We start from the raw sequence: 52,322 nt of genomic DNA, 5'->3' as shown, positions 1-52,322 counted from the left end.
CACCTCCGCCATCAGCCGGACGGCGTCACGGGCGAAGCGGGCGACCTCCTTCTGCCGGTCGCGGATGCGGAGGCTGCCCCACTGGCTCTTGATGTTCTGCGCCGTGGCCGTCTCGCTGGCCTGGCTGACGCCCCGCAGGATGTCGCTGATGCCGGTGATCTGGTAAATGTCGTCGATCAGCGCCTTGCGGGCCTCGATGCAGCCCTGCAGCACCTTGATCACCACGTCGATGGGCAGCCACTCGATCACGCCCTTGATGCCGCCGCGCTCGGCGAACGCGGTCCACTGGTCGATCGGGATGAGGATGTTGTCGGTGGTCGGGTCCAGCAGCCGTTCGATGGCGTTGCTGCCCTTGTCATCAGCCGGGTAGACGCCGGCGAGCTTCAGCATGTCGCCCAGCTTGCCGATCCGCTCGGTGAGCTTGTCGATCTCCTCCGCCTGGTCCTGGTAGTAGACGTAGTCGGGCGTCGGGATGAGCTTCTTGGTGGTCTTGGACGAGTAGACCGGCCGCGGGCACGGGAAGAAGCCGTCGAAGTTGAGGAACGGATCCTCGACGCTGATGGGCTCCTGCATGCCTCGCGAGATGAAGTAGACCTTGCGGTCCCGCTTCGACCAGATCTCGTAGACCGTGGCCTTGGCGGCCGTGCCCAGCGCGCCGGACGAGTCCGACTGGCCCTCCGCCACCGGCTTGTGGTCGAGCGGCACCTTCGACGCCATCTTCGGGAAGCGGCGCTTCAGCTCCTCCGCGGTCAGGTAGGACCGGCGCCAGACGCCCCACACCTCGCGCCAGGTCCGCGCCACGGTGTGGCCGAAGTCGCGCCAATCGACGTATTCGGCGATGACGCGCTCATAGTCCAACTGCTCGAACGGCTCGGGCTGCTCGCCGGTCATCGGGTCGGGCGGCAGCGTGACCGTCTTCATCGACGGCTCGTACCGCACCCACAGCGTGCCACGGCCCGGCAGCAGCAGATCCTGCACCACGTCCTGCAGCGTGCCGTCGAAGTCGTTCGCGTCGAGCGAGTAGTTCAGCCCGCGCTCCAGGATCTCCGACGCGGCCTTGGCAGTCTGGTCATTGTCCTTGTAGCGCCGGCTCGCCGTGGCCTGCGGCGTGCGGGCATAGAGCGCCGGGCGGATCGTCTCGACGTTGCTCCAGAGGATGGCGAACTTGCGCGTGTCCTTCGGCTGGTCGCCGGCCTCGTTGCCCTGGTCGCGGTAGATGCGGTCGACGCTCTTGCCGCGCTTGGTCCAGCCCTGCATGGCGCGGTCGTAGGCGTCGATCTCCCGCACCCAGCGCGCAACGGTGCTGTCCGGCGCGGCGGCCTTCCCTGTGTCCTGCCGCACCGTGTCAGCCATGGTCAGCCCACCGAGCCGCGGAAGGCGTCAGCGACAGCCTCGATATGGCGCAGCGTGCCCTCCAGCGAGTCCAGGGCCGACTGCAGCTCTTCGATGCGGCCGGGGGCGCCGGGGGCGCAGGTGGCACTCGCGCAAGCGCCGGCATTCGTGCCGGGGAGGGAGGCGCGGCTGCCCGTCAGCACGGCGAGGCTCGCATCCAGACCATCGGCAATGTGCGCCGACCGCATGGCCAGATTGCGCACCCGTGCCAGCAACACATCGAGCGGGGTCTGCGGCTTGGCCGCGGCCACATCGGACGCAGTGCCGAAGATCTGGCCGGGGAAGCCGCCGTCGACGCGGCCGGTATAGGTCTGGTTGGACAGCCCTTGCATCTCGTCTCTCCGTTGCAGTTGCTCAGATCCGCGCGTTCTTCGGCCGCTGGACGCGCTTCAGCGCCTCGGCGAAGGTCATGTCTCGAATGCCGCGCAGAGGCGGCGGAGGCGGCGGGACCGGCTTCGGCGCTTCCTCGCGCCAAGCCATCGCCATCGCCCGGAAGGCGTCGGCGCCGTGGCTCGCCCAATCGTGCAGCGGCCGTTCCGAGAACACCTTCTTGTCGTCGTCCCACTCGGCCCGGTACTGCCGCAGACACTCGATGCCCTGCTCGCATTTCTCGGCATCGAACCAGCACCGCGGCAGCGTCTGGCGCGCGGCGTTGATGCCGTCCATGACCTTGTGGTCGGGCACCAGGCGCGGGTTGAAGCCCATCAGCTTCATTGTCTCGACCCGGGTCCGCCCCGTGCCCAGCTCCCGGACCCGAGCGTCATGCGGCACCCAGTCGGTGCCGTAGCTGTAGCCCTTGTCGCGCTTCACCTGGGCGTAGTGCTCGAAGCCGTGGCCGTTGGCCTCGTAGTAGTCGACGATCCGGACCTGGGGCCCGATGATCTGGAAGAACCAGAGCGCCATCGCATCGTCGATGCCGAGATCCCAGGCCGTGTGGACCGGGTAGCCCTCCTCGACCGGCACCTGGGTGATGCGGCCGGCGCGCTCGGCGGTGGCAATCTCCTTGCCCCAATAGGCGCCCAGGATCGCCGCCTCGAACGAGCACCAGTATTCCTGCTCGATCAGCGCATCGCCGGCGTCGGCGCCGTAGAGCGAGTGATAGTCCTTCCGCTGCTCCTCGACCGTCTCCAGTGAGATCGCCTTGGTGTCGTCGACCGTGAGCACCTGCGTGAACCAGCGCTTGTCGGCCCGCGCCATGTCCAGCATCGACTTCACGTGGTTCCTGCCGCGCGGCGTCGTGATGAACGTCGCCCAGCCGCCGTTCTCGGCCAGGATCGGCGCGAGGTAGGCCCAAGCGCTGGGATTGGCCAGGGCCCATTCCGATGCCACCACACCGGCCGGCGGCGTGCCGACCAGGCTATTGTACCGATCCGACCCGACCACCTGCCACGTCGCCCCGGACTTGAACCGGATGAACATCTCGTGGTCGTTGGTGTTCGCCCGCAGCTCCAGCGGGAACGCTTCGTCGATGCGCCGGCGCCCCGTGTGCGGGTTGACCGCCGTCCAGATCGCCTTCCGGGCCTGGGCGTACTCCGGCAGCATGTGCCAGTAGGTCGCCGGCCTGAGATGCGCGGCCACCGCGGCCTTGTGCAGCGCGACGTCGTCCTTGCCGGCCCGGCGGTGCCAGATCAGCAGCTCGCGCTTGCAGCCCTGCTCCCATGCCTCCCAGGACGGGCGCTGGTACCAGCGCGGCGTCCAGCCGTTAGGCAGCGTTATCGCCGCCACTGAACCTCACGATGTTGACCTGCAGCGGGCCGCCGTCCTCGCCGGTGTGCTCCAGCTGCTGCTTCGGCTTGCCGTCGAGCCGATCGCCGATTTCCTTGATCGCGGAGACGTCGCCAGCAAGACCCGCGGTCACAAGCTGGTCCGCCAGCATGTCCAGGGCCTGCGGGTTCCCCTCGCCGCCCATGCGTCGCTTCACGGCACGATGGATCGCATCGCGCCAGATCTTGTCCTGCTTCACGCCCCCGCCGGGGTTCTTCCTGGCGGGCATGTCAGTTCCTAACCGGTTGATGGGTTGGGACGGTTCAGATGTCGGGCGCGTCGAGATAGCGCCAGTGGGTCGGCGTGATCGTCTGCACGCTCCAGGTCCGCGTCGTCTCGGTCCGCAGCTCCATGGCGGTGGGCGAGACCTGCTCCCACCACTCCCGGACGGACTCGATCACGAAGCCGATCTCGTGGTCCTTCGCGCCGCTCGGCGTGTTGCCGTAGACCAGGACGCGGGTTGCTGCCGGCGGCGGGCTGTCGACGGTCTGGTACATGCCAACCTCCGGGGACCAATGCCAACGCCGTTGACTCAAGCGACGGCCTGGGACAATGCTCGATTGGCGTCGTCTAATGGTAGGACGCCTGCCTTTCAAGCAGGACAATGTTGGTTCGAATCCAGCCGCCCGAGCCACTATGGCCCGGGGAGGGCTACAGCAATGTAGTCCTCCCAACTAAATTGATTCATCTGAGGAGTTTTGAATGCCAGATCAGATTGTTGAAGGTGATGTTGTGGTGTTGAAGTCTGGCGGTCCACTAATGACTGTAGAACACATCGGAACATCAAGCGGCAAGCCCTTCGCGAACTGCGCATGGTTCGAGGGCAAGAAGAACCATCGTGAGGCTTTTGGGCTATCAGTCCTTCGTAAAGCGACGCCGGAAGACGAGAGCTAGCGACCTCCGCGAGGCACAACGAAAAGCCCGCCTCGGTCTCCCGGGGCGGGCTTCTTCGGGCGCACGACGTCACCCTGCATATCGGTAATGGACCACATCTCAGGCGAGAGCGCAAGGCTCACCTGCGATGTCTACGCCGCCTCCTTCATTGCCTCCGCCGCGGCCCGCCCCGCCGCCTTGATCCTCGGCGCCGCCCGCACGAGCGCGTCCAGGGCATCCCGGATCAGCGCGGCCGCCGCGATGGCCTTAGGCATCAGCGCATCCACATCGGCCGCCGGATCCGGGCAGGCCAGCGAGAGCGCGATGCGGCAGCGGAAGTCGAGCCGGCCGAGCGCGTCGAGCGTCTCACGGTACTGCGCCATGGTCCGGGCGAAGCCCTCGGCGTCGTCGGCCGAGAGCGAACGCCCCTGCGGCTTCTGCGCCATGCCGCGCGGCGCCGCGATCTGGCGGCCGACGCGCTCCATCAGGTCGCCGTAGTCGAGCCCGGCGAGGTAGCGGCCGGTCGCGAGCCCGGGCGCCTCGTGCTCGTTGATGGCCAGTGCGCCGCGGCGGTAGAGCGCGCCGAGCACCGTCCCGCCAAGCTGATCGCGCCAGGCGTCACCGTCCCCGCCGGTGGCGCTGGCCCGCCTCGCCGCAAGCTCCGGCGTGACGGCCTCGACCTGCTGCCGCACGACCTGGCCGCCGGGATGCCGGGGCTTGATCGACCGCGGGCGCCCTGCCCTTCTCCGATGCTTCGGCATCACGCACTCCCCAGTTTGCATTGAAGCATCCGAATCAGTCCTCGACCGGGAGCGCGCCGTGGACCTTGAGCAACGTGATCGCCCAGCGCTGCCCGTTGATCTTCGCGAACTCCGCGAGCGCCTCGATCTCGACCTCTCGCGACTGGAAGCGGTCGACCGTCGCCATCCAGAGGAAAATCCCCATCGGCGTGTTCAGCGGGTCGCCATCGAGCCAGGAAGCATCGCAGACGCCGCGGGAGCAGGCGAAGCGGTACGGGTCGTTGTTCTCGCGATCCTGCTGCCGGCAGACGGCCGCGTCGGTTACGCCATCGCCCTGGCGGCGGTTCCACAGGATCATCGCCTTGGCCACGGGGATCGTCCCGAACGTGCTCGGATCGACAGGGGGCGGCCCGCCCGCCCCCGAGCGGGCCGCGTTCCTCTGCGCCTCGCCCCAGCTCATCAGCCGGAACGGGCCTCTGGTGACGCCTTCCATGTCGCTCATGCTGCCTCCTTCAGATATTCCCTGGCGACCCGCTCGGCCTCCTCCGGGCCGATGCGTGCCGCCGCAAAGAGTGCGCCTATCGCTCGCTTGGCCGCCTCGCGCTCCTCTGGCGTCCCGCGGTATCCGCTCGATCGCTGCAGGGCCAAGTCGCTGGCCTGCTTGACGATGGGAATCTGCAGCGCCGGTGGGCTGTCCGCGGGCGGACCGGAGCGGCCATCTGCCGGGTCGTACTCCACCGTCCACCGGTCATCGTTCAGCCAGGCGGCCATGCCCTTGACGAAGCCCCTGGCGACCTCGTCGCTGCCGACGTACCGCCGGATCCCGTCGAGGATCGTTTCCGGACCAAGGCCGTCGTGCCGCCTCAGCGCCGACTTCCACGCAACCGCCGCCCTCTCCCGCGATCCCTTCCGCTTCRGCGGGAATGCCTCCCAGCCCTCATCGAACCGGTCGTCTGCCCTTGGGGGTAAGGGGGTACTCTTAATAGGTGAAGGTGGTGGGCATTCCTCAAGCATTGCTTGGGAGATGCTTGGAGCATTGCTCGACGCAGTGCTTGGAGCAGTGCGTGAAGCATTCCATCGAGCATTCGCCGCGGCGCTAGCGCGTTGAGAATTCTTGATTTTCTTCCCGCTGGCGCTCTCCAGCTCGGCTTCGACGCGTCGATGCACCAACTTGCCGTCGCGGTGCTCGAAGAATGCTACCAGCATGCTACGAGCATCGGCCCATTCGGCGTCGCTCATCCGGGCGATTCTGGCCAGGCGGCGATCGTCATTCGGCAGCGGCTCGCCGGTGGTCCAGTAGTGGGCGATCAGCAGCAGATAGGCGCCGTGCTCCGCCGCCGTCAGATGCCCGGTGTCGCGCAGATAGTCGCCCCAATACATAGGCATCCAGGCCGACACGCTGCCCCCGTCGCGAGCCCCCATCAGCGCCTCCAATCAAGATCGGTGAAGCGCTGGCGCTCGCCATCCCAATGCGACCGCACGGTGCATTCGCGCCCGTGCCGGTTCTTGGCGACGATCAGCTCGGCGATGCCCTGGACCTCGCGCAGCTGCTCCTCGTAGGCCGCCCGCCGCGCCCCGAACTTTCCGAAGTCCTCTCCCTCGCGTCGTTCCGGCTCGCGCAAGTAGTACTCGGGCCGGTAGATGAACACGATCTGGTCCGCGTCCTGCTCGATCGACCCGGACTCCCGCAGGTCGCTTTTCAGCGGGCGCTTGTCGTCCCGCTCCTCGACCTTCCGCGAGAGCTGCGACAGGGCGATGATCGGCACGTCGAGATCCTTGGCCGCCAGTTTCAGGTCGCGAGTGATGCGGCTCACCTCCTCGACCCGGTTCCGGTTGTCGCCGCCGACCAGGAGCTGGATGTAGTCGACCACAATCAGCGCCAGGCCGCGGCGGCGCTGCAGGCGCCGGGCGCTCGCTACCATCGAGGCGACGGTCTTGTGCCGGCCGTCATCGATCTCCATCGGGAGTTCGGCGATGTCGGCCCCGACGGAGCAGATACGGCGCCAATCCTCAGGCGTGAGCGGGCCGCTCTGCTGCCGGTCGATCGGAATCCCGGTGCGGGCGGCGATGATCCGCTGCCCGACCTGCTCCCGCGACATCTCGTGGCTGTAGACGGCAACGAAGCCGCCGGCGCGTGCAGTCGCCTCGGCGGTGTTGATGGCCAGCGCGCTCTTTCCCATGCCAGGGCGGGCCGCATAGACGATCAGGTTGCCGTTCCTGGCGCCGCCCAGCGCCTTGTCGAGATCGCCCACGCCGGTTGGCTTACCCGCGATTGCCGCATCGCCGCGCATGACAGCTTCGATCTGCTGCATGGTCGAGCGCATCACCAGGCCCATGTCGCGCAGACCCTTGTCGCCGCCGCCGCGCTGCTCGATGTCCGCGAGCGCGGCTTCAGTCTCTCGCAGGACGCTCGCGGCCTCGGGCGCCGCGACGGCTTGGTGCGCGAGCCGCTGCGAGACGGTCACAAGGCTGCGACGCATCGAAGTGTCGGCGATCTTGCGGGCATAGCCGATCAGCGTTCTGAGATCCGTGGCGGCCACGCTGCCCCGCATGGCGCCGATCGCGTTCTGCCACTCTTGGGCCCGGTCGCTGACGCCCATGAGGGTGATCAGGTCCGCCGTCGTCACCGGCGTGCCGCGGCTGTCGATCTCGATCAGCGCGCGAAACAGTACCCCATAGCCTTCGTCATGGAAGTCTTCTGGTCGCACGACGTCGGCGCATTCGGCCACGCGGCTCGGCGCCTGCAGCAGGCCCTCGAGCAGCCATTGCTCGGCCTCGATATCTTGCGGTGCACCATCCGGGCGAAACGGGATGACGGTCAATCTCAGAGCCTCCGCAGGCCAAGGACAAAGAGCAATGTGTTGGCTTGGTTCCGGTTCATCTCGCCGGAGGAATAGGCATCGACGATCGCTTGCCGGGCGGCTCGCGGCCCGGCCTCGGCGTTGAGGGTGTAGATCTCGAGTGCCTTGGGGTCCGTCGGCGGCGTCGTTTCGGCGATCGCGGCCAGCCGCCGTTCCAGTTCCTCTGGCGTGGTGGCCGCCCCCTCGATCGCGAACGGATCGGCCGCTGTGTCGGGAGGCAGGTTGTCGGGATCGCTCCAGGCTTCATGGTCGAGCGGCCAGCCCATGATCTTTGCGATCTCGATCATGGCGCGCCGCTGGATCTCGGCGAGACTTAACGGCTCGTCGGGAGGCTGCTGGGGGGCCATCAGTGCAGCACCCGCAACAGCGGCTCGGCATCGGTGGACGAGACCAAGCCCACCTCGACCGCATCGAGAACGAAGCGGCGCCGCTCCGCTGCCGGCAGATGTTCCAGTGCCAGGCGCAGCCAAGCCGTGCGCGGCGTCTCCCCTGGCGCCGGATGCCGCGTCGCATGCTCGAGCCGCTCCTTGAAGCTTCCGTCCCCGCTCGTCGCCGTGATCACCCGCGCGAGGGCATTGCCGACGTGCTCGAAGCCGCCGGCTCCGGATCGGGCGGAGTCCCCGCCTGAACTCAGGACCTCTCCCTTACCAAGGGAGTGCTCCTCGGGCGGATCGTCAACGTCGGGCGGCGTCATCGGGCGGCCCCTTCGACGTCGCCGCTGCTCGGCGCCGGCGCTCGGAGCGAAGGAGGGAGCAAACGCGCCAGGCGCGGGAAATCGCGAGCAAAACGCTCCCGATCAGCCTCATAGGCAGACTCCATGTCCTCTAGCCGGCGCTGGGAAAGGTCCGCGGCGCTGATGATCGCGAAGTACTCGTCGACCCGCGGCCGCTCGACCTGGCGGTACCAATAGGCCCGGGCCCGGGCTACGGAGATGCCGGCCGTGCGTGCCGCGCGCGAGAGCCAGGACGGAACCGGCTCGTTCGCTCGGATCGGCGCCGCGATCACGGGCAGGCAAGATCGAACCTCCTCAGCGAAAGCGTCCGCTGTCATCGGGGGCTCCTGGTTTCGGGATTTCCTGAAAGAACTTTTCGAGATTTCCAACGCCGTTCCGCTCCATCGTCAGGGGATGGAGACGTTGGTCATTCACAGGTCGATCGAAGGCGGCGCGGGAGCTGGTACCTCCCGCGCGCCGCTCCTGGTCGGATGGCGGTGCTCCGCAGAGATCCCCGATGTCGAGATCGGGAGCGTGCTCGAGGTGGCCTCCCCAGGCCCGGCACTCTCCCGGTGCGGCCGGGGTCGGACAGGATGGGTCCGACCCCGGCGCAAGGCGGACGATGGAGCGCGAGCGATGCCGAGCCCGATGCGGAAGATTGCCGAAACCCTCCGGCGCCTCTGCGCCGGATTCACCGCTCTGCCGCCGCGCTGGAATCGTGAGATGATGGTTGTGTGAGGCGCCAAACGTGGAGCATGGGCACCCCGGGTCATTCACGGCACCTTCAGAACAGCGATGCAGCCTACGGGGGAGATGATGACCGACGATCAGGGCGAGTGGGTTGAAGGCTTCCGGTTTCCGGCCGATGTGCCATTCAGTCTGCCGCAAGCGGAGGTCTTGACGCTCGCCATGGACCAGTCCTCCCACAGCATGGGCTTCCTGGTGACGGTGCCGTACGGAGATCCGCCCCGGTCCCTGATCTTCGTGCTGCAAGCGACCGAAAGCCAATTGAAGCAGATCGCTGCGGATCTTCAGGCTCTTGCGAAGCTGAACAACTGGGTTCTTCCTGAGCCTGTCGTTCAGCACGCGGCCGGGCTCTCGCAACCTCGGCGCCAGTAACCCTGCCAAGCACTTCGAGCGAGAGGGGCTTGCCGCGTCGAGGCGGATCATGCAGCACGCTCCTCGCGCCGCTTATGCGGCGTGTCGACCGGCTCGAAGAAGTCCGCCGGAGACAGGTCGATCCCAAGGCGCAATGCGGCGTTCAGGACCTCCTGCTGACGCAGCGCCGGAATGACGCCGCGTTGCTTCCAACCCTGCACCGTCGATGCATGCTTATGGCCAAGCGCTCGAGCCAGAGAGGTCAGGCCGCCGAAACGGTCAATGATGTCATCGCAGGCTTTCATGGACGTATGTTTTACGCGACGCGAAGCGGAAAATCAACGTGGAACACGTAACATCAACGCGCGATAGTGCGGCCATGACCATGAGCGCGCCCGTCACTCAACGACTCCGCAGCCTTCGGCAACGAGCGGGGATATCGATGCGCGAGATCGCGCAGGCCATCGGACTGAAGGGGGCCTCTAGTTACCAGAGGTATGAAGATGGCGATTTGTTTACACGTGAATACCTGCCGATTGAAATGGGCCCGCACTTGAAAGCCATCCTCGTTGGTAGAGGAGCACCACCTATTGAGCCATATGAGGTTGACGAACTCTTCGGCATTCAATTACGACCCGCAGACACTGCGGACGAGATACGCGCTGGCAGGCCATTCTATCACAGAAGACTTGAGTATGACGCCGTCAACAAACCGTCGGCGGAAATAAATAGAAAATTCTTGATTTACATTGCGTCATATATTGATCTTAGGCGCGAGCTCTCGTGGGCGAAATTGTCCAAGCGGGGATGGGCACTTTGTTATTTGATGATACATGACGACCTTATCAAAGAGTCCGAAAAGATAATGAGCGTTCCTGCTGAAGACAGGGCAAAATTCTCGCAAGAACTGATAGATGAGGACGAGGACCCAACGACTAACCTGCCACTGCTGCTCACCTGCAGCCATATGATCAATGTCGTTCGTCGACACGAGGAAGAAGCCCAGGAGGCATCCTCAAACGCCTGAATAGCAGGTACATGGGCGCGGCCCCGCCTGTACGTTCGCGCTTGCAGTTTACGTTTTTAGCGTATAAATTCTGCCTCGTCAGCCATCGCTGACCGCCCCGCGGGGCGGTCACCTGGGGAGGTAAATTATGCCGAGAGACGTCATTCCCTCCGCCCTCAAGATTGAGGACGAGATCGCCGCCGAAGGCATCGAGGCGAGCATGTACAAGCTGGAGGCCCTGGTCGCCGCGATGCACGGGATCGAAGAGAGCCGGCGCTACACTCACGAGGAGGCGCAYGCCCTCATCGGCCCGATCTACGCCCAGCTGCGGGACCTCGAATACGCGATCATGAGATCCAAGCCGCAGACGGTCGGCGGCGCTCTCTGCCTCCTGATGCTGGCGCAGAACGAGCTCGCCGTGATCAGCGGCTCCAACTTCGACGGCGAAGTCCTCGGCGCAGAGGAAGCGGAGCGCGCCGTGCGCGAAGCCCTCCGTTTCCTGATGGCCCGGGAGGATCGGTCGCTTCAAGAGCTACCGGCTCAGTCCTACTACATGGCCTTCCGCCTCTACGGCACGGTCAAGCCCGCGCAGGAGGCTGCGTGATGGCCCCGCTCGACTTCGCGCACGTGCCGGCCGCCTCCCACGCAGCGCCGGCCGCTGCCGAGGACCCGGTCTTCGCCGCCCATCGCGCCTGGGAGGCGGCACAGAAACTGTTCAACGAGCGTCATGACAGGCTGGAGGAGCAGACCTCCAAGGCCTGGGAAAAGTACGGCGAGGATTGCCTTAAGCCGCTGGTCTCCATCGGCGTGAGCCAGGTCAGCGGCGAGGAGAAGTTCGTCTCATCCGAGCAGGAGATCGAGGCCCAGGTGGCCAGGAAGATCAGGGCCGCCCAGAGCTTCGCTGTGGATCTCCCCGATGGCCGAACCAGGCACGTAAAGGTCGAGAGCAGAGGGTGGGTGCCGATAGAAGAGATCGCGGCGGGGATCCTGAAGTGGGGCGACGCTATGCGCGCCAATCTCCGCAAGGCAGAGCAGCGGGTCGCGGAGATTGGCGCCGAGTTCGGCTTGGCCGAGGCCGAGGCCGAGGACGAGGCCGCGGGGCAGGCTCTGGTCGCGGCCGACTATGCCCTGGCCGACTGCCCAGCAACCACGCCCGCGGGAATTGCCCTGAAACTCGAGCTGGCAGCTGATCTTTTCGGTTGGGGTGGCGACACCGAGGAGTGCCGGGTGGAGGACAAATTCCTCAAGTCGATCACGGCCGATATAGAGCGCCTGCAGCCTGCCGCCTGATAGCCGCCACTCGCGCGGGCCCGGGCCCGCGCATGCACGAGACGCGCCGCGCGCCCCGCGCGAGACGCACCACCCCAAACCTCACGAGGAAATCATCATGGCCCCTCTCGACGGCGCAAGCGCCCCATCCCTCCCGAGCAGCGACGACACCGACATCCTCTCCCTCGCCCAGATCGTGTGGCGCGAAGGCGCCAGCCTCGACGCCGGCGCGGACATCGACGAGAAGACGTTCAATCAGAACTGCGATCGGCTGAACCGGATGCGCGAGCAGATCCTGGCGACCCCCGCGCGCACCGCCGCCGGCGCAGCCGCGAAGCTCCGCGTTGGGCTCTGGCCCGACCTCCTGTCCAGCAGCGGCGCCGCGGTCGATCCCGGCCGCGAACTGGACCCCAGCGAGCGCATGGTGCTCCAGGTCCTTTCGGATCTCGACGCCATGGCCGCGGCGCAGGGAGCCGCGTCATGACCCCCGCGATGGCCAGCAGCCGCGCCGCCAGCCTCCCGCCGCTCACCCAGCCTGCTCGGCCGCGCGGCGCCCCGGTAAGCATCGCCGACATCGTGCACCGCGCATACGACGCGGAGCATGGGCGGAAGCTGTTTCGGCTCCCGACCCGCGACGAGTTCGACGCCACCGCCTGGATCGCCGAAGCCCGTGCCGCCGGCATTGGCCTCAGCATCGGACTTTTGGAGGAGATGAAGTTCGATCTGTCCGGCGCCGCGCCCGGCGCCTTTGGGGGGATGATGGATGTCCGGGTCGATCTGTGGGGCGAGGCGGTGAAGATCGAGCTTCGCCGGGAGGAAGCCGATCATCGGTCGGGCACGGGCACGTGCGTGCACGCGCCCACGCGTGAGGCTCGCCACGCGCCAGGCGTGCGCGCGGCAGCTGACTCTTAATCAGCGGCTCAACAAGCGTGGCCCTGGGTGTTCCGGGGCCACGCTCTTTTTCACCCGCCGAGGCATAGGCCCGGAGCTTCGATGAGCGAACGCCGCAAGCCACGCCCGACCGTGACGCCTCGCATCTGGACGGAGGAGCAGGTCGCCTGGCGCCTCGGCATGTCCGTCGAGACGATGCGCCGGCGGATGGCCGAGCTGAAGCGGCAGGGCATGCCCGAACCCGATCCCCTCTTCCTGGACCGCTGGGACATCAACGCCGTCGAGCATTGGCTCGATGTGCGCGCCGGCCTGGCCCCTGTCGCCGGCGCCGCCCAGGCCAGCGATTACGAGCGCGCGCTGCAGAATGGCGAAATTTGAGGTCCGCCATCTGCGGATCCGCGGCGGCCGCTGCTTCTTCCAACCCTCGAAGTCCATGCGTGCCGCCGGCTTTCTGCCGCAGCCGCTCGGCGAGGACGAGGTCGAGGCGGCGCGGGTCGCCAAGGCGCTCAACGAGGAATGGGACCGGCTGCAGGCGGAGCGGAAACAGGCGCGTCGCGCTGGCCGGCCCGACCCCGCCGGCAAGACGCCCCCTGCCCCGCGCGGCACGTTCGAGTGGCTGATCCAGGAGCACAAGAAGACCGACGCCTGGAAGAAGCGGCCGAAGAAGACCAAGGCCGAGTTCGACTACTACACCGGCTTGCTCGTCCAGACCCGCAAGCAGCAGTCTGCCACGCTGCAGCGCCCGCACATCCGGCAGCTGGTTCAGAACATGCGCGAGCAGGGCTTCAGCCAGGACAAGGCGAACCGGGTGGTGAAGTGGCTGCGCTTTCTGCTGTCCGAGGCGATCGAGCACGGGCTGCGGAAGAACAACCCGGCCTTCAACCTGAAGCTGTCGAAGGGGCAGCCGCGCCAGGTCGTGTGGTCGGAGGCCGAGGTCTGGCGGCTGGTGAAGAAGGCGATCGAGATGGGCCGCGCTTCGATCGCGCTGGCCGCCCTCATCGCCTTCGACATGGGCCAGCGCCGCGGCGACGTCCTCGGCATGACCTGGGGCCGCTGGGACGGCGAGCGCCTTCTGGTGCACCAGAGCAAGACCCAGACGCTGGTGTCGGTGAAGGCGCTCCCGGAGCTGCGCGACGCCATCGAGATGACCAGGGACGCGGACGAGGTCTACCGCATGACCAACGACCCGGAGCTTCGGGGTGCCCGGGCCATGGTGATCAGCGAGGAGACGGGCCGGCCCTACAAGGGCGACAACTTCAGCCACCTGTTCCGCGAGATCGCCGACGCCGCCGGCTTCAAGGACAAGCAGTTCATCGACCTGCGCCGCAGCTCGGTGGTGCGGCTATCGCTCGCCGGCTGCACGCCGCAGCTGATCAGCGCCATCACGGGCCACAGCATCGAGTCCGTGGTCCGGATCCTGCGGGTCTACAACCCGACCACGAAGGAGCAATCCGACCTGGCGATCACGATGCTCCAGGCATGGCGTGAGCGCCAGAAGTTGGAAAGCTAAAAAGCAAGCTGTTGGAATAGTGGCGACCCCGGCTGGACTCGAACCAGCGACCGTCCGCTTAGAAGGCGGGTGCTCTATCCGGCTGAGCTACGGGGCCGTATCCGCTCAGCGCGGCCGCGGGCGGAAATTGTCGGCGTAGTTGCGCGGCACCACCCGGCGCTCGTGCTCCGGCAGCACGGAATAGGCGATGCTCTTGCGCTCGGCGAAGGCGATCGCCTCCTCCTTGCTCGGGAAGGTCAGCTGCACCTGGTTCAGCGTGTCGCCCGAGGCGACCCAGCCCATCAGCGGCTCCGGCCGGCGCGGCGTCGCGGGCTCGTATTCCAGGACCCAGTCATGGACCTTGCCGCGGCCGCTCTGCATCGCGGATTTGGAACGACGATAGATACGCGCCTGCATGGCTCGGCCGACTCTCCAGTGTTCTGCCGGGCTGGTCGGGGCGGAGAGATTCGAACTCCCGACATCCTGCTCCCAAAGCAGGCGCGCTACCAGACTGCGCTACGCCCCGTCGGCCCGAACGCCGCAGGTTTCCTAGAGGTTTTGCAGTGGGTTGGCAAGAAGCTTCTGCTGGAACGAAGAGAACAAAACAGCACCTCTTCCAGCCCTCCGATGCGCGGAGTCCCGACCGAAGTTTCGCTTTTGTTCACTCCATGCACAAACAAGTCCCCTGAATATGTGGTGGCAGGCAGGCCGACGTCGAACGCGACGCCCTTCTTGGGGCTGTAGACGGGGCTCTGCAGCGAGGCTGTTCAGGGCGCCGATACCGGACGTGACTGCGGCACGAGCGAGCCGCTCTCGATAGCGGACCTTGACCTCTCGCTTCAGGCCTAAGGAAGCTCAAGGCGACTGCTTTTCGAAGCCTGCCGCACCCGCCGTGCCGCTTGGCCGAGGCGGCCGAGATAGAGGTACACGATCGGCGTGGTGAACAGCGTCAGCACTTGGCTGACCATGAGGCCGCCGACGATGGCGTAGCCGAGCGGCTGGCGGATCTCCGATCCCGTGCCGGTCCCGACCATCAGCGGAATGCCTCCCAGGATCGCGCACATCGTCGTCATCAGGATCGGGCGGAAGCGCGACAGGCAAGCCTCGCGCACCGCCTCGACCGGCGACTTGCCCGCACGCTCGGCCGCCAGGGCGAAGTCGATCATCATGATGCCGTTCTTCTTGACGATGCCGATCAAGAGCACGATGCCGATGATGCCGATCACGTCGAGCGGCATCCCCGCCGCCATCAGCGCCAGCAGCGCGCCGAGGCCGGCCGACGGCAGGGTCGACAGGATCGTTACCGGGTGGACGGCGCTCTCATACAGCATGCCGAGGATCAGATAGACGGCGACGAGCGCCGCCGCGATCAGGGCCGGCTGGCCGGCCAGGGCGGTCTCATAGGCATGCGCCGTGCCCTGGAAAGCGCCCTGAATGCTGGCCGGCAGGTGCAGCGCCGCCACGGCGCGATCGACATCGGCCACCGCCGTCCCGATCGAGCTGTGCGGCGCCAAGTTGAAGGACACCGTGACCGACGGGAACTGGCTCTGATGATTGACCACCAGCGGCGCCGTCGTCGGCACCTGGTGCGCGATCTCGCTCAGCGGCACGGGCTGCCCGGCGGAGGAGCGCAGATAGACCGACTGCAGGGCGTCCGGTCCCCGGCGGAAGGCGGGATCGACCTCCAGGATCACATAGTACTGGTTGAGCGAGGTGAAGACCTTGGTCACGACCCGCTGGCCGAAGGCGTCGTCCAGCGCGTTGTCGACGTCCTGCGGCGCGATGCCCAGGCGAGACGCCGCGTCGCGGTCGATCTGGATCGAGAACTGCAGGCCCGAGCTCTCCTGGTCGCTGGTGGCGTCGGTGACGCTGGGCAGTTGCGCCACCGCGGCGACCACCTTCGGTGCCCAGACCGCCAGCTCCTGCGCGTTCACGTCGGTCAGCGTGTACTGGTACTGGGTCTTGGCCACGCGGCCGCCGATCGTGATGTCCTGCGCGGCCTGCATGTAGAGGCGGATGCCGGTGACGGGCTGCAACGCCTTGTCCAGTCGCACGATCACCTGGTCTGCCGTCGAGTCCGGGCCGCGCTGCCCCTGCGGCTTCAGCGAGATGTACATGCGGCCCTGGTTCGGTGACGGGTTGGTGCCGCCCGGTCCGATATAGCTGGCGACTGAGGCGACCGCCGGGTCCCGCAGCAGCACGTCGACAACCTGCTGCTGCTTCTCGGCCAAGGCCCCGGTCGACACGTCCTGCGCCGCCTCGGTGACGCCGGCGATCAGGCCGGTGTCCTGCTGCGGGAAGAAGCCCTTCGGGATGGTGACGAACAGATACCCGGTCAGCGCGATAGTCGCGATCATGACCAGGAGGGCCGGGCGCTGGTGCTGCAGCACCCGGTCCAGCGCCTTTTCGTAGCTCGCGGCCAGGCGTTCGAACCCAACCTCCAGCAGCCGGTACACCCGGCCATGCCGCGCCGGGCCTTCGGCCACCGGCTTGAGCAGGCGGGCGCAGAGCATCGGCGTCAGGGTCAGCGACACCAGGGCGGAGACGGCGATGGCGACGGCGACGGTGACGGCGAACTCCTGGAACAGCTTGCCGATGACGCCGCCCATCAGCAGCAGCGGGATGAACACCGCCACCAGCGACACCGAGATCGACAGGATGGTGAAGCCGATCTGCCCGGCGCCGTCCAGGGCCGCCTGCAGCGGCGTCTTGCCCCGCTCCAGGTGGTGGACGATGTTCTCGACCATCACGATTGCGTCGTCGACCACGAAGCCGACCGCGACCGACAGCGCCATCAGCGACAGGTTGTCGAGCGAGTAGCCGAGCACCGCCATCACCGCGAAGGTGCCGACGATCGAGATCGGCACCGCGATCCCCGGGATGATGGTGGCCCAGACGTTCCGCAGGAAGAGGAGGATGGTCAGGACCACAAGGCCGATGGTCAGGACCAGCGTGAACTGGACGTCGGCGACCGAGGCGCGGATCGTGGTGGTGCGGTCGGAGACCACGGCGACCCTGATCGCCGGCGGCAGCGACGCCTCGAGCTGCGGCAGCTCGCGCCGGATGCTGTCGACAGTCTGGATCACATTGGCGCCCGGCAGGCGCTGGACCGCCAGGATGATGCCGCGCTGGCGGCCGTACCAGGCGGCCAGCTGGTCATTGGCCGGGCCGATCTCGGCATGGCCGATATCGCTGACCCGGATCGGCGCGCCGTTCTTGTAGCCGATGATGGCCTGGTTGTAGCTGACGAGCGTGGTCAGCTGGTCGTTGGTCTGCAGCGCATAGGCCTGCTGCTTGCCTTCAAGCGTGCCCTTCGGGTCGTCGACCGTGATCGACGACAGGGCGGTGCGGATGTCCTCGAGCGTCAGGCCCTGGGCGGCGAGCTGCTGCGGGTTCACCTGGACCCGCATGGCCGGCTGCTGCTGGCCGCCGATGGTGACCAGCCCGACGCCCGGCACCTGCGACAGCTTCTGCGCCAGGATGCTTTCCGCATAGTCGTCGACCGTCGTCAGCGGCAGGGTGTCGGAGGTCAGCGCCAGGATCAGGATCGGCGTGTCGGCCGGGTTGGTCTTGCGGTAGGTCGGCGGCGTCGGGATGGTCTTCGGCAGGTCGCCGCCGGCGGCGTTGATCGCCGCCTGGACGTCTTCCGCGGCGGAGTCCACCGTGCGCGAGGGGTCGAACTGCAGCGTCACCTGGGTGAAGCCGAGCGCGCTGGCCGAGGTCATCTGCGACAGGCCGGGGATCTCGCCGAACTGCCGTTCCAGTGGCGTCGCCACCGAGGAGGCCATGGTCTCCGGGTCGGCCCCGGGCAGCTGTGCCGTGACCTGGATCGTCGGCAGGTCGACCGACGGCAGCGCCGCGACCGGCAGGGAGCGATAGGCGACGATGCCGACCAGCACGAGGCCGATCATCAGCATCAGGGTGGCGATCGGCCGGCGGATGAACGGGCCGGACAGCCCGCCATCGGACGCGGTGCTCTTGCTCATGGCTGGATCCCCAGCTGGTCGGTCTGCGCGTTCATCAGCGGCGCACCGGTGGTGTCGTCCGGGCTGCGTGCGACCACGGTGTCGCCCGGCTGCAGGCCGTACTGCCCGTCGCTGACCACGGTCTGGCCCGCCGTCAGGCCGGCGGTGACCAGCGCCGTCCCGCGCACCGACTGCGCCACCTGGATCGGCTGCGTCGCCACCGTCCCGTCGGGCCGCACCACCCAGGCGAAGGCGCCGGCCGGTCCGCGCTGCACCACCGCGGCGGGCACGGTCAGCCCGTCATGCTGCACCCGCAGGACCAGCCGGGCCGCGATGAACTCGCCAGGCCACAGCAGCTTCTGCGCGTTCGGGAAATCCGCCCGCAGCGTGATCGTGCCGCTGGCCGCGTCGACGGTGTTGTCCAGGGTCTCGAGCTTGCCGGTGTCGAGCCTGGTCGCGCCGTCCTGCGACCAGGCCTCGACCGTCAGCCCGGCCGCGCCGGCGCTGGCCATCTGGCGCTGGATGTCGGGCAGCGCCGCCTGCGGCAGCGTGAACAGGACGGCGATCGGCTGGACCTGGGCGATGGTGACCAGGCCGCTGGCGTCGGTCGGGTGGACGACATTGCCCTCGTCGACCAGGCGGAAGCCGGTGACACCGCTGATCGGTGCCGTGATCTTCGTGTAGCCGAGCTCGACCTGGTCCTGATCGATCACCGCCTGGTCGCCTTTGATCGAGGCCTGGAGCTGATCGATCATCGCCTGCTGGGTGTCGACCTGCTGGTCTGTGGCGTAGCCGGAGCGCTCCAGCGGTTTGTAGCGGCCGAGATTGGCCTGCGCATTGGCCAGATGCGCCTGGTCGCGGGCCAGGGTGGCCTGGTCCTGCTCGAGCTTGGCCTGGGTGAGCCGTGGATCGATCGTGAGCAGCAGGTCGCCCTGCTGCACCGTCTGCCCCTGGTTGAAGACGATCTGCTGGATCTGCCCCTCGACCTGGGTGCGGACGGTGACGGTGTTGAAGGCCTGGACCCGGCCGAGCCCGTCCAGCTCGATCGGCACGTCCTGCCTGGTCACAGTCGCCTCGGCGACGGGCACGGGCGGCACGACCGAAATCGGCGCCGCGGTGGAGACGGGATCGAAAGCGTCGGTGCCGAGGACGAAGAGAGAGCCGGAGATCCCGGCCACCACGCCCACGGCGGCGAGAAGCAATTTGCGGCGCATGGTCGACCTCCTCTGTAGGCAGGGATGGTGATTTCCGAAGCCGTCACAGGTTAGGTTCGAGGCGGCAGACCGCTCCATTGCACATGGGGATTTCGATGCCCTGCGTTCGTTGGCGGAGACCTATACCTTGGTCTTGCAGAAGGCGCGGCGTCAGGCATCGAGCCAATGGCGGATGCCGTCCAGCGATCGGAATGCCGTGACGCTGCGGACGGCGATGTCCGGCATCGCCTCGCCGGCCATCCTCGCCAGGGCGTCTCCGGGGCCCAGCTCAAGCACGCGCTGCGGGCGAGCGGCGCGGCAGGACTCCATGCAGGCCGCCCAGTCGACGGTCTGCCGGACCTGCAAGGCGAGCTTCTGCAGCCCATCTCGCAGGCGCAGGACGGGCGCACCGTCGACGCCGCTGATCAGCCGCACGCCCGCCGATGGCAGGTGCATCCCGGCGACCCGCTGCTGAAGCAGCTCACCGAATCGCTCGCTGGCGTCGCGTAGCAACGGCGTGTGCGACGCGATCGACACAGGCAACCTGACGACGCGGCTCGCCCCCCGCTGCTCGGCCTCTGCCAAGGCCGGCTCCAGATCGGCGACGGCGCCGCCGACGAGGACATGCAGGGGTCCGTTGACGATGGCGATGTGGAGATCATGCGCCCGGCAGATCGCCTCGATCTCCGGTCGCGGCAGGCCCAGCACCGCGGCGAGCCCCGATGCGCTGCGCGAAGCCTCGTCCATCAGAACGGCCCGTCGGGCGGTCAGGTCCAGGACGGTCGCCGCATCGATGATGCCGGCGATGGCCCAAGCGGCCAGCTCGCCGGCGCTATAGCCCGCAACTGTAATGGGACGATGCGAGGCTGGACCCAGCACCGCCCAGAAGGCCAGTGCCTGGGTACAGCAGAGGATCTGGGCCGTCCTGTTGGCATGCAGCTCGGCTTCACTCGACTGACGGACCAAGCCCCTTGGATCGCCACCGTTGAGCACGCGGCGGGCGGCCGCGAAGACCGGCGCCGCCTCTGGCGCTTCGACGAGCAGATCGAACATGCCTGCGGCCTGGGCGCCCTGGCCGGAGCAGAGGATGACGACGCCCGTCACAGCCAACGCTCGACCGCATCGAGGAAGATCGTCGCGGCGAGCAGATCCGCGCATCCGCCTGGGCTGAGGCGCCGCCGGACGAACTCGTGATGGATCGCCACCGCGCGGGCCTCCCAATCGCCCCGCCCCACGCCGCCGTCACCCAGGAACCGTCGTGCAGCATCTTGCGCGTCCTGCAAGCCCGCTCCGCCGCCGCGATGAAGCAGATTGGTGTCCTCGACCTCGGCCATCAGGGCGAAGAAGGCCTGGACGCGCGCGGCGTCCTCGTCACCAGCGAGAGCGCGTCCCCGCCGGAGGCCAGGCAGCCCGATTTCTCGGAGCTGCGGGAATCCTGCCGCGGCTTCCGCGCGGGCACCGCCTGCCCCGAACCGGCGCAACACGCCGCTGCCGTTGCTGCGGAGCGGGATCGGACCGCGCAGGATATCGTCGCCCCAGCACTGGGCGACGATGTCGGTCAGTTGCGTGGCCGACAGACGCGCCGGCGCGCCTTCCGCCGAGGCTGCTCCGGCCGCGGCGCAGAGCAGCCCGAGGCCGAAGATTGCGCCGCGATGGGTGTTCACGCCGCCGGTCGCTGCGAGCATCGCCTCCTCGGCATCCCGGCCGATCCGGCGGAGTCGCTCCATCTCCGCCCCCGCCGCGCCGGCGATCGCCAGGCGGGCAAAGAAGGGGCGGATCGCAGCCGCGCTGCGCCGGAAGGTGGTGTGGTCCATGTCATCATGGCTGCCACTGTCGACATGGCTCACCAGGCCGGGCTTCGGCCAGGTCTCCAGCTCAGCCAAGAGCGCCGCGGAAGCGATGTCGCCCAGCCGCTCGGCGACGGCAATGGGAAGGCCGGATATTGGCGGCCGGGGCGCGATGCCGACGTCCCGCGCCGGACGGCTCAGGCGAAAAGAGTGTGCACGCATCGGATGTCCGCTCCGTCCATGGATTTGACGAGCACGGCCCCGTCGGGCCGGCGGAATTCCTGGCGAAGCTCCCGCCAGTTCACCCCGCTCCCGGCGTCGAGCGTGATCTCACCGTCGAGCCGGACCGGGCCAGTGGTGTCCAACCGGTCGAGGCCGTCGAGGAGATCGGGCAGGATCTCCGCCTTCGGCCTGGGCCAGATCAGGTCGATATCCGATCCGGACCGCAGATAGGGCAGACCCGTCAGGCGTTGCCAGAGCAGCGCCCCGAACAGAAACGGCGCCAGCGCCAGCCGCTCGCCCAGGGCGATCAACCCGTCCACCTGGGACCCCCAAGCGGCAGGGACAGAGGCCACCGCCGCGCTCAGCGGGACGGCGGCGACGGGCTCCGCCACCAGCCCGGCGGGAATGGACAGCGCAATGCGCAGCTTGCCGTAGGCCGGCGGCAGGGGCAGGCCGACGGCGACGCCGCCCTCCCCCTCTTCGGCGGCCGGACGGCGTGCGATCACCGGCCAGCCGCGTTCCGCCCAGCCGGCTACGAGCCGGCGCGGCCCGTACTCCAGGTCCTGGAAGCCGGGCGACGCGGCCAGCACCGCCGGCCACCCGTCCGGCGTCACGCGCAGCAGGTCATGACGCTGCAGCACGACGGCTCTCGACGACCTGCGCCGCCACACGCCGAGCCAGCTCCGACGCCAGGCGCCGGCCGCCGCGCGCGGCACCGAGCGCATCCCTGGCGTCGTGGCCCGAGCTGCCCGCCAGGGCCGTTTCGAGCTGGGCGTCGAGCGGCCGGCGCGGATCCCAAATCTCCGCCACCGCTCCAACTTCTGTCATGGAGGCGAGGCCAGGCGCGAAGACAGGGGTCGTCTGCGACAGCGCCCGGAGCTTGTCTTCCGGCAGCTTGGTGACCCGCGCCATCGACGGCAGGTCCATGACGGCGGGCTCCGCGCCAGGCAAGGCGACAAGGACGTCCGTCGCCAGGCCGGTGGCCAGGAATGCACCGGCGGCCGCCTTGCCGTGGTTCAGCCCGACCGTGCGATGCCCTTCCCGGCTGGCCAGCAGCAGGCATTTGGCGAGATGCGCGAGATATTCGTTGAGGCCGAGCATCTCGTCGCGACGGGCCATGCGCTGGCTGCGCGTGTCCACCATCACCAGGATCGGCGTGTCGCCGCCGGCTGCGATGACCTGGAGCACCCGTTCGGCGAGGGGCAGGACGCCGTCGATCCCGAGCGGCTCTCCGCCGGCGATGCCAATCACCTCGACCGTGCCGCCTTTCCCACGCCGGCCGGCCCCCATAATCAGCTTGTCGGGGCGCACGACCACGTCGTGCCCGGCGGGGAACAGCCCCGCCAGGATCTCATCGACCGTCATGATCCAGTCCTTTCACCTTGGCGGCCAGTGCGGCGAACGCCTCGTCGTCCATGTCCCGGACGCCCTCCGGATCGGCGATGCCGAGGATGGCCCACATTTCGGTGGCGCTGCTGCAGCCGCCGAGCCGGGCCTGCCGCGCCGCGAGCCTTTCCTGCTCGGCCTGCAGCGTCCGCAGATCGAACGCCGGCACTCGCTCGAGCAGGGCGAGCGCGGCCTCGCGAAAGCCGGCCATCGTGTCCGTGGCATAGGCGTCGGCGCCCCCGATCAGGCGGCGCGTCCGGCCGCCGGTGACGCTCCAGACCAGGGCCTTGTCCTTGGAGTCGAACTCCTCGACGCCCTGATTGGTCTCGATCACCTCGGGGCCGGTGACGCCGAGCCGTCCCTGCTCGGAGATCGCGATCCCCGAGCAGGTGGCGGCGGTGAGGCCGGCGCCGCCGAAGGCCCCTGCCCGCCCGCCGACGAGGGCGATGACCGCGACGCCGGCGCTGCGGGCCTCGGCGATCGCCCGCATCACCTCGGCGACGGCGAGCTCACCGGCATTGGCCTCCTGCAGCCGCACGCCGCCGCTGTCGAGCAGCAGCAGGACGGGAAGATCGGCACGGTCGCGCGCCGCCCGAAGCAGGCCGACCAGCTTCGCCCCGCTCACCTCGGCGAAGGTGCCGCCCATGAACTGCCCTTCCTGGGCGGCGACCAGCACCTCCCGACCGTCGAGGCGCCCGTGCCCGATGATCATGCCGTCGTCGAACGCCGCGGGGAGGTCGAACAGCGCCAGATGCGGGCTCTGGATTCGGTCCGACGGCGGCAGGATCTCGATGAAGCTGCCCGGGTCGAGCAGGCCGGCGAGACGCTCGCGGGCGGAGGCCAGGAACCAGCTCGCGGTGTCGCGGCTGCCAGACTGGCGGATCGCGTTATCATTCATCGGGCCGCCTCCATCATCCGGACGCCCTGCATCAGCCGCAGCGCGACCGTATCCGGCCGGGCCCCGCCGTCATTGATCGAGATGCGGAGCCCGCCCGGGGAGGCGCGCTCGACGAAATCGGCGACGACCGCCTGCCAGACCTCGTCATAGCCGCGCACCGGCGTGGCGATCTCGACCGAGCACTCGGTGTCCGGCAGCGTGCGCTCGAGCAGCACTTCGAGATTGCCGGATGCAACGACGCCGACGATGGCGCTCTCGATGTGCCCTGCAGCCGGCCGGCCGGGGGCGTATCGAAGCTTGATGATCACCATGGCAGCCTCCTACCAGTTCCGGAACTTGCGGGGCGGGTCATAGAGATTGCCCGACCAGTGCATCAGCTCCTTCACGGAGTGCGCGGCGAGCAGGCTCTTGTGGGTGTCGAGCGGATCGATGCCGAGATCCTCCGGCCGCCGGATCACCTTGCGTGCCCGCAGTTCCTCGACCACGCGGCGGTCGCGGGCGCGGCCGACCGGCGTATACCCGGCCACGCCGCGGATCGCCTGCTCGCGCTCATAGGCAGTGCGGCACAGCAGGAGGTTCGCGATCCCTTCCTCGGTGACGATGTGGGTCACGTCGTCGCCGTAGATCATCACCGGCGGCAGATCGAGGCGGAGCGTCTCGGCGAGTTGCACGCTATCGAGTTGCTCAACGAAAGTCGGGACCAGCTTGTCGCCGAAGGTCTCTACGATCTGGACCACCAGCTTGCGGCCGCGCGGCAGCTGCCTCTGCCCGTCCGCCGCCTCTCGTCCCGCCTTCAGCCAGGCTTCGCTGGCATGGCGCCGGCCATGCGGATCGGAGCCCATGTTCGGCGCGCCGCCGAAGCCGGCGATCCGGTCGCGCGTCACCGTCGAGCTGTTGCCCTGCAGGTCGATCTGCAGGGTCGACCCGATGAAGAGGTCGGTCGCGTACAGACCGGCGGCCTGGCAGTACATGCGGTTCGAGGCCATCGAGCCGTCCCGGCCGGTGAAGAAGATGTCCGGGCGGGCGCGCATATACGCGTCCATTCCCACCTCCGACCCGAAGCTGTGGATCTGCTGCACCCAGCCGGTCTCGATCGCCGGGATCAGGGTGGGGTGCGGGTTTAGGGCGAAATGGGTGGCGATGCGCCCCTTCAGGCCCAGCCGCTCGGCATAGGTCGGCAGCAGCAGCTCGATCGCGGCGGTGTTGAACCCGATCCCGTGGTTCAGCCGCCGGACGCCGTATTCCTCGTAGATCCCGCGGATCGCCAGCATCCCGGTCAGAATCTGGGTCTCGGTGATCTGCGCCGGGTCGCGGGTGAACAGCGGCTCGACATAGAAAGTCTCGGGCGCGACGACCACGAAGTCGACGCGATCGCCGGGCACGTCGACGCGCGGCACCTTGTCGACGATCTCGTTCACCTGGGCGATGACAATGCCCTGTTTGAACGCCGTGGCCTCGATCACCACCGGAGAGTCTTCCGTGTTCGGCCCCATATAGAGATTGCCGTCGCGATCGGCGCAGCGCGCGACGGTCAGCGCCACATGCGGTGTCAGGTCGACGAAGTAGCGCGAGAACAGCTCGAGATAGGTGTGGATCGCGCCGAGTTCGATCTTTCCGGCGTTGAGCGCTCGCGCCAGCGCTGCGCCCTGCGGCCCCGAATAGGAGAAGTCGAGCCGGCGGGCGATCCCGGCCTCGAACAGGTCGAGATGCTCGGCAAGGACCAGCCCGGACTGCACGATGTGCAGGTCCCGGACGGTGTTCGGATCCACCGCGGCGAGGCTGCGAGCGAGGAAATCCGCCTGTTTCTGGTTGTCGCCCTCCAGGCAGACGCGATCTCCCGGGCGGAGCACCGCCTCGAGCAGCTTGGTCGCATCATCGGGCGCGACCAGCTTGCCCCGGGTGTAGCGGCCGGCCGCGGCCAGGCGCTGTTCACGGGATTGTCTTCCCGTGTCCCACGCGCGTTGCGCCGGGACCTCCGATCGGACGGTCATGGCTTATTCTCCGGCAGCGAGAGATCGGGCTCGCCCGACCCGCTCGGCGGGCCCGGCGGCAGGGGTGATTTACTTGGCTGCGACCGTCTCAGCCGACCGAGCCGCCTGCTCGATGACGGCGGCGACCTCCTTCGGGCGGGATTCGTAGACCGAGTGGCTGGCGCCCTCGATCACCGTGATGTGGCTGTGGGCGCGCTCGTAGTAGAAGCGCTCGAGATCCGGGCTGATGATCTTGTCAGCGGCCGCGACGATGCCCCAGCTCGGCTTGGTCTTCCAGGCTGCGACCGTCATCGGGGTGGAGAACACCGCCGCCGCGGTCAGAACCTGGGACTGGGCCTCGAACTTCGCCTGGTCGAGCGGCAGGTCGGCGGCGAAATGCGAGGGGAAGAGGTCYGGCCGCAGATAGGTGTAGCCGTCSGCCGTCTTCACCACCGCGCCGGGCACYTGYGAGGTGACGCTCGGCGTCTTCTTGCCGAGGGCGGCTTCGTCCTCGCCGACATCGGGCGCATGGGCCGCGACATAGACCAGGGCGGCGACATGCGGGTCCTCGCCGGCTTCGGTGATGATCGACCCGCCATAGCTGTGGGCCACCAGGACGGTCGGCCCGTCCTGCTGGTCGAGGACCCGCTTGGTGGCGGCGACGTCGTCGGCGAGGCTGGTCAGCGGCTGCTGCACCATGGTCACGTGGAAGCCGTCCTTGGTCAGGATATCGTAGACCGGCTTCCAGCCGGAAGCGTCGACCCAGGCGCCGTGGACCAGCACGATGTTCTTGATCGGCGCAGCGGGCGCGGCCGACGCGGCGGCGGGGGCGACGGAGGCCAGCAGCGAGGCCAGCAGGAGGATGCGCTTGCTCTTGAACGGAGACATGAGGCCACCTCGTTTGTTGAGTATCGCGGGAGGTCTCCGAGCGACCCGGAAGCATTGTCGTCGGGACCACGAGATGGACGGTACGGCGGACCCCGGCCCTGCCTCCATTCTACAGGAGGACTGTCGGAACCGTGCATTCCGGTCGCCGGACAGACACTTTGGTATGGGTCGGAGCCGGGCTCCAGCCGATAAAGCGACAGAGCCGCGGAGCGATCCCTCGCTCCGCGGCTCTGTTTCTCGCTGGGGCCTGTCGTGTCCGACGCCCGGTGGCGATCATCCGTGATAGGAGGCGCCGGGTCCGTCGAGGACGAAGGTTCCGCCGTCGGGCAGCGGCGTGCCGTCCAAGGCGTCGTCTTCGATCGCCGGCCGGGCCGCGGGCAGAAGATCCTGGCGCCGGGACCTCCGCCCGGATCCGGCCACCGGGCCGGCGGCCGCGATCCAGAGGTCGATGGCCCAGGCCGAGGCGCGCAGGCGGAGCAGGTGGTCCGTGCCGTCGTCGCCGACACCGTCCCGGGCGGTGAGCCGAATCTCGAACTCTCCCGCCTGCCGCTCCTCCGACGGGCCGAGCGACTGTCGCGAGCACGACAGGTGCAAGACGTCCAGCCAGCGGCTGCCCGACGCGTCGCGGCGGGACGCGAATGAGACGGTCCAGCTGAAATACTGGGCATTGCCGGTTTCGGCATGGCGCCGAATGAAGGCGCCCGATCCGCTCCAGAACATCACCTCCTCCACTCCGTGATCGTCGAGACGGTCACAGCATGGCGGACGGCCCGGGGCGGACCCATTCCACTGTGGTTTGCGCGGGCAGGCGTTTCGGTGGCGGGCGATAGACCTAGGTATAGGTCGCCGATGGCCCGGGATCAGTGGGCTTCGTGCCGCAGTGCCGAGGCCAGGCAGCCGATCAGCACCTCGGCGTCGACCGGCTTCTCCAGGAAGCCATGGGCGCCGCCGGCCAGGGCCTTCGACCGCGTCGCCTGGTCGGTGTAGGAGGTCATGAAGATCATCGGGGCCGGCTTGCCCTGCGCGTTCAGCTGCGCCTGCAGATCCAGGCCGGTCATGCCCCCCATCCGGACATCCACCACCATGCAGGCCACCGCGGACCGGCCCGGAAAGGCCAGGAAATCCTCCGCCGAGGCGAACGGCAACGCGCGGTAGCCCAGCGAGGACAGGAGGTCCTCCAGCGCTTCGCGGATGGCCTGGTCGTCGTCGATGACGGCGATGACGGGGGAATGGGACACGATACCTCTGCGGACGGCAAGGCGGGACTTCGGCCCGCCCCTCCTAGATAGGCGAGGTGTCGCCGGGCAGATACCATACATAGGTCCAGGACGAAGCGGCGGTTCGTCCAGCCCGGCGTCACCGCTCCAGCAGCTCCGCCTTCCGCACCAGGTCGGCGACCGACCGGACCGCCATCTTCCGCATGACGTTGCCGCGGTGCAGCTTGACCGTGATCTCGCTGATGCCCAGCAGGCCGGCGATCTGCTTGTTCATCAGCCCCTTCACCACCGCCGCCATGACCTCGGTCTCGCGCGGGGTCAGGGTGGCCGCCAGCGCCGCCACCTCCTTCGCCGCCGCGGCATCCCGGCGCTGCGCCATGTCCTTGTCGATGGCGGCGGCCACGGCATCCAGCATGTCCTGGTCGCGGAACGGCTTGGTCAGGAAATCCGTCGCCCCGGCCTTCATCGCCCGCACGCTCATCGGGATGTCGCCATGGCCGGTCATGAAGATGATCGGGCGGGTGTTGCCGTTGCGCGCGAGCTGGGCCTGAAGGTCGAGCCCGCTGATCCCCGGCAGGCGGACATCGAGGATCAGGCAGCCGGGTCGGTCGGTGGGGGCGGCGTCGAGCAGCTCCCGGGTCGAGCCGAAGCTCTTCGTCTCGACCCCGACCGAGCGCAGCAGATCGGTCAAGGCCTCGCGGATGCCTTCGTCGTCATCGACGACGATGACGAGGGGCGTGGTGACGGGTGCAGTTCCGGCTGGTGCTTTCATGACTCTTCCGCAGTGTCCGCCGGCAGCGCGAACTCGAACACCGCTCCCCCCTGCTCGTGAGTCCTGGCCGTCAATCGGCCGCCATATGTCTCGATCGTCGAGCGGCAGATCGCAAGCCCCATTCCCATGCCGCCCCGCTTGGTCGTGAAGAACGGCTCGAACAGCCGGGCCTGCACGTCGTCGGGAATGCCCTTGCCGCGATCGCGGATCGACACGCGTACCTCTGCGTCGGGCGCCGCGGGACCGTCGACGCTGACCGTGAGCTCGCGCGCGGGGGCCGCCGTCTCGACCATGGCGTGGAGCCCGTTGGTCATCAGGTTGATCAGCACCTGCTGCAGCGCCACGCGATCGGCCCGGATCGGCGGGAGCGAGGGCGCGAACTGCGTCACGACTGTCGCCTCGTGGGTGCTCAGCTCGGTCTCCAGCAGCGCGATCGTCTCCTCGATCAGCGCGCGCAGATCGGTCGCCTCGTCGTTGCGCTGGTCGCGCACCAGCTGGCCGCGGGTGCGCTGCACGATCTCGGCGGCCCGCCGGCCGTCCCGCACCGTCCGCTCCGCCGCCCGCACCGCTGCCTCGACATCGGGCGGATCCTTGCCGAGCCAGCGCAGGCAGGTCTGGGCGTTCATCACCACGGCGCCGAGCGGCTGGTTGATCTCATGCGCGATCGAGGCCGACAGCGCGCCGACCGTCGCCGCCCGCGACGCCCGCGCCAGCTCGGCCTGGGCCGCGAGCTGGGTCTGCTGGATCTGCTCGCGCTGGGTCACATCCACCGTGGCGACGACGACGCGGCCGAACTCGTCCGCGTCGTCGGGGAAGGCGATGCCCAGCAGGACGGTCAGCACCTGCCCGTCCGCGGCGACCAGCTTCCCCCTGCCCTCGAACTGGCTGCCGCCCTCGGCCACTGCGGTCAGGACCGCCAGCAGGGCCGGGTCGTCGGCCGGCAGGAAGCGCTCGAGCGGGCCCAGCGCCTCGGACGGCGACGACAGCCGCAGCAGCTCCGCCGTCGCGTCGTTGGCATGCACGGTCCGGATCCGGCGGATGCAGTCCCTGGCGAAGGCCGGATATGCGCGGGCATGGGCGGCGAGATCCTGCACGCCCTGCTGCCGCAGCGTCGTCAGCATCGCCCTGACCTCGGAATAGTCCTGCTCCCACAGCGCGACCGGCGCCTGCTCGAAGATCGACCGGTAGCGCCTCTCGCTGCGGGCCAGGGCGGCGTTCGCCGCCACCAGCGACCGCTTCGATGCCTGGTCGCGCAGCAGCAGGGCCGCGGTGATCGCAATCGCGGCCAGCGAGATGCCGAAGCGGACCGCGGCCGAGACATCGGGCTCCAGGCCATGCATGGCCAGGAAGGCGGCGGCGGCAAGGCCGGCGCAGGTTGCCGCCAGCAGGATGAGGCCGCGCCGCGACAGGGTGTCGGCGGCGATCAGCAGCACCACCACATACAGCACGGCAATGGCGCCGGTGACGTCGGTGAAGGTGTCGACGACGAAGACGGCCACTCCCAGCAGCAGCGCCAGCAGGCGGTGACAGCGGCGGCGCCCGGGACTGAAGCGTCCCAGGCTGGGCCCGGAACCAGGCGCGAGGGTGGTCATCACTGCAGTGTCGCGACTCATAGCGGGGAACGATCTTACGGATTCAATCGACCGAGCGGACCCGGTCGGAGTCGAGGATGCGGCGGGCGAGGTCCGGCATGGTCAGGCCGCCGCGCACCGCGGCGTCGAGCGCCGCCTCCTTCTGCCGGATCGTGGCCAGGCGGTCCACCACCGCGGCCAGCCGCGCCCGGGGGATCACCACCACGCCGTCGAGGTCGCCGACCAGCACGTCGCCGGACTCCACGCGCACCCCGCCGATCACGACCGGCAGCCCGGCCGTGCCCGGCCCCTGCCGCGTCGGCGAGTTCGGGGTGATGCCGGCCGCGAACACCGGCAGCCCGACCTGGCGCAGGCCGGCCAGGTCGCGCACCAGCCCGTCGGTCACCAGCGCCACCGCGCCCTTGTTGCGGGCCATGCCGGCGACCAGGTCGCCGATCACCGCCGTGCCCTCATAGCCGCCGGCGGCGCAGACCAGCACGTCGCCCGGCCCGGCGATGTCGAGCGCGGCGAACACCGCCAGGTTGTCGGCCGGGCCGCAGTCGCAGGTCACCGCGACCCCGACGAAGCCGGCGGGATCGACCGGCTTGATCCGATGGTGCAGCGCGCCCGAGCCGTCCATGGCGTCGACGGCGAAGCCGGTCTGGATGCCCTGCAAGGCCTCGACCAGCGCCGGGTCCGGCCGGGCGAAGCGGCGGCGGATGGTCAGCAGCGGCGGATCGTCGATCATGGCGCACCCCTTTGGCGGCGGGTCCATCGACCCGGCCGCACGCTATACCGCCCGGCAAAGCCAAGGCAACAGCACGGGGAGGGGGCCGCTGATCGGGGCCGGACCCGCCGGCGCCGCGCCGCCGAAGGCATCCCGATCGGCGACGCCACCCTGGGGCGGCATTCGCGCTGCTGCGGCGTCCGTCGGCCTGACTGAGGGCGAGGTGGAGATGATGGCGGCGGGCTAATCTCAGAGCTGGCCCAGCCGCCTGTTCACGGTGTCTTCCAATGGAGCAATAATGATCCCTGCTTCATCTGATCGATAACGGTGGTGGAAAATTTGTGATCCAGCGCCGGGCAGCCATCGCTCCTGCCGATCCGGCCGTGCTTTTCGGCGAATTTCTCGGACACGTAATCCGCGCCGTGGATGACGATCGCTCGCGCTCGGGCCCGCGAATTTGTCTCCTCCAGCCCGTCGAGACGGAGCGAGTAACCATTGTGGCCGGAGTATGTTTCCGCGCATCGGTAGATGCCCAGGGAGGTCGCATTCGACCCTTCGACGTTAGAGAAGACATTGGCGATTCCGTCATCCGTCGGTCCCTCGGACCCCTTGCCGTGGGCGCAGAGATAGGGGACGGTCTGGCGGCTGCCGACATCGAACACGAACAGGCGGGGCTTCACCGAATGCAAATCGAAATTCACGATGCCCCAGTATCGGGGCCGGCTGTCCGGGTAGCGCTCATTGCGTAGCGCTATTAGCCGTTCCATCGGCATTTCCAGATCCTGCACTGCCGATAGCGCGCGAAGGATCGCTTCGTCGTTGCCCGGCTCCAGTTCCCGCAGCGTTTGTGGGAGGAAGGCGGCATCGAACTCCGCTCCGCCAAGAGGCGCTGCGTCGGGTGCCGTGGTTTTCTGTGCCATATCAATTATATCCTTTTGAAAACTCGAATACGAAATCAGCCAAGCCAAGCGTACTAAAGATGTTTTGATAGTTGGCGTATTGTCATGATAGGCATGACCTGCCTGCGGCCAGTGTTGCGCGAGTCTCTTGAAATCCAGCGTTGAATATTGTTCTTCGTAGAAACATTTGAAGTATAGCACGCTTGAGGCCCGCTTGTCACGCCGCGCTCGAAAAGCGTCGAACGTGGATCAGCAAAGCTGTCGCCGCTGGCCGGAATCGCGAATGAGATCATGGGTGGCACGGACGGCACAAAATTGTCGGCCAAGCTCCTGCTCAGGACACACTTGACGAAAAGTGGTGAGGCGTACGGCAGAACGCGCGTGCCCGATCCAAAATGTGATCACGAGGCCGAGCGAGGACGGATTGCCGGACGGGAAGAATGGTGCCGAAGCGGGGATTTGAACCCCGGACCTACTGATTACGAATCAGTTGCTCTACCCCTGAGCTACTTCGGCGCCGCAGGGCGGGCACCCTATACAGGGCGCACGCCGCAGCGTCAACGGCCGGCGCGGCCTAGGCCGTGGCGGCCGGGACCACGGCCGTGCTGCCGGCCGGCGGCACCGGCGCGGGCAGGAAGGCGTCGATCTCGACCGGCGTCGGCGGCAGGCCACGGGCGGGACCGGGGAGGCGCCAGGCCAGCGTGTCGAAGCCGTGGCAATGATTGCACAGCGCCGACCAGCGCTGGGCCTGGGCACCGCAGGAATCGCAGTCCCAGACCTCGTCCGGGGCCGCGGTCTGCGCCTTGGCCAGCCAGCTGCGCGCCGCGATCGGGTCGTTGCGCTCGGCGGTCTCCAGATCGGCCAGGAGGCGGTAGACGCGGCGCGACGGCCCCACCTGCTCGGCCTTCAGCAGATGGGTGCGGGCGCTGCCCCACAGCTGGGCCGACAGCTCGGCCTCGGCCAGGGTCATGAGGCCGGTCGCCGAATCCGGCCGCAGCCGCACCAGCTTCTCCAGCCGCTTCACCTTCAGCAGCGTGCCCTCGTCGGCGGGGCCGAGCGCGGCATAGGCGCGGGCGATCTCCGGATGCGGCGCGCGGCCCCAGCTCTTCTCCAGCAGGCGCGCGGCCTGGGGTTCGCGGCCGGTGCGCTGCAGCAGCGTGCTCTCCTGCAGCGCCGCCGGCACGAAGTCCGGCTCCAGCCCGACCGCCTTGTGGGCGAAGTCCAGCGCCTGGGACAGGTTGCCGGAGTCCTCGGCCTCGCGGCTGCGCTCGACCAGGATGCGGGTCTTGAAGCGGCGCCCGTCCTCGGCCGAGATCGCCTTGACCCGCACCGAATGGGCGAGGCTGAGCTGGGCGTCGGCCCAGCGGTGCTGCGCCACCTCCAGGTCGAAGCAGGCGCGGTGGGTCCAGGCCGCGTCCGGCCGCAGCGACCGGGCACGCTGCGCCATCTCCAGCGCCTGCGCCGATTGCTTGTGGCGCAGCGACTGGTTCAACAGGCCGCGCAGGCCCAGGAACTCCATGTCCGGCCGGCGCAGCATCGCCTCGAAATAGCGGGTCGCGGCGGTGTCGTCGCCGGCCAGCTGCGCCGCCTGGGCGGACAGCAGCAGGGTCAGCGGCGGCTCGTCCAGCAGCACGTCGGCCTTGCGGGCGAAGCGCCGCGCCGCCTCGGCATCGCCGGCGGCGACCGCGACCATGCCGCGGGTCAGGGCGCGATAGCCCTTCTCGCGGCGGGCGAAGCGGCGGCCCTCGACGAAGCGGCCCGGGGCCCGGCGCAGCGAGCGCCAGAGACGGTACAGCCAGGCCGCCAGCAGCATCAGCGCCGCCGCGGCCGCCACCAGCACCGCGACCGAGGTCTCGATCACCCGGCCCTGCCACTGGATCTCGACATGGCCCGGCCGGTCCGCCAGCCAGACCGCGACCGCGATCAGGATGGCCAGCTTGAGGGCGTAGCTCAGCAGACGCTTCATGGCGCCTTCGGGGGCTGGGTGTCACCGGAACCGGCCGCGGCGTTGCTCGCCGCCGCCAGGCGCTGCACGGCCAGGGCGGACAGGCTCTGCAGCGCCGATTCGGCCGAAAGCCTGGCCTCGGCCTGGCTGCGCCAAGGGGCCATGGCCGAGGCCGCGGGGCCGTTCAGACCCTTGGTCGCCTCGACCGCGCCGGCCAGGTCGCCGCGCTGCAGCCGGCCTTCGGCCCGGGCCAGCACGGCGTCGGTGCCGGTGCCCTCGACCTCGCCTGGGGCCGGGCGGACCGTGACCAGGTCCTGCACCACGGACAGGCTGCGGTCGACCCAGTCGCCACTCTCCGGCTGGTCGGCCTTGCGCGCCGCCTCGGCCGCCTGGACGAAGCCGGTGGCCAAGGCGGCTCGGCTGGGCACGCCCTTCGCCGCCGGCTCCAGCGCCGCCACGGCATTGGCCAGGCCGGGGTCGTTCTGCGCCAGGCCGCGCAGCAGGGCCAGCGTCTCGTCCAGCGGCGCGCCGGTGTCCAGGGCGCTGCGCAGCTGGCCGGCGGCCAGGCTCAGCGCCTGGGCGCCGGTGTCGCTGTTGCGCAGCCGCTCGACCGTCGTCTTGACCGCGTCGACCTGCTGCTGCAGCGCCGCCAGGGTGCTGCCATTGGCCTGGGACCCGGACGACAACGTGGCGACGGTGTCGCCCAATGTCTTGACCGCGGCCTGGGCCGATTCCAGCGCCGCGACCCGGGCCTCCAGCGCCGCCACGGCCTCGGGGGCCGGCGCGGGGGCTGCCGGAGCGGGCTGTTGCTGCGGCTGGGCCTGCTGCGGTGCCGTGCCGGCCAGCTGGTCCAGCTTCTGCTGGATCGCGTCGACCCGCGCGGCCAGGTCGGCGCGGCCCTTCTCGATCGCGGCGGGATCGATCGGGCCGCCGGCCGGCTTCTCCAGCGCCTCGACCCGCTTGCTCACCCCGTCGATCGCCTCGGCGGTGCCGGATGGCAGGTCGGCGAGGCGCTTCTCGATGAAGGCGATGCGGTCGCCCAAATTCGGCGAGCCCTGCGGCGCCGGGGCCGGGCTGGCCGAGCCGAAGATCTTCGGCGACCAGACCGGCGCCGTGGCCGAGATGGCGGCGGCAACGATGGCGACGATCGCCGCGGTCCAGGCTGATCTCGCGACATTGCCCGGCGGCTCGGCCGGGGGCGGCGGTGGGACGGTCGGCGGGCCGACGCGCGGCGGGCCGGGCGGGTTCTCCGGCTCGGACAGCTCGGCCGGTTCGGGCGTGCCTTCTTCCGGCGTCGCCGGGCGGGTGCGCGCCAGCTCGGCCGGGTCGAGCGCGATGCCGTGGGTCTTGGCCGCGGCCAGGATGTCGGCGTGGCGCTGCTCCGGAATGGCGTTGCGCCGCTTCCAGCCCTGCACCGTGGTGACCGGCACGGTCAGCTTCGCCGCCATCGGGCGGATGCCGCCGAAGGCCTCGATCACCCGCTCGGTCGGGGTCAGCGGCCCTTCGCTCGGAAGCGCCAGGGCATCCTCCGGAAGCGGTGCGGTGGGTTCGCCGGCCTTGTCGGGGGACTCGGGCTGAGCCTGAGAAGGGGCCGACGCGTCGTCCGGCTGCTGGGAGTCAGGGCCGGGGGCCGCTGCTTCGCCTGGCTTGTCGGGGGTCGGGTCCATACCGTTCGCCGTCCTCGTCTCTTGCTCAGCGGAAAAATCGGAAAGCCGCGCCAGCAGCGACGGCGAATCCGGCCTGTCCGCGATTCGCACCGCCCGCCAGGGCGACGGATCCAGCGCCTGGGCGACGGCCGGGCTCAGGCAGACCGCCGTCAGCCCGGCGAGGCGATGGGTCAATTCGACCCGGGCCGCGAGGGTAGCAAAGACCTTCGCGGTGCGGGGAGAGAAAAACACCACCCCCGCCAAGCCGGGGTCGGCCAGGGCCGCCACCGCCACCGGCGGCAGCGCCGCCGCCGGCCGGGCGCGGTACAGCACGAGCCGCCGCACGGTGAAGCCGGCGGGGCCAAGCAGCTCGGCCAGGTCGCGGGCGACGTCCTCGCCCGAGGGGTGCAGCAGCGCGCCGCCCGCGGGGTTCAGCCGGGCGAGGGCCAGCTCGGCCAGGTCGTCGCCGTCGCCGGCGGCACTGGCAACGTCGCGGAAGCCGAGCGACCGGGCCAGCTCGGCGGTGGCGTCGCCGACCGCCAGCACCGGCAGGTCGCGCCGCCTGACCCGCCGGGCGAAGGCGTCGATGCCGTTGCGGCTGGTGGCCAGCACCGCCTGCACGTCGCCGAGGTCGATCGGGCCGGGATCGACCGGCTCGATCTCCAGGATCGGAGCGACCACCGGGTCGAGGCCGCGGTCGCGCATCGCGTCGGCGAAGCGCTCGGCCTCTTCCCGCGGCCGGGTGACCAGCCAGCGCGTCATCCGGTCGCGTCCATCCGGCGGGCCCTCATCCGGCCAGGAAGCGCGGGCCGATGCGGCGGCGCAGGGCCTCGCCGGCCTCGGTGCCCAGCCGCGCCGCCTCGGATCGAGGACCCTCGCGCCGGTCCTCATGCATCTCGCTGCCATCCGGCAGGGCAACGCGGGAAATCAGCGTCAGCGTGTCGCCGGGCCCCAGCTCGGCCAGCGCTGCGATCGGGGTGCGGCAGCTGCCGTCGAGCGCCGTCAGCAAAGCCCGCTCGGCCGCCACCCGGTCGCCGGTGTCGCGGTCATGGATGGCGGACAGCAGGGCCAGCACCCGCTCGTCCGCCTCGCGGCATTCGATGCCGATGGCGCCCTGGGCCACGGCCGGCAGCATCTCCTGCGGGTCGAGCACGGCGGAGACCCGGTCGGCCTTGCCCAGGCGCTTCAGCCCGGCGAGTGCCAGCAGGGTGGCGTCGACCGTGCCGGCATCCAGCTTGGCCAGGCGGGTGTCGACATTGCCGCGGAACGGCACCACCCGCAGGTCGGGCCGCAGCGCCAGCAGCTGCGCCTGTCGTCGCAGGCCGGAGGTGCCGACCACAGCGCCCGGCTTCAGCGTCGCCAGGCTGGCCGGGCCGGTCAGGGCCTCGTCGCGGGCGAACAAGGCGTCGCGCGGGTCCTCGCGCGGCAGCAGGGCGCCGATGATCAGCCCGTCCGGCAGCCGGGTCGGCATGTCCTTCATCGAATGGACGGCGATGTCCAGGCTGCCGTCCAGCAGGCCGTCCTCGATCTCCTTGGTGAACAGCCCCTTGCCGCCGATCTCGGACAGCGGCCGGTCCTGCACCCGGTCGCCGGTGGTGCGGACGGCCTCGATCTCGACCGCGCCGGGCGCCGCCAGGGCCGGATGCGCCGCGATCAGACGCCGCCGCGTCTCCTCGGCCTGGGCGAGGGCAAGGGCGCTGCCGCGCGTGCCGATGCGGAGAACGATGTCCATGGCCCGACTTCTAGAAGCCCGGCGCCCGGCGGGCAAGCCGGACGGGGCGGTTGCGGCGACGTGGCCGGTTGAAGCCCCTGTCGCCGTCGCCATGAACCGGATCGGGCTCGTCAACGCTCACCAGGGCGGCATAACATCAGGCATGGGCACGACGAGTGATCTCCCGCCCGAAGACGCCGACGATCCGGCCCGGAAGGATCGGGATCGCCGGACGCTTCGCGAGGCGCTGCTCCTGGGGGCCAAGTCCCCGCTGACCTCTCCGGTCGACGCTGCCTATTTCGAGTCTCTGCGCGACCGGATCCGCAGGGCAGCGGAGCGTCGCAATCAGGAGTGAGGGTCGACCGGTCCTTTCGTCCCGCCGGCAGACCGCTTATATCGGGCCGATCATGATCGTGCTCGGCATCGAGACCTCCTGCGACGAGACGGCGGCGGCCCTGGTCGACGACCAGCGGCGCATCCTGGCCAATGTCGTGCTCAGCCAGATCGAGGAGCACGCCCCTTATGGCGGCGTGGTGCCCGAGGTGGCGGCGCGCGCCCATCTGGCCCATCTCGACGGCGTCGTCCGCCGGGCGCTGGCCGAGGCCGGGCTCGGCCTCGACGCGGTCGACGGCATCGCCGCCACGGCCGGGCCGGGGCTGATCGGCGGCGTCGCCGTCGGGGTGATGACCGCCAAGGGCATCGCCGCCGCCCGGGGACTGCCCTTCCTCGGCGTCAACCACCTCGAGGGCCATGCCCTGACGGCGCGGCTGACCGACGGCGTCGACTTCCCCTACCTGCTGCTGCTGGTCTCCGGCGGCCATTGCCAGCTGCTCTGCGTCGAGGGCGTCGGCCGGTACCGGCGTTGGGGCACCACCATCGACGACGCGGTCGGCGAGGCCTTCGACAAGGTCGCCAAGATGTTCGGCCTCGGCCATCCCGGCGGGCCGCTGGTCGAGGCCGCGGCGCGGAGCGGTGATCCGAAGCGCTTCGCCCTGCCGCGGCCGATGGTCGGGCGGCCGGATTGCGACTTCTCCTTCTCCGGCCTCAAGACCGCGGTGCGCCGCGCCGTGGCCGGGCTGCCGCAGCCGCCGGCGCCGCAGGACGTCGCCGATCTCTGCGCCGCCTTCCAGGAGTCGGTGGCGGCCTCGCTGGCCGATCGGGCGAAGCGGGCGATCGCCCGGTTCCGGGCCGAGCATCCGGCCGGTGGCGCCTTCGTCGTGGCCGGCGGCGTCGCCGCCAACCAGCGGCTGCGCGCCCGCCTCTCCGAGGTGTCGGCGGCGGCCGGACTCCCCTTCGTCGCGCCGCCGCTGGCGCTGTGCACCGACAACGGCGCCATGATCGCCTGGGCCGGGCTGGAGCGGCTGCGCCTCGGCCTGGTCGACGGGCTCGACTGCGCGCCTCGGCCGCGCTGGCCGCTCGATCCGACCGCCACGGCCGCGATCGGCGCCGGGGTGAAGGCTTGAGCCCCCATGGCTAAAGGGCGGATCGCCGTGATCGGCGCCGGCGCCTGGGGCACGGCGCTGGCGCAGAGTTTCGCCGAGGCCGGCCATAACGTGGTGCTGTGGGCCCGCGACCCGGACCGTGCCGCGGCGATGCAGGGCAGCCGCGAGAACGCCGCCTATCTGCCCGGCATCGCGCTGCATCCGGGGATCGCGGTCACCGCCGACCTCGCCGCGGCCGAGGGGCTGCGGGTCCTGGCCGTGCCGGCCCAGCATCTGCGCCCGATCCTGGAACGGCTGCCGCCCCGGCCGGGGCCGCTGGTGATCACCGCCAAGGGCATCGAGACCGCGACCGGCCGCTTCATGCATGAGGTCGCGGCCGAGGTGCGGCCGGGGTCGGCGCCGGCGCTGCTGTCCGGCCCCAGCTTCGCCGCCGAGGTGGCGCGCGGCCTGCCGACCGCTCTGACCCTGGCCTGCGCCGATGCCGAGGCCGGCGCCGCCTTGGCCCGCAGCCTCGGCCACAAGACGCTGCGCCTGTATTGGAGCGAGGATCTGCGCGGTGTCGCGCTGGGCGGCGCGCTGAAGAATGTGCTGGCGATCGCCGCCGGCATCGTGACGGGACGAGGCCTGGGCGAGAACGCCCGCGCCGCGCTGGTCACCCGCGGCTTGGCCGAGATGATGCGGCTCGGCGCCGGGCTCGGGGCGCGGCCGGAGACGCTGATGGGCCTGTCCGGCCTGGGCGACCTGCTGCTGACCGCCTGCAGCGCCACCAGCCGCAACACCTCGCTCGGCATCGCGCTGGGGCAGGGCCGGCCGCTGGCCGAGATCCTGGGCGAGCGCCGGTCGGTCACCGAAGGGGTGTGGACCGCCGCGGCAGCGGCCCGGCTGGCGGCGCAGGCGGGCGTCGAGGCGCCGGTGATCGCCGCGGTCGACGCCGTGCTGAACCGCGGCGCCGCGATCGACACCGCCATCGCCGGCCTGCTGCTGCGCCCGGCGAAACGCGAGGCCTGACCTGGAACTGGCCGGCCGTTTCCGCTAGCGTCGCCAGCATCAGCGTATCGGAGGAATCCTTGCAGTTCTCGATCGTCACCGTCGACCGGCCGGACGGGCTGGAGATCCGCCTCGCCAACCGGCCGGCGCATCTCGCCTATCTCGAGGCCAATGCCGCCCGCATCATCGCCGCCGGTCCCCACCTCTCGGCTGACGGGCAGACCATGGTCGGCAGCCTGCTGCTGATCGAGGCGGCGGACCGGGCGGAGGCCGAGCGCTTCGTCGCCGAGGACCCGTTCAGCAAGGCGGGCCTGCCGGCCAGCGTCGTCATCACCCCCTGGCGCCGCGTCTATCCGAAGGGCTGAGCCATGAAGCACTGGCTGGTGAAGTCCGAGCCCGTCAAATGGGGCTGGCAGCAGATGGTCAAGGCCAAGCGCACCCATTGGGACGGCGTCCGCAACTACGCGGCCTCGAACAACCTGAAGGCGATGAAGCTCGGCGACGAGGCGTTCTTCTACCACTCCAATGAGGGGCTGGAGATCGTCGGCATCGTCGAGATCGTGCGCGAATACTACCCGGATCCGAGCGACGAGAGCGGCCGCTTCGGCATGGTCGACGTGCAGGCCTCGCGGCCGCTGAAGACCCCGGTGACGTTGAAGCAGATGAAGGCCGACCCGGCCCTGTCCGACCTCGTCCTGATCCGCCAGGGGCGGCTGTCGGTCGCCCCGGTCAGCGACGCCGAGTGGAAGCACATCTGCAAGCTCGGCGGCGTGGAGCCGAAGTGAGGGGGCCGAAGTGAGGGTGGCATGAGCGACGCCCCCGCCGACGCTCATGTCTGGACGGCCGAGGTGCCCGAGGACGAGGCCCTCTACCAGGCCTGCCTGCCGTTCCTGACCGCGGCCGAGCGGGCGCGGGCCGCGCGTTTCATCATGCCGGGCGACCGCCGCCGCTTCGCCGCCGCCCGGTCGCTGATGCGTCGGCTGCTGCAGGAGATCGCCGGGGTGCCGGCCGGCGACTGGGACTTCGCCATCGGCGACCACGGCAAACCGTTGGTCTGCCGGCCGGAGGCGGGGCGGTCGATCGGCATCAACATCTCGCATGCCGAGGGCATGGTCGCCTGCGCCGCCGCGCCCGGCAGCGTCATCGGCGTCGATCTCGAATGGCTCGGCCGGGTGGTCGAGCCGCGCATCGCCGACCGCCGCTTCGCCGCGGCGGAGGCGGCTTCGGTGCGGGCGGTGCCGGCGGATCGGCGGCGCGAGGCCTTCCTCTCGATCTGGACGGTCAAGGAAGCCTATGTGAAGGCGCTGGGCGGCGGCCTGACCATCGCGCTGGACAGCTTCGTGGTCGAGGCGCTGTCGGAGCGGCCGGCGGTGCGCTTCCTCGACCCCGCGGTGGACGGCACGGCCTGGCATTTCCGGCAGTGGCGGCCCTCGCCCCGCCACCTGCTGGGGCTGGCGCTGCGCAGGCCCGAGCGCGAGCCGGTCATCGCGGTCCGGCACGTTGCCCTGACGCCCTGACGCTCGGTGTCGGCTCCGGCGGCCCGGGCAGGATCTCGCGCAGATAGGCGCCGACGCCGTAGGCCTGCTCCCATTGGTAGGGATAGCCCAGCGACACCTCCTCGAACCGGGTGCCGTCGCGCCAGTCGGTGTGGCGGACATGCAGATGGCCGCTGACCGCGACCGTGGCATGGAAGCGCCGGTGCCAGTCCTCGGTCAGCACCGTGCCGCACCAGGGGCTGAAGCGCGGGATGCGCGGGATCCGCACCAGGTCGCGGCGCAGCGGATAGTGGTTGACCAGGATGGTCGGCATCTCGGCCGGCAGCGCCGCCATTCGCTTGGTGGTTGCCTCGACCCGGACCCGGCACCAGTCCTGCCGCGTTGGATAGGGATCGGGGTACAGCAGCAGCTCGTCGGCGCAGACGGCGCTCTCCTCCGCCGCCCAGGCCACGACCTCCTCCACCGGCAGGTCGGCCGGGCGGAAGCTGTAGTCGTACAGCAGGAACAGCGGGGCGATCACGTGCTCGCCGCCTGGCCCGGTCCAGATCGGATAGGGGTCCTCCGGCGTGATCACGCCGTGCCGCCGGGCCAGCGCGACCAGCGACTCGTAGCGCTCGACCCCCCGTGGGGCGCTTGGGCTGCGGGCCCGGGTCCACAGCTCGTGATTGCCCGGCACCCAGATCAGTCGGGCAAATTTCTCGGCCAGCGCGGTGAAGGCGCGGCCCAGCCCGTCCGCCGTCTCGGCGATGTCGCCGGCTAGGATCAGCCAGTCCTCGGGATGGCCGGGCAGGGCGTTCAGCCGCTCGAAGCTGGCGTCCGAGGCGAGGTGCAGGTCGCTGATGGCATAGAGGCGCATGGAAGCAGCTTGGCCGCTCCGGGGCGATCTGGCCAGCTATCCCCTGAACCGGTGCAGCGACACGGCCCGGTGCAGTTCCACGTCGAAATCGGAGCGCCAACTGCGCGGCGCGTCGTCGATCAGCGCATCCGGGTCTGGGCCGGGCGGCTCCTCCACCCGGCAGAACAGCTCCGGATGCATGCCATGGGCACAGAAGGCGAAGCCGTCGATCACGGCTTGCGCCACCTTCGCGACGGCCCGGCGCAGGGTCCCAGGCGGCGTCCGGTCCGGGGCGAATGACCAGTCCGGTCTCATCACACTCACCCCTTGCTCGACGCGGCGGACCACAGGTTCGATGGGTGAGGTTCGCAGTCGGCCGCTACCGGACGATGGCAGAATCGGGCGAAATGATTGCCGATGTAACAGTCACGAACCCGGTTCGCCGCGGCCCATCGCCAGGAGAGAGTCCATGAGCCATGCCCCCAGCCTGACGCCGGAGGACGAGAAGCTGCTGCGCGAGCTGCGGCAGCAGCGGCGCGGCCACCGGGTCAAGCAGCACGGCGGCCTCAGCTTCGGCCAGCGCCTGGCCGACGGCGTGGCGGCGACCGTCGGCTCCTGGCGCTTCATCATCGTGCAGAGCGTACTGCTGTTTCTCTGGATCATGGCGAACGTGGTCGGCTGGATCCAGGCCTGGGACCCATACCCGTTCATCCTGCTGAACCTGGCGCTGTCGTTCCAGGCAGCCTACTCCGCGCCGATCCTGATGATGAGCCAGAACCGGCAGTCCGAGATCGATCGCCAGCACGCCGAGGTCGACTACAAGATCAACATCAAGGCCGAGCTGGAGATCGAACAGTTGCACCAGAAGATCGACCTGCTGCGCGAGCAGGAGGTGGTTCGCCTGACCCGCGCGGTCGAGCTGCTGCTGCAGCGGCTCGAAGCGGTGGACGGGAAGGGCGCGGCCTGACCTTACCGCGGCCGTCGGCGCTCGGCGAAATGCCGCTCGGCGCGGGCTTCGGCATAGCGCCGGTCGGCCTGGGCCTTGACCTCGGGCCAGCGTTGCGCGGCCTCGGCGCTGCTCATCTTGCCGTACAGCGACATATAGGCTTCGTGGTGCATCAGGGTGCGCGGTTTCTCGGTCGCCTGCCAAGTCTCCAGGTGCCAGGGCTCGCCGGCATCCTCCAGCGCGCCGGTCGAGGCGTAGATCTGCGCCTCGGCCTGGCTGCCGTCGGCCAGCGCCACGGTCACCGGCTGCAGCGCGTAGTCGTCGCTCTCGAAGAACTGCATCCGGTCCATCTCATCGCCGGCGAAGCCCTCGACCAATACTCCGTCGACCCGCCCGTCCGGGTGCGGCACCAGGATCGGATAGCTCTCGCCCTTCACCTTGCGGCTCTGCCGGCCCAGCAGGGTCGCCGGTCGCGCCGCAAGGGCCGCCATCGGGCGGCCGATCACCAGCGCGAACAGGTCGGGATCCTGCAGCGTGCCGAAAAAGAACAGGCGCATCGGTCGTTTTCCTTCCCGGCCCGGGCGGTCCGCCGGCGCGTCGGCCGCCGGTCATTGTGAATAGCGAGGCGGCGCAATTTGATCCTGCCGCGCCGAAAGTCAAGGTGATTCCCCGGATCTTCTTGGCGCGATCAATCAGCCTTTTTGTCTGTTTTGTCAGGATGTTTGAAGGTTTTCCTGTAATCCCGTCGAAATCGGCTATATACAATTGTGTTGCGGCCGGCATCGGCCACCAACAGCGATGTGGGGGCAGCGGATGTTACAGGAGTTCAAGGCCTTCATTGCCCGTGGCAATGTGATCGACTTGGCGGTCGGCATCATCATGGGCGTGGCCTTCACCACGATCGTGAGTTCCCTGGTCAACGACATCATCATGCCGCCGATCGGCGTGCTGCTGGGCGGTGTCGACTTCTCGAATTACTACATCAACTTGTCGGGGACCCATTACGACAGCCTTGCCGCGGCCAAGGAGGCCGGCGCCGCGACGATCAACTATGGCGTCTTCATCAATGCGATCATCAACTTCCTGATCATCGCCTTCGCCGTGTTCCTGCTGGTGAAGCAGGTCAACCGCTTCATGAAGAAACCCGAGGCAGCCGCAGCCGCGGCACCCGCCGCGCCGCCGCGCAGCGAGGTGCTGCTGGAGGAAATCCGCGACACGCTGCGCAGCCAGCGCGGCTAGGGTCCACCCCTCTTCCTGTCATTGCCGGGCTTGATGGCCGGCAATGACAGGCAAGGGGCTCAGTAGGTGATCCTGATCTCCACCCGGCGCTCGCCGACGGCGACATTCGCCAGGGCCCCGGCCTCGCCATGGGCCTCGACCCGGTGGATCAGGGTGGGGGAGACGCCGTCCTGCTGCAGGGCGACAACCACAGCCTCGGCCCGTTCGGCCGACAGCTTCTGGTTGGCGTCCTTTGGGCCGCTGACACCGGCGAAGCCGTCGATGGCGATCGACTTCGCGCCCCAGTTCTTGGCCTCGGCAGCCGCATTGGCAACCGTCTGGCGTGATTCCGGGGTCAGCACGGCGCTGTCCTTGAGGAAGAAGGCTTGGTAGGCGCCGCCCGCCTTGGGGGCGCAGGCGGCGATCGCCAGGACGGGAAGCAGGGCCAGGAGCGCACGACGGCTTGCAATCGGCATGATCGACCTGTTCGGGTTTGTTGTTGGTGGGGAATCCTTACCTGAGCGGCCCGGCCGATAGAAGCGGTTCCGCTTCGCCGCGTTGCCAAAACGATCCCGCTCAACCGTTCTTTCCGGCCGGCTCGATCGCGCCCTGGGCCAGCAGCGCATCCAGCAGAGCCGCCGCCGCCGGATCGCCCCAGGCCGACTTGGCCTGATCAGCCGCCAGCCGTCCGTCGCCGCACAGGCGCAGCGCCGCCTCGGCCGCGGCGCCGTTCGGGGCCGGATGCGCCTCGCCGTCGGCGAACAGCACCAGCCCATCGCCGTCGCGGGCGAAGGCCAGGCGGCTGCCGATCGCCCGACGCAGCGCCCCGGCCGGCCGGCGCTTGCGCGGCGGCGGCGCCTCGCGCTCTTCCTTCGGCTCGGTCAGCAGACTGCCGAGCCAGCCGGCCAGGAAGCGGCGGTCGTCCAGCCTCTCGGCGAGATAGGCGCGCACCCGCTCGATCGCCGCGTCCGGGATCTCGCCGGGATTGGACGGCGGCGCCAGGTCGGGGTCGGAATAGCGCCGCTCCYCGTCCTCGGCATCGGCCACGGCGGCGGCGAAGCGGCCGGCCAGCTCGGCCACGCTCGGGGCGCGAAAGCCGATCGAGAAGGTCAGGCAGTCATCCTCGGCGACGCCGTCATGGGCCCAGCCCGGCGGCAGGTACAGCATGTCGCCCGGCTCCAGCACCCATTCCTCGGCCGGCTGGAAATTGGCCAGCAGCTTCAGCGGCTGGTCCGGCACCCAGGCCGGCCTGATCTCGGCCGCGCCGCCGATCCGCCAGCGCCGACGGCCCAGGCCCTGCAGCAGGAACACGTCATACTGGTCGATATGGGCGCCGACGCCGCCGCCGGCCGGGGCGTAGCTGACCATGACGTCGTCCAGCCGCCAGTCCGGCACGAAGCGGAAGCGGTCGCGCAACGCCGCCACCGCCGGCTCCCACAGGTCGACGCCCTGGACCAGCAGGGTCCAGTCCTTGGCCGGCAGCTTGCCGAAATCGGCCTCGTCGAACGGCCCGTGCCGCACCGCCCATTTGCCGCGGCGACGGGTGACCAGCCGGCTCTCCGCCCCGTCCTCGCAGGCCAGCCCGGCCAGCTCGTCCGGCGTGACCGGGCTGGTCCAGCCCGGGATCGCCTGGCGGATCAGCAGTGGCTTCTTCTGCCAGTGGCGGGCCAGGAATTCGGCGGCGGACAGGCCGCCGAGCAGGGGATCGGTCATGGAAGCCGCGGTGTTGCCCAGGGAACGGTGGCGCGCACTGTACCGGGTCGATCCGGCCTCGCCCAGGGGTGGCCCGCCCGTGCTAGCATCCGATCAACGAGACACCGGAGGATGTCATGAGCGCGAATGATCCCGTCGTCATCGCGGGTGCGGCCCGCACCCCGATGGGCGGCTTCCAGGGCGAGCTGAAGGATGTGAAGGCGCCGCAACTCGGCGCCGTCGCCATCCGCGCGGCGCTGGAGCGTGCCGGCCTGGCCGCAGATGCGGTGGAGGAGGTGGTGATGGGCTGCGTGCTGCCGGCCGGCCTGGGCCAGGCCCCGGCGCGCCAGGCGGCGCGGGGCGCCGGGCTGCCCGATGCGGTGCCCTGCACCACGGTCAATAAGATGTGCGGCTCCGGCATGAAGGCGGTGATGCAGATCCATGACGCCATCGCCGCCGGCTCGATCGGCATCGGCGTCGCCGGCGGGCTGGAGAGCATGACCAATTCGCCCTATCTGCTGGACCGGGCCCGCGGCGGCTACCGCATGGGCCACGGCCGAGTGCTGGACCACATGTTCCTCGACGGGCTGGAGGACGCCTATGAGCCCGGCCGGCTGATGGGCACCTATGCCGAGGACACGGCGCAGCACTATCAGTTCACCCGCGAGCAGCAGGACCGCTTCGCTTTGGCCAGCCTGGACCGGGCGCGCAAGGCGTCGGGGGACGGCACCTTCGCCCGCGAGATCGCGTCGGTGACGGTGAAGGGCCGCGGCGGCGACGTGGTGATGACGGTCGACGAGCAGCCGCGCAATGCGAAGCCCGACAAGATCCCGACGCTGAAGCCCGCCTTCCGACCGGACGGCACGGTAACGGCAGCCAATTCCAGCTCGATCTCCGACGGCGGCGCGGCGCTGGTGCTGCTGCGCCGGTCGGAGGCGGAGCGGCGCGGCCTGCCGATCCTGGCCCAGATCGCCGGTCATGCCAGCCACGCCCGGGCGCCGGCCTGGTTCACCACCGCGCCGATCGGGGCGATGGAGACGCTGTTCCAGAAAACCGGCTGGTCGGCGAAGGATGTCGACCTGTTCGAGATCAACGAGGCCTTCGCCGTGGTCACCATGGCGGCGATGCGCGACCTCGACCTGCCGCACGACAAGGTCAATGTCCATGGCGGCGCCTGCGCCCTCGGCCATCCGGTCGGCGCGTCGGGAGCGCGGATCATCGTCACCCTGTTGAATGCATTGCAGACCCACGGCCTCAAGCGCGGCGTCGCGGCGCTGTGCATCGGCGGCGGCGAGGCCACGGCGGTGGCGATCGAGCGGGCGGCATAGCGGAACGAGAGGACGGGACGATGACGGAGAAGACGCGGATCGGCGTGGTCGGCCTCGGCAGCATGGGCGCGGCGATGGCGGCGCGCCTGCTCGACCAGGGCTGGCCGGTCGCGGTGTGGAACCGCAGCCCGGCGGCGGAGGAGCCGCTGCTGGCGAAGGGCGCGGAGCGGGCGGCGACGCCGGCCGAGGCCGCTGCGGGCGGCATCGTCCTGTCCATGGTGGCCGACGATGTGGCGCTGAAGGGCGTGACCACGGGCGACGCCGGTATCCTGTCCGGCCTCGGCGACGGCGGGGTGCACGTCTCGATGAGCACGGTCAGCCCGGTGATCGCCGCCGATCTCGCCGCGGCGCACGCCGAGGCCGGCTCGGCCTATGTCGGGGCGCCGGTCTTCGGCCGGCCGCCGGCGGCCGGCTCCGGCCAGCTCTGGATCGCCGTCTCCGGGCCCGCCGCGGCCAAGGACAAGGTCCGGCCGGTGCTGGAGGCGCTGGGCCAGGCGGTGCATGATTTCGGCGAGGCGCCGGAGGCCGCGAACGTCGTCAAGATCGGCGGCAACTTCATGATCGCGGCGGCGATCGAGGCGATGGCTGAGACCTTCACCCTGCTGGAGAAGCACGGCGTCTCCGCCCGCCAGGCGCATGAGCTGTATTCCAGCTCGATCTTCGCCGCCCCGATCTACAAAAACTATGGTGGCTTCATCGTCGATCGCAAGTTCTCGCCGCCCGGCTTCCGCATGCCGCTCGGCCTCAAGGATGTCGGCCTGGCCTTGGCGGCCGGGGAGAAGGCGGGGGTGCCGCTGCCCTTCGCCGCGGTGCTGCGCGAGCGCTTCATCGGCTCGATCGCCCGCGGCCGCGGCGACCTCGACTGGACCGCCATCGCCCTGGACGCCGCCGAGGCGGCGGGGATTAAGGTGGATTGACGACCCACAATCATCGCTCGGAACATCCCCTAATATTCTCCCCCTCCCCCCGCGGGAGGGGGTAGGGGGAGGGGGTGTCGATCGAAGAGAGCCGACGTGAGATCACCAGAATCTGCCGTCAGGCCTCGCTGAGCATCGGGCATCGTTCTCGCGGGCCAAACCCCTCCCCCTAACCCCCTCCCGCAAGGGGAGGGGGAGAGTAAGTGGGATACATCCGACATCATTCGACAACCGGTTCGGCCACCCGGTGCTGGCGCTGCCACAAGGCGGCATAGAGCCCGTCTCGGGCCAGCAGCACTCCATGGCTGCCGCGCTCCGCCACCCGGCCGCGATCCAGCACCAGGATCTCGTCGGCATGGACCACGGTCGACAGCCGGTGGGCGATGATCAGGGTCGAGGTGCCGCGCGAGGCCTCGGCCAGCCGCTCCTGGATCGCCTGCTCGGTGGCGCTGTCGAGCGATGACGTCGCCTCGTCGAAGATGAACAGCCGCGGCTGCTTCAGCACGGCGCGGGCGATGGCGACGCGCTGCTTCTCGCCGCCCGACAGCTTCAGCCCGCGCTCGCCGACCCGCGTCTCCCAGCCATCCGGCAGCCCGGCGACGAAGCGGTCCAGCTGGGCGATCCGCGCCGCGGCCTCGACCTCCACCTGCGTTGCCTCGGGCCGGCCGAAGACCAGGTTGTCGAACAGCGTCTCGTTCAGCAGCACCGTGTCCTGCGGCACCACGGCGATGGCGGCACGCAGCGAGGCCTGGGTGAGGTCGCGCAGATCCTGCCCGTCCATCAGGATCCGGCCCTCGGACGGGTCGTAGAAGCGGAACAGCAGCCGGGCAATGGTCGACTTGCCGGCGCCCGAGGCCCCGACCACCGCCACGGTCCGCCCGGCCGGCAGGGTGAACGACACGTCGCGCAGGATCGGCCGGCGCGGGTCGTAGGCGAAGGAGACGTGCTCGAAGACGAGGTCGCCGCGGCCGGGCGGCAGCGGCACCGCGCCCGGCGCATCCGTCACCTCCGGCGCCTCGTCGAGCAGCGCGAACATCTGCTCGACCGAGCCGAGCGAGTTGCGGATCACCCGGTACAGCCGGCTCAGCTGCTCCAGCGGCCGGGCCAGGCGGACGAAATAGGTGTTCAGCAGCACCAGGTCGCCGACCGACATCGTGCCGGCCTGCACCGCCTGGCCGCCGAGGATCAGCAGGATGGCGAGGCCGACGCTCAGCACCGTCATCTGGGCGATGCCGTTCAGGCTGCGCAGCGCCAGCCCTCGCGCGGCCAGCCGCTCGACCTCCTCCAGCCGCTCGTCGTAGCGGCGGCCGATCGCGCCCTCGGCGCCGAAATACTTCACCGTTTCGTAGTTGATCAGGCTGTCGATGGCGACAGCATGGGCGCTGCTGCTCTCCCGGTTCATGGTCCGGATCGTGCTGCGCAGGCTGTCGGCGCCCAGCGTCATGGCCCAGGCGAAGGCGGCCAAGGTGGCGGCGGTGACCAGGGCGTAGAAGGGCGGCAGATGCGCCAGCAGGATGAAGCAGGTGGCGGCGATCTCGATCAAGAGCGGCAGGATGCGGAAGGCGACGTCGTAGATCAGCTCGCGGATGCCGGACAACCCGCGGCCCAGATCCTCGCTGACCGCGCCGGTGCGGCGGCCCAGATGGAAGCGCAGCGACAGCCCGTGCAGATGGGTGAAGAAGGTGCGGCTCAGCCGCCGCACCAGCCGGTGCTCGATCGGGCCGTAGGCGGCGTATTGCAGCTCGCCCAGGATGCGCCCGACCCAGGAGGCAACGGCATAGGCGGTGATCACTCCCATTGCCCCGACCGCCCAGGCATTCGCCTTGCCGGCATAGGCATCGATCGCCAGCGAGAACAGCAACGGCACCAGCGCCACGGCGAAGGAGGACAGGAACACCAGGGCGACGCAGGCCAGGATGCGCAGCCGCACGCCCCAGCTTTCGCCGCGCCACAGATAGGGCATGACCCGGCCCAGCGTGGCCAGGTCGCCGCGCGCACTGTGATCGCCTCTGGGCGGTGTCATTGCCATGGCCGGACTCGCATCGTCGGTGTCCTATCCTAATACACGGCCGGCGCCGGCATCCCGTCGCCATCGCACTTACCCTCGGCGAGCGGGTGGTCGCGCTCGCCGCCTTCGACGTCCCGCAGCCGACCTGCCTGATCCTGCGGGCGGTGACCGCCGCGCTGGACGAGGCGGTGCAGGAGGCCGATCGCGCGCTCGACCGGCGCCTCGCCGCCCTGACCCTGGCCGACATCGCGGCCGATGCCCGCCGGCTGAACGCCGGAAGCGGTCTCTCTCTCGGAGATGCCCATCATGGCTCATGACGTCATCGTGGTCGGCGGCAGCTTCGCCTCGGTGGCGTTCGTCGAGGGCGAGGCCGTGCATAGGCGGCGCGAATGTGGGGCGAAGCCGGGTCGGCCCGGAATCGGGGCGGTCACATTCGGGACATGCGTCGCGGTATGAGCGCATGCCGCGATGGCATGGGGTGGATCGGAACCCGTGCCGCAGGATGGAAACATCATCCCGGAGCCCAGACGCTGGTGCCCGCTCCACAACCCTGCGGAAGCGCTGCATGACCGAGACACCGCATACGAATCTCCGGCTCCCGATGGACGAGAAGCTGCCCATCGGAACCACGCGGTCGCTGATGGACTGGCTGCGGGCTGTCGCCGGCTGCACCTGGCCGCCGGCGGCCGACGAGAAGGAGGACGACGGGGACGATGCGGAGCGGGGGTCGCTGAGGACCGTGCAGCCCGGACCGGTCGCGCCGATGCAGGTACGACCGGCCGGCGACGGTGATCCCGATCCCGCCGCCGAAGCGGCGGTGCCGACCCCGAAGGACCTCGAATCCATGGGACGGACCGAGGCGCAGGCCGAGCAGTTCCACCGGCTGCTGCGGGCGAATTCCGCCAAGCCCGGCGATGCGGGCGACCAGGAGCTTCTGGCGCTGGCCAAGGCTGTCGGCTGGCTGCACACGACCAAATGCCTGCCGGCCCTGCAGGCGGTCCTGGCCGGCATCGCCATGCGGGACGCCGCCGGCCGGCCGGCGCTGGTCACGGCCCTGGCCGAACAGCTGCCGATGTTTCCGCCGCAGGACCAGGATTACGACGAACCGACCGCCGACCAGGTCGCCGCCCTCGAGGCGCTCTTGCAGGCGATGGTGGATCACGTGGCGCCGGGACAATGGCCTGAGGTGATGCCCAGCCTGCGCGAAGCTCTCGGCGCGGCCTGCGGCGGGATGGATTACTTGTACATGGACCTCCCGCTGGAGGAGGCGGTCGCCAGGACCAAATCCGGGCCCAGGGACATGACCCCGTTCCTGAAACGGCTCGATGATCTGGCCCCTCCGCCGCATCACTCCGGCTGATCGGACTTCGCGTTCCGCCACGGGTGGCCTAGAGAGGCTCTGGCGCCAGTCGCAGGCCCGAATCAGGGCCGGGAGGAGAGCCAGGATGCCGTGGCCGATCGAGTTCTATTTCGATTTCGCCAGCCCCTATGGCTATCTCGGCGCCAGGCGGATCGACGTGCTGGCCGCGCGTTACGGCCGTGAGGTGCGGTGGAAGCCGGTGCTGCTGGGCCCGATCATGAAGCAGATCGGCACCAGGCCGATCCGCGAGCTGCCGGTGCGCGGGCCGTATCTGGAGCAGGATGTGGCGCGCTTCGCCGCCTTCCTGGGCGTCCCCTTCACCTTGCCGGCGCAATGGCCGATCGCGGCCTTGGCGCCGTCCCGCGCGGTGTGGTGGCTGGCCGATGACCGGCCGGCCCTGGCGCATGACCTCGCCGTCGCCCTCTACGATGCGCATTGGGGCCGCGGCGAGGACATCGCGGCGCCCGAGGCGGTGGTCCGGATCGCCGCTGGGCTCGGCCTCGATCCAACGGAGACCGCGGCGGCAATCCAGCGCCAGGAGGTCAAGGACCGGCTGCGGGCCGAGACCGACGCGGCGGCGGCGAAGGGCGTGTTCGGTTCGCCCTTCTTCCTGCTCGACGGCGAAGGCTTCTGGGGCGCCGACCGGCTGGACCAGCTGGCATGGCGCCTTCAGGGCAGCCCGCGTGTGGGCTGATTACCGCACCTTTTCCGGCTTGTAATACTCCGGCGCCCAGCCCTTGCCGGTCCAGCGGAACAGCCGGTTCTCGTCGACCAGCAGATCGCGCTTGCCGGAACTGTAGCTCGGCGCCAGGGCCAGCTCGTGCGCCTTGCCGTCGGCGACCGGGGTCAGCGACTGCGAGCCCTCGGCCAGGATCTCCCAGGGGCAGCCGCTCGAGTCGCAGTGCTTGGCGTCGTTCCAGAACACGATCACGTCCGGGGTCAGCTGGCCGGGCTTCTCGTCCAGCTCCATCTCGGCCACCTGGAACGGCGCGTCGCGCCAGTTGATCACCGCCGGCGCCACCATCGGCGCATAGCGCGCCTCCAGCATCGGGATCAGCCGGTCGGGGACCGGGCTCAGCCAGCGCAGGGGCGGCGGCGGGCTGCCCGGGATGGGGGCGCTCGGGGGCGTCGCCGCGGCGGTGTCGGTCTGGGCGGGCGCTGCGGCGTCGGCCGGGGCGACGGGCGGGGCGGCGCCCTGGGT

At 69.6% G+C, this 52,322-nt stretch carries 61 protein-coding genes, 4 tRNA genes and 1 pseudogene (1 of these 66 running past the window's edge); 23 read left to right on the top strand and 43 right to left on the bottom strand.

Features of this window, described 5'->3' with window-relative positions; genetic code table 11:
* The 5 genes in view from AB4Z01_RS15010 to AB4Z01_RS14990 are tightly spaced (at most 34 nt apart) and all read right to left on the bottom strand, a layout consistent with a single transcriptional unit that may run on beyond the window.
* Positions 1-1,353, bottom strand: partial view of a hypothetical protein gene (locus AB4Z01_RS15010; protein WP_441694869.1) — the 5' portion only. 573 nt of this gene lie to the left of the window's left edge; 1,353 of the gene's 1,926 nt are visible here — the first part of the coding sequence; its start codon is at positions 1,351-1,353; the stop codon falls past the left edge of the window.
* A gap of 2 nt (positions 1,354-1,355) precedes the next feature.
* Positions 1,356-1,724 (bottom strand): hypothetical protein, encoded by a 369-nt coding sequence (locus AB4Z01_RS15005; RefSeq protein WP_441694868.1) that lies wholly within the window; start codon positions 1,722-1,724, stop codon positions 1,356-1,358.
* A 22-nt stretch (positions 1,725-1,746) separates the two neighbouring features.
* The gene (locus AB4Z01_RS15000) at positions 1,747-3,117 is read right to left on the bottom strand and encodes a hypothetical protein (RefSeq protein WP_441694866.1); all 1,371 of its coding nucleotides are present in this window, start codon (positions 3,115-3,117) and stop codon (positions 1,747-1,749) included.
* Positions 3,095-3,385: a hypothetical protein gene (locus AB4Z01_RS14995; RefSeq protein WP_441694864.1), complete on the bottom strand. Its 291-nt coding sequence runs from the start codon at positions 3,383-3,385 to the stop codon at positions 3,095-3,097. Before AB4Z01_RS14995 ends, AB4Z01_RS15000 begins: the two co-directional genes overlap by 23 nt.
* Before the next feature lie 34 nt (positions 3,386-3,419).
* Positions 3,420-3,653 (bottom strand): hypothetical protein, encoded by a 234-nt coding sequence (locus AB4Z01_RS14990; RefSeq protein WP_441694863.1) that lies wholly within the window; start codon positions 3,651-3,653, stop codon positions 3,420-3,422.
* A 59-nt stretch (positions 3,654-3,712) separates the two neighbouring features.
* Here AB4Z01_RS14990 and AB4Z01_RS14985 point away from each other — a divergent pair.
* Positions 3,713-3,790, top strand: a tRNA-Glu gene (locus AB4Z01_RS14985).
* A 68-nt stretch (positions 3,791-3,858) separates the two neighbouring features.
* Entirely contained in the window at positions 3,859-4,050 is a 192-nt protein-coding gene (locus AB4Z01_RS14980; protein WP_441694861.1) for a YodC family protein, read from the top strand.
* Positions 4,051-4,181: 131 nt separating this feature from the next.
* On the opposite strand, the gene AB4Z01_RS14975 is transcribed toward AB4Z01_RS14980, so the two are convergent.
* From AB4Z01_RS14975 to AB4Z01_RS14945, 7 genes are read right to left on the bottom strand one after another with little or no spacing between them, the layout of a single operon-like run.
* Entirely contained in the window at positions 4,182-4,790 is a 609-nt protein-coding gene (locus AB4Z01_RS14975; RefSeq protein ID WP_441694859.1) for a hypothetical protein, read from the bottom strand.
* Positions 4,791-4,824: 34 nt separating this feature from the next.
* Positions 4,825-5,271, bottom strand: coding sequence for a hypothetical protein (locus tag AB4Z01_RS14970; RefSeq protein ID WP_441694858.1), 447 nt, complete (start codon positions 5,269-5,271; stop codon positions 4,825-4,827).
* Complete coding sequence (locus tag AB4Z01_RS14965) at positions 5,268-6,191, bottom strand: YdaU family protein (protein ID WP_441694856.1); 924 nt, start codon at positions 6,189-6,191, stop codon at positions 5,268-5,270. Before AB4Z01_RS14965 ends, AB4Z01_RS14970 begins: the two co-directional genes overlap by 4 nt.
* A complete protein-coding gene (locus tag AB4Z01_RS14960) occupies positions 6,191-7,591 on the bottom strand; it encodes a replicative DNA helicase (protein ID WP_441694854.1) in 1,401 nt (466 codons plus the stop codon). The genes AB4Z01_RS14965 and AB4Z01_RS14960 overlap by 1 nt, the downstream gene beginning before the upstream one ends.
* Before the next feature lie 2 nt (positions 7,592-7,593).
* Positions 7,594-7,977, bottom strand: coding sequence for a hypothetical protein (locus tag AB4Z01_RS14955; RefSeq protein WP_441694852.1), 384 nt, complete (start codon positions 7,975-7,977; stop codon positions 7,594-7,596).
* On the bottom strand, positions 7,977-8,324 hold the full coding sequence (locus tag AB4Z01_RS14950; RefSeq protein WP_441694851.1) for a hypothetical protein: 348 nt from the start codon (positions 8,322-8,324) through the stop codon (positions 7,977-7,979). Before AB4Z01_RS14950 ends, AB4Z01_RS14955 begins: the two co-directional genes overlap by 1 nt.
* Positions 8,321-8,680 (bottom strand): hypothetical protein, encoded by a 360-nt coding sequence (locus AB4Z01_RS14945; protein ID WP_441694849.1) that lies wholly within the window; start codon positions 8,678-8,680, stop codon positions 8,321-8,323. The genes AB4Z01_RS14950 and AB4Z01_RS14945 overlap by 4 nt, the downstream gene beginning before the upstream one ends.
* Before the next feature lie 478 nt (positions 8,681-9,158).
* Here AB4Z01_RS14945 and AB4Z01_RS14940 point away from each other — a divergent pair, with 478 nt between their 5' ends.
* Complete coding sequence (locus tag AB4Z01_RS14940) at positions 9,159-9,461, top strand: hypothetical protein (RefSeq protein WP_441694847.1); 303 nt, start codon at positions 9,159-9,161, stop codon at positions 9,459-9,461.
* A 47-nt stretch (positions 9,462-9,508) separates the two neighbouring features.
* On the opposite strand, the gene AB4Z01_RS14935 is transcribed toward AB4Z01_RS14940, so the two are convergent.
* On the bottom strand, positions 9,509-9,745 hold the full coding sequence (locus tag AB4Z01_RS14935; RefSeq protein ID WP_441694845.1) for a carph-isopro domain-containing protein: 237 nt from the start codon (positions 9,743-9,745) through the stop codon (positions 9,509-9,511).
* 137 nt (positions 9,746-9,882) lie between these two features.
* Between AB4Z01_RS14935 and AB4Z01_RS14930 the strand changes: the two genes are divergently transcribed.
* From AB4Z01_RS14930 to AB4Z01_RS14900, 7 genes are all read left to right on the top strand, one after another.
* Entirely contained in the window at positions 9,883-10,467 is a 585-nt protein-coding gene (locus AB4Z01_RS14930; protein WP_441694843.1) for a hypothetical protein, read from the top strand.
* Between the two features lie 127 nt (positions 10,468-10,594).
* A complete protein-coding gene (locus AB4Z01_RS14925) occupies positions 10,595-11,050 on the top strand; it encodes a hypothetical protein (protein ID WP_441694841.1) in 456 nt (151 codons plus the stop codon).
* On the top strand, positions 11,050-11,736 hold the full coding sequence (locus AB4Z01_RS14920; protein WP_441694839.1) for a hypothetical protein: 687 nt from the start codon (positions 11,050-11,052) through the stop codon (positions 11,734-11,736). Before AB4Z01_RS14925 ends, AB4Z01_RS14920 begins: the two co-directional genes overlap by 1 nt.
* A gap of 97 nt (positions 11,737-11,833) precedes the next feature.
* On the top strand, positions 11,834-12,199 hold the full coding sequence (locus AB4Z01_RS14915) for a hypothetical protein (protein WP_441694837.1): 366 nt from the start codon (positions 11,834-11,836) through the stop codon (positions 12,197-12,199).
* Complete coding sequence (locus AB4Z01_RS14910) at positions 12,196-12,627, top strand: hypothetical protein (RefSeq protein WP_441694836.1); 432 nt, start codon at positions 12,196-12,198, stop codon at positions 12,625-12,627. The genes AB4Z01_RS14915 and AB4Z01_RS14910 overlap by 4 nt, the downstream gene beginning before the upstream one ends.
* Positions 12,628-12,708: 81 nt before the next feature.
* Positions 12,709-12,984 carry a hypothetical protein gene (locus tag AB4Z01_RS14905; RefSeq protein WP_441694834.1) on the top strand — a complete coding sequence of 92 codons (276 nt, stop codon included), beginning with the start codon at positions 12,709-12,711 and terminating at the stop codon, positions 12,982-12,984.
* Positions 12,971-14,116 (top strand): tyrosine-type recombinase/integrase, encoded by a 1,146-nt coding sequence (locus AB4Z01_RS14900; RefSeq protein WP_441694832.1) that lies wholly within the window; start codon positions 12,971-12,973, stop codon positions 14,114-14,116. The genes AB4Z01_RS14905 and AB4Z01_RS14900 overlap by 14 nt, the downstream gene beginning before the upstream one ends.
* A 20-nt stretch (positions 14,117-14,136) precedes the next feature.
* Here AB4Z01_RS14900 and AB4Z01_RS14895 read toward each other — a convergent pair.
* From AB4Z01_RS14895 to hemC, 23 genes are all read right to left on the bottom strand, one after another.
* Positions 14,137-14,213, bottom strand: a tRNA-Arg gene (locus tag AB4Z01_RS14895).
* Between the two features lie 8 nt (positions 14,214-14,221).
* Positions 14,222-14,512, bottom strand: coding sequence for an ETC complex I subunit (locus tag AB4Z01_RS14890; RefSeq protein ID WP_088149529.1), 291 nt, complete (start codon positions 14,510-14,512; stop codon positions 14,222-14,224).
* A gap of 32 nt (positions 14,513-14,544) precedes the next feature.
* Positions 14,545-14,621, bottom strand: a tRNA-Pro gene (locus AB4Z01_RS14885).
* A 319-nt stretch (positions 14,622-14,940) separates the two neighbouring features.
* A complete protein-coding gene (locus AB4Z01_RS14880; RefSeq protein WP_441694830.1) occupies positions 14,941-18,081 on the bottom strand; it encodes an efflux RND transporter permease subunit in 3,141 nt (1,046 codons plus the stop codon).
* Positions 18,078-19,274: an efflux RND transporter periplasmic adaptor subunit gene (locus AB4Z01_RS14875; RefSeq protein WP_441694828.1), complete on the bottom strand. Its 1,197-nt coding sequence runs from the start codon at positions 19,272-19,274 to the stop codon at positions 18,078-18,080. Before AB4Z01_RS14875 ends, AB4Z01_RS14880 begins: the two co-directional genes overlap by 4 nt.
* 150 nt (positions 19,275-19,424) lie before the next feature.
* Positions 19,425-20,411 carry an ACP S-malonyltransferase gene (locus AB4Z01_RS14870; RefSeq protein WP_441694827.1) on the bottom strand — a complete coding sequence of 329 codons (987 nt, stop codon included), beginning with the start codon at positions 20,409-20,411 and terminating at the stop codon, positions 19,425-19,427.
* Positions 20,354-21,262, bottom strand: coding sequence for a triphosphoribosyl-dephospho-CoA synthase MdcB (mdcB, locus tag AB4Z01_RS14865; protein ID WP_441694825.1), 909 nt, complete (start codon positions 21,260-21,262; stop codon positions 20,354-20,356). The genes AB4Z01_RS14870 and mdcB overlap by 58 nt, the downstream gene beginning before the upstream one ends.
* A complete protein-coding gene (mdcG, locus tag AB4Z01_RS14860; RefSeq protein WP_441694824.1) occupies positions 21,238-21,903 on the bottom strand; it encodes a malonate decarboxylase holo-[acyl-carrier-protein] synthase in 666 nt (221 codons plus the stop codon). The genes mdcB and mdcG overlap by 25 nt, the downstream gene beginning before the upstream one ends.
* On the bottom strand, positions 21,887-22,627 hold the full coding sequence (locus tag AB4Z01_RS14855) for a biotin-independent malonate decarboxylase subunit gamma (protein ID WP_441694822.1): 741 nt from the start codon (positions 22,625-22,627) through the stop codon (positions 21,887-21,889). The genes mdcG and AB4Z01_RS14855 overlap by 17 nt, the downstream gene beginning before the upstream one ends.
* A complete protein-coding gene (locus AB4Z01_RS14850; protein ID WP_441694820.1) occupies positions 22,614-23,546 on the bottom strand; it encodes a biotin-independent malonate decarboxylase subunit beta in 933 nt (310 codons plus the stop codon). Before AB4Z01_RS14850 ends, AB4Z01_RS14855 begins: the two co-directional genes overlap by 14 nt.
* Positions 23,543-23,857, bottom strand: coding sequence for a malonate decarboxylase acyl carrier protein (gene mdcC, locus AB4Z01_RS14845; RefSeq protein WP_441694818.1), 315 nt, complete (start codon positions 23,855-23,857; stop codon positions 23,543-23,545). The genes AB4Z01_RS14850 and mdcC overlap by 4 nt, the downstream gene beginning before the upstream one ends.
* 9 nt (positions 23,858-23,866) lie before the next feature.
* The gene (gene mdcA, locus AB4Z01_RS14840) at positions 23,867-25,537 is read right to left on the bottom strand and encodes a malonate decarboxylase subunit alpha (protein WP_441694817.1); all 1,671 of its coding nucleotides are present in this window, start codon (positions 25,535-25,537) and stop codon (positions 23,867-23,869) included.
* Positions 25,538-25,606: 69 nt separating this feature from the next.
* Positions 25,607-26,404 carry an alpha/beta hydrolase gene (locus tag AB4Z01_RS14835; protein ID WP_441694816.1) on the bottom strand — a complete coding sequence of 266 codons (798 nt, stop codon included), beginning with the start codon at positions 26,402-26,404 and terminating at the stop codon, positions 25,607-25,609.
* Between the two features lie 273 nt (positions 26,405-26,677).
* Positions 26,678-27,124, bottom strand: a complete 447-nt coding sequence (locus AB4Z01_RS14830) for a hypothetical protein (RefSeq protein ID WP_441694814.1) — start codon at positions 27,122-27,124, stop codon at positions 26,678-26,680.
* 140 nt (positions 27,125-27,264) lie between these two features.
* A complete protein-coding gene (locus AB4Z01_RS14825; protein WP_441694813.1) occupies positions 27,265-27,642 on the bottom strand; it encodes a response regulator transcription factor in 378 nt (125 codons plus the stop codon).
* Positions 27,643-27,760: 118 nt separating this feature from the next.
* Positions 27,761-28,393, bottom strand: a complete 633-nt coding sequence (locus tag AB4Z01_RS14820) for a response regulator transcription factor (protein WP_441694811.1) — start codon at positions 28,391-28,393, stop codon at positions 27,761-27,763.
* Positions 28,390-29,985 (bottom strand): sensor histidine kinase, encoded by a 1,596-nt coding sequence (locus AB4Z01_RS14815; RefSeq protein ID WP_441694809.1) that lies wholly within the window; start codon positions 29,983-29,985, stop codon positions 28,390-28,392. The genes AB4Z01_RS14820 and AB4Z01_RS14815 overlap by 4 nt, the downstream gene beginning before the upstream one ends.
* A gap of 43 nt (positions 29,986-30,028) precedes the next feature.
* Positions 30,029-30,712 carry an RraA family protein gene (locus tag AB4Z01_RS14810; RefSeq protein ID WP_441694807.1) on the bottom strand — a complete coding sequence of 228 codons (684 nt, stop codon included), beginning with the start codon at positions 30,710-30,712 and terminating at the stop codon, positions 30,029-30,031.
* Positions 30,713-30,963: 251 nt separating this feature from the next.
* The gene (locus AB4Z01_RS14805) at positions 30,964-31,611 is read right to left on the bottom strand and encodes a murein L,D-transpeptidase catalytic domain family protein (RefSeq protein WP_441694805.1); all 648 of its coding nucleotides are present in this window, start codon (positions 31,609-31,611) and stop codon (positions 30,964-30,966) included.
* 420 nt (positions 31,612-32,031) lie between these two features.
* Positions 32,032-32,106: transfer RNA gene (locus tag AB4Z01_RS14800), tRNA-Thr, on the bottom strand.
* A 58-nt stretch (positions 32,107-32,164) separates the two neighbouring features.
* Positions 32,165-33,556, bottom strand: a complete 1,392-nt coding sequence (locus AB4Z01_RS14795; protein WP_441694804.1) for a heme biosynthesis protein HemY — start codon at positions 33,554-33,556, stop codon at positions 32,165-32,167.
* Positions 33,553-35,943, bottom strand: coding sequence for a uroporphyrinogen-III synthase (locus AB4Z01_RS14790; protein WP_441694802.1), 2,391 nt, complete (start codon positions 35,941-35,943; stop codon positions 33,553-33,555). The genes AB4Z01_RS14795 and AB4Z01_RS14790 overlap by 4 nt, the downstream gene beginning before the upstream one ends.
* Positions 35,944-35,968: 25 nt before the next feature.
* Positions 35,969-36,913: a hydroxymethylbilane synthase gene (gene hemC / locus AB4Z01_RS14785; protein ID WP_441694800.1), complete on the bottom strand. Its 945-nt coding sequence runs from the start codon at positions 36,911-36,913 to the stop codon at positions 35,969-35,971.
* On the opposite strand from hemC, the gene AB4Z01_RS14780 reads away from it, so the two are divergent.
* From AB4Z01_RS14780 to AB4Z01_RS14755, 6 genes are read left to right on the top strand one after another with little or no spacing between them, the layout of a single operon-like run.
* On the top strand, positions 36,912-37,247 hold the full coding sequence (locus AB4Z01_RS14780) for a hypothetical protein (RefSeq protein WP_441694798.1): 336 nt from the start codon (positions 36,912-36,914) through the stop codon (positions 37,245-37,247). The genes hemC and AB4Z01_RS14780 overlap by 2 nt on opposite strands.
* A gap of 52 nt (positions 37,248-37,299) precedes the next feature.
* Positions 37,300-38,355 carry a tRNA (adenosine(37)-N6)-threonylcarbamoyltransferase complex transferase subunit TsaD gene (tsaD, locus tag AB4Z01_RS14775; protein ID WP_441694796.1) on the top strand — a complete coding sequence of 352 codons (1,056 nt, stop codon included), beginning with the start codon at positions 37,300-37,302 and terminating at the stop codon, positions 38,353-38,355.
* Positions 38,356-38,361: 6 nt separating this feature from the next.
* The gene (locus AB4Z01_RS14770; RefSeq protein ID WP_441694794.1) at positions 38,362-39,342 is read left to right on the top strand and encodes an NAD(P)H-dependent glycerol-3-phosphate dehydrogenase; all 981 of its coding nucleotides are present in this window, start codon (positions 38,362-38,364) and stop codon (positions 39,340-39,342) included.
* A gap of 59 nt (positions 39,343-39,401) precedes the next feature.
* Positions 39,402-39,686 (top strand): YciI family protein, encoded by a 285-nt coding sequence (locus tag AB4Z01_RS14765; RefSeq protein ID WP_441694792.1) that lies wholly within the window; start codon positions 39,402-39,404, stop codon positions 39,684-39,686.
* Between the two features lie 3 nt (positions 39,687-39,689).
* Entirely contained in the window at positions 39,690-40,106 is a 417-nt protein-coding gene (locus AB4Z01_RS14760; protein ID WP_441694791.1) for an EVE domain-containing protein, read from the top strand.
* A gap of 21 nt (positions 40,107-40,127) precedes the next feature.
* Positions 40,128-40,838 (top strand): 4'-phosphopantetheinyl transferase family protein, encoded by a 711-nt coding sequence (locus tag AB4Z01_RS14755; protein ID WP_441694790.1) that lies wholly within the window; start codon positions 40,128-40,130, stop codon positions 40,836-40,838.
* Here the strand turns inward: AB4Z01_RS14755 and AB4Z01_RS14750 are convergent.
* Positions 40,804-41,673 (bottom strand): metallophosphoesterase family protein, encoded by an 870-nt coding sequence (locus tag AB4Z01_RS14750; protein WP_441694789.1) that lies wholly within the window; start codon positions 41,671-41,673, stop codon positions 40,804-40,806. The genes AB4Z01_RS14755 and AB4Z01_RS14750 overlap by 35 nt on opposite strands.
* A gap of 36 nt (positions 41,674-41,709) precedes the next feature.
* Positions 41,710-41,967, bottom strand: a complete 258-nt coding sequence (locus AB4Z01_RS14745) for a hypothetical protein (protein WP_441694787.1) — start codon at positions 41,965-41,967, stop codon at positions 41,710-41,712.
* 154 nt (positions 41,968-42,121) lie between these two features.
* Here AB4Z01_RS14745 and AB4Z01_RS14740 point away from each other — a divergent pair, with 154 nt between their 5' ends.
* A complete protein-coding gene (locus AB4Z01_RS14740; RefSeq protein ID WP_441694786.1) occupies positions 42,122-42,619 on the top strand; it encodes a DUF1003 domain-containing protein in 498 nt (165 codons plus the stop codon).
* A gap of 2 nt (positions 42,620-42,621) precedes the next feature.
* On the opposite strand, the gene AB4Z01_RS14735 is transcribed toward AB4Z01_RS14740, so the two are convergent.
* Entirely contained in the window at positions 42,622-43,155 is a 534-nt protein-coding gene (locus tag AB4Z01_RS14735; protein ID WP_441694785.1) for a gamma-glutamylcyclotransferase family protein, read from the bottom strand.
* A 256-nt stretch (positions 43,156-43,411) separates the two neighbouring features.
* On the opposite strand from AB4Z01_RS14735, the gene mscL reads away from it, so the two are divergent.
* Positions 43,412-43,837 (top strand): large conductance mechanosensitive channel protein MscL, encoded by a 426-nt coding sequence (gene mscL, locus AB4Z01_RS14730; protein WP_441694784.1) that lies wholly within the window; start codon positions 43,412-43,414, stop codon positions 43,835-43,837.
* 59 nt (positions 43,838-43,896) lie between these two features.
* Here the strand turns inward: mscL and AB4Z01_RS14725 are convergent, their stop codons facing one another.
* Both AB4Z01_RS14725 and AB4Z01_RS14720 read right to left on the bottom strand, forming a co-directional pair.
* A complete protein-coding gene (locus tag AB4Z01_RS14725) occupies positions 43,897-44,292 on the bottom strand; it encodes an OmpA family protein (RefSeq protein WP_441694783.1) in 396 nt (131 codons plus the stop codon).
* 100 nt (positions 44,293-44,392) lie between these two features.
* Complete coding sequence (locus AB4Z01_RS14720) at positions 44,393-45,529, bottom strand: cupin domain-containing protein (protein WP_441694782.1); 1,137 nt, start codon at positions 45,527-45,529, stop codon at positions 44,393-44,395.
* A 116-nt stretch (positions 45,530-45,645) separates the two neighbouring features.
* Here AB4Z01_RS14720 and AB4Z01_RS14715 point away from each other — a divergent pair, with 116 nt between their 5' ends.
* Complete coding sequence (locus AB4Z01_RS14715) at positions 45,646-46,836, top strand: acetyl-CoA C-acyltransferase (RefSeq protein WP_441694780.1); 1,191 nt, start codon at positions 45,646-45,648, stop codon at positions 46,834-46,836.
* 20 nt (positions 46,837-46,856) lie between these two features.
* Complete coding sequence (locus AB4Z01_RS14710) at positions 46,857-47,753, top strand: NAD(P)-dependent oxidoreductase (RefSeq protein ID WP_441694779.1); 897 nt, start codon at positions 46,857-46,859, stop codon at positions 47,751-47,753.
* Positions 47,754-47,973: 220 nt separating this feature from the next.
* Here AB4Z01_RS14710 and AB4Z01_RS14705 read toward each other — a convergent pair whose 3' ends face one another.
* The gene (locus AB4Z01_RS14705) at positions 47,974-49,782 is read right to left on the bottom strand and encodes an ABCB family ABC transporter ATP-binding protein/permease (RefSeq protein WP_441694777.1); all 1,809 of its coding nucleotides are present in this window, start codon (positions 49,780-49,782) and stop codon (positions 47,974-47,976) included.
* 86 nt (positions 49,783-49,868) lie between these two features.
* Between AB4Z01_RS14705 and AB4Z01_RS14700 the strand changes: the two genes are divergently transcribed.
* From AB4Z01_RS14700 to AB4Z01_RS14690, 3 genes are all read left to right on the top strand, one after another.
* A complete protein-coding gene (locus AB4Z01_RS14700) occupies positions 49,869-50,078 on the top strand; it encodes a hypothetical protein (RefSeq protein WP_441694776.1) in 210 nt (69 codons plus the stop codon).
* 248 nt (positions 50,079-50,326) lie between these two features.
* Entirely contained in the window at positions 50,327-51,121 is a 795-nt protein-coding gene (locus tag AB4Z01_RS14695; RefSeq protein ID WP_441694774.1) for a hypothetical protein, read from the top strand.
* Between the two features lie 85 nt (positions 51,122-51,206).
* On the top strand, positions 51,207-51,815 hold the full coding sequence (locus AB4Z01_RS14690) for a 2-hydroxychromene-2-carboxylate isomerase (protein ID WP_441694773.1): 609 nt from the start codon (positions 51,207-51,209) through the stop codon (positions 51,813-51,815).
* On the opposite strand, the pseudogene AB4Z01_RS14685 reads toward AB4Z01_RS14690, so the two are convergent.
* Positions 51,816-52,322: pseudogene (locus AB4Z01_RS14685) on the bottom strand (hypothetical protein); the annotation flags it as partial. It abuts the gene before it with no gap.

It is taken from the genome of Inquilinus sp. YAF38 (assembly GCF_052113205.1).
GTDB lineage: Bacteria > Pseudomonadota > Alphaproteobacteria > DSM-16000 > Inquilinaceae > Inquilinus.
Note: the sequence above shows the minus strand (reverse complement) of the source record. Positions and strands in the feature narration are given on the sequence as shown.

Bases quoted from the DNA above. Each gene is read 5' to 3' on its own strand.
- AB4Z01_RS14980 (WP_441694861.1), top strand. From the start codon at position 3,859: ATGCCAGATCAGATTGTTGAAGGTGATGTTGTGGTGTTGAAGTCTGGC.
- AB4Z01_RS14755 (WP_441694790.1), top strand. From the start codon at position 40,128: ATGAGCGACGCCCCCGCCGACGCTCATGTCTGGACGGCCGAGGTGCCC.
- AB4Z01_RS14870 (WP_441694827.1), bottom strand. From the start codon at position 20,411: ATGCGCGGATCTGCTCGCCGCGACGATCTTCCTCGATGCGGTCGAGCG.
- hemC (WP_441694800.1), bottom strand. From the start codon at position 36,913: ATGGACATCGTTCTCCGCATCGGCACGCGCGGCAGCGCCCTTGCCCTC.
- AB4Z01_RS14875 (WP_441694828.1), bottom strand. From the start codon at position 19,274: ATGCGCCGCAAATTGCTTCTCGCCGCCGTGGGCGTGGTGGCCGGGATC.
- AB4Z01_RS14695 (WP_441694774.1), top strand. From the start codon at position 50,327: ATGACCGAGACACCGCATACGAATCTCCGGCTCCCGATGGACGAGAAG.
- AB4Z01_RS14705 (WP_441694777.1), bottom strand. From the start codon at position 49,782: ATGGCAATGACACCGCCCAGAGGCGATCACAGTGCGCGCGGCGACCTG.
- AB4Z01_RS14975 (WP_441694859.1), bottom strand. From the start codon at position 4,790: ATGCCGAAGCATCGGAGAAGGGCAGGGCGCCCGCGGTCGATCAAGCCC.
- AB4Z01_RS14805 (WP_441694805.1), bottom strand. From the start codon at position 31,611: ATGGCACAGAAAACCACGGCACCCGACGCAGCGCCTCTTGGCGGAGCG.
- AB4Z01_RS14945 (WP_441694849.1), bottom strand. From the start codon at position 8,680: ATGACAGCGGACGCTTTCGCTGAGGAGGTTCGATCTTGCCTGCCCGTG.
- AB4Z01_RS14955 (WP_441694852.1), bottom strand. From the start codon at position 7,977: ATGGCCCCCCAGCAGCCTCCCGACGAGCCGTTAAGTCTCGCCGAGATC.
- AB4Z01_RS14810 (WP_441694807.1), bottom strand. From the start codon at position 30,712: ATGATCGACGATCCGCCGCTGCTGACCATCCGCCGCCGCTTCGCCCGG.
- mdcC (WP_441694818.1), bottom strand. From the start codon at position 23,857: ATGGTGATCATCAAGCTTCGATACGCCCCCGGCCGGCCGGCTGCAGGG.
- AB4Z01_RS14770 (WP_441694794.1), top strand. From the start codon at position 38,362: ATGGCTAAAGGGCGGATCGCCGTGATCGGCGCCGGCGCCTGGGGCACG.
- AB4Z01_RS14970 (WP_441694858.1), bottom strand. From the start codon at position 5,271: ATGAGCGACATGGAAGGCGTCACCAGAGGCCCGTTCCGGCTGATGAGC.
- mdcA (WP_441694817.1), bottom strand. From the start codon at position 25,537: ATGACCGTCCGATCGGAGGTCCCGGCGCAACGCGCGTGGGACACGGGA.
- mdcB (WP_441694825.1), bottom strand. From the start codon at position 21,262: ATGCGTGCACACTCTTTTCGCCTGAGCCGTCCGGCGCGGGACGTCGGC.
- AB4Z01_RS14790 (WP_441694802.1), bottom strand. From the start codon at position 35,943: ATGACGCGCTGGCTGGTCACCCGGCCGCGGGAAGAGGCCGAGCGCTTC.
- AB4Z01_RS14745 (WP_441694787.1), bottom strand. From the start codon at position 41,967: ATGAGACCGGACTGGTCATTCGCCCCGGACCGGACGCCGCCTGGGACC.
- AB4Z01_RS14920 (WP_441694839.1), top strand. From the start codon at position 11,050: ATGGCCCCGCTCGACTTCGCGCACGTGCCGGCCGCCTCCCACGCAGCG.
- AB4Z01_RS14795 (WP_441694804.1), bottom strand. From the start codon at position 33,556: ATGAAGCGTCTGCTGAGCTACGCCCTCAAGCTGGCCATCCTGATCGCG.
- AB4Z01_RS14935 (WP_441694845.1), bottom strand. From the start codon at position 9,745: ATGAAAGCCTGCGATGACATCATTGACCGTTTCGGCGGCCTGACCTCT.
- mscL (WP_441694784.1), top strand. From the start codon at position 43,412: ATGTTACAGGAGTTCAAGGCCTTCATTGCCCGTGGCAATGTGATCGAC.
- AB4Z01_RS14995 (WP_441694864.1), bottom strand. From the start codon at position 3,385: ATGCCCGCCAGGAAGAACCCCGGCGGGGGCGTGAAGCAGGACAAGATC.
- AB4Z01_RS14950 (WP_441694851.1), bottom strand. From the start codon at position 8,324: ATGACGCCGCCCGACGTTGACGATCCGCCCGAGGAGCACTCCCTTGGT.
- AB4Z01_RS14990 (WP_441694863.1), bottom strand. From the start codon at position 3,653: ATGTACCAGACCGTCGACAGCCCGCCGCCGGCAGCAACCCGCGTCCTG.
- AB4Z01_RS14740 (WP_441694786.1), top strand. From the start codon at position 42,122: ATGAGCCATGCCCCCAGCCTGACGCCGGAGGACGAGAAGCTGCTGCGC.
- AB4Z01_RS14905 (WP_441694834.1), top strand. From the start codon at position 12,709: ATGAGCGAACGCCGCAAGCCACGCCCGACCGTGACGCCTCGCATCTGG.
- AB4Z01_RS14690 (WP_441694773.1), top strand. From the start codon at position 51,207: ATGCCGTGGCCGATCGAGTTCTATTTCGATTTCGCCAGCCCCTATGGC.
- AB4Z01_RS14780 (WP_441694798.1), top strand. From the start codon at position 36,912: ATGGCCCGACTTCTAGAAGCCCGGCGCCCGGCGGGCAAGCCGGACGGG.
- AB4Z01_RS14715 (WP_441694780.1), top strand. From the start codon at position 45,646: ATGAGCGCGAATGATCCCGTCGTCATCGCGGGTGCGGCCCGCACCCCG.
- AB4Z01_RS14815 (WP_441694809.1), bottom strand. From the start codon at position 29,985: ATGACCACCCTCGCGCCTGGTTCCGGGCCCAGCCTGGGACGCTTCAGT.
- AB4Z01_RS14915 (WP_441694837.1), top strand. From the start codon at position 11,834: ATGGCCCCTCTCGACGGCGCAAGCGCCCCATCCCTCCCGAGCAGCGAC.
- AB4Z01_RS14850 (WP_441694820.1), bottom strand. From the start codon at position 23,546: ATGAATGATAACGCGATCCGCCAGTCTGGCAGCCGCGACACCGCGAGC.
- AB4Z01_RS14855 (WP_441694822.1), bottom strand. From the start codon at position 22,627: ATGACGGTCGATGAGATCCTGGCGGGGCTGTTCCCCGCCGGGCACGAC.
- AB4Z01_RS14900 (WP_441694832.1), top strand. From the start codon at position 12,971: ATGGCGAAATTTGAGGTCCGCCATCTGCGGATCCGCGGCGGCCGCTGC.
- AB4Z01_RS14760 (WP_441694791.1), top strand. From the start codon at position 39,690: ATGAAGCACTGGCTGGTGAAGTCCGAGCCCGTCAAATGGGGCTGGCAG.
- AB4Z01_RS14940 (WP_441694847.1), top strand. From the start codon at position 9,159: ATGACCGACGATCAGGGCGAGTGGGTTGAAGGCTTCCGGTTTCCGGCC.
- AB4Z01_RS14830 (WP_441694814.1), bottom strand. From the start codon at position 27,124: ATGTTCTGGAGCGGATCGGGCGCCTTCATTCGGCGCCATGCCGAAACC.
- tsaD (WP_441694796.1), top strand. From the start codon at position 37,300: ATGATCGTGCTCGGCATCGAGACCTCCTGCGACGAGACGGCGGCGGCC.
- AB4Z01_RS14820 (WP_441694811.1), bottom strand. From the start codon at position 28,393: ATGAAAGCACCAGCCGGAACTGCACCCGTCACCACGCCCCTCGTCATC.
- AB4Z01_RS14910 (WP_441694836.1), top strand. From the start codon at position 12,196: ATGACCCCCGCGATGGCCAGCAGCCGCGCCGCCAGCCTCCCGCCGCTC.
- AB4Z01_RS14880 (WP_441694830.1), bottom strand. From the start codon at position 18,081: ATGAGCAAGAGCACCGCGTCCGATGGCGGGCTGTCCGGCCCGTTCATC.
- AB4Z01_RS14890 (WP_088149529.1), bottom strand. From the start codon at position 14,512: ATGCAGGCGCGTATCTATCGTCGTTCCAAATCCGCGATGCAGAGCGGC.
- AB4Z01_RS14750 (WP_441694789.1), bottom strand. From the start codon at position 41,673: ATGCGCCTCTATGCCATCAGCGACCTGCACCTCGCCTCGGACGCCAGC.
- AB4Z01_RS14725 (WP_441694783.1), bottom strand. From the start codon at position 44,292: ATGCCGATTGCAAGCCGTCGTGCGCTCCTGGCCCTGCTTCCCGTCCTG.
- AB4Z01_RS14735 (WP_441694785.1), bottom strand. From the start codon at position 43,155: ATGCGCCTGTTCTTTTTCGGCACGCTGCAGGATCCCGACCTGTTCGCG.
- AB4Z01_RS14710 (WP_441694779.1), top strand. From the start codon at position 46,857: ATGACGGAGAAGACGCGGATCGGCGTGGTCGGCCTCGGCAGCATGGGC.
- AB4Z01_RS15005 (WP_441694868.1), bottom strand. From the start codon at position 1,724: ATGCAAGGGCTGTCCAACCAGACCTATACCGGCCGCGTCGACGGCGGC.
- AB4Z01_RS14930 (WP_441694843.1), top strand. From the start codon at position 9,883: ATGCGCGAGATCGCGCAGGCCATCGGACTGAAGGGGGCCTCTAGTTAC.